Below are 43985 nucleotides of genomic sequence, written 5' to 3'. Positions count from 1 at the left end.
CTGGCGGGTGGTGGGGGCGGGGGGGTCCGCGGGCGCGGGGCGCGGGGGCCGCCGGGCGCGGGGGGGCCCCCCGCCGGGGCCCCCGGGGAGCCGGGGTCAGCCGTAGAGCGCGGAGCAGGAGTCCACCGGCTCGTTGCGGCCGCCGCAGGTCCGGCCGTACTCGGCGTACGGCTCCAGGGAGGGGTCGGCGAGCGCGAGGAGCTGGAGCAGGTCGCAGAAGGCGACCACGCCCTGCTGGCAGCCGTCGGCCACCTCCTGGAGGTCGGCGTCGGCACCGGTCGGCGCCGGCTGGGCGGCGGGCAGGTCGGCCGGGCCCGCGCCGCCGGTGCCGCCGTCGCCGTACCGCTGCTCGCAGCTGCCACCGTCGGGCTCGTTGCGGCCGCCGCAGGTCTCCGCGTAGGCCTCGTACTCCGAGCCCACGGGCGTGCCGCGGTACAGCTCGTCGCACGCGGTCCAGTCCGCGCCGAAGCAGGCCTCGGCGAGCGCGTCGAACGCCGGGTCGTCGCCGAGGTCGCCCGGGGGTTGCCCGGCCGGTGCCGCACCGGCGTCCGCGGAGGGCGACGGCGCCGTGGTCGGCGGCGGGGCGGGGGACGCGCTCGGGGACGCGTCGGCCGACGACGAGGTCGCGGCCGGGGTCGGGTCTGCGGCCGCGGCCGCGTCGTCGTCCCCCCGCAGCAGGAGGGAACGCGGTGATGCCACCGGCCACGAGCAGCACCACCGCGGCGACCACGAGGGCGATGACCGTGGTGCGCCTGCTGCTCCCCGGCCCGCCGGGGCCCGCGGGGCCGCCCGGCGCACCGGGGCCCGGACCGCCGTGGGGGGCTGCTGCGCCCAGCCGGGGTGCTGCGGGAACGGGGGTTGCTGCCCGTAGGGGGGCGCCTGCCCCCACCCGGCCTGCTGCCCGTAGGGGGGCTGCCCCCACCCGGCCTGCTGCGCGGAGGGGTCCTGCCCGCCGGCGGGCTGCTGCCCCCACCCCGGCTGCCCGCCGTGCCCCTGCCGGCCGGACCCGGGCGGTGCCGGGAACTGCTCGGTCTCCTGGCGGCCGGGCACCGGGGGGACCTGGCCGGGCGGGTAGTGCTGGGTCGGTGCCGCCGGCCGGTAGCCCGGGGCGGGCTCGCCGAGCTGCTGGGTCCCCTCGTCCGGGGCGGGCGTGCCCCAGCCCGGCCGGTCGGGCTCGGGACCCCGGTGGTCGGGGCCGCCCTGCGGCGGGTGCGGCGGCGGCTGGGACATGCGCGGGAGCTCCTCGGGTCCGGTGGACGGCGGGGGGATGCTAGAGGTCCTGCCGTGCCCTGCCGAGGCCGTCGCGCGCCGTCGGACGGGGATCGTCGGCACCCCTCCCCCGGCGGCCTCTAGGGTCGCTGCCGGAGCACCGATCCCACCCAGACCACACCGGGAGCGCAGCGTGGCGGCAGAGCAGGACGCAACGGAGTACCGCGTCGAGCACGACTCCATGGGGGAGGTGCGGGTCCCGGCCTGGGCCAAGTGGCGGGCGCAGACCCACCGCGCGGTCGAGAACTTCCCGATCTCCGGCACGCCGATCGAGCGGGAGCTCATCGCCGCCCTCGCCGCGATCAAGGGCGCTGCGGCCCAGGTCAACGCCGAGCTCGGCGTCCTGGACCGCGACATCGCCACCGCCATCGCCGAGGCCGCCGAGACGGTGATCCGCGGCGAGTGGGACGAGCACTTCCCCATCGACGTCTTCCAGACCGGGTCGGGGACGTCGAGCAACATGAACACCAACGAGGTCATCGCCACGCTGGCCACCGAGGCGCTGGGGCGCCCGGTCCACCCCAACGACCACGTCAACGCCTCGCAGTCGTCCAACGACGTGTTCCCGTCGGCCATCCACATCGCGGCCACCCGGGCCATCGTCCGCACCCTGATCCCGGCCCTGCAGCACCTCGAGGCGTCCCTCTCCCGCAAGGCCGAGGAGTTCGCCGAGGTCGTCAAGAGCGGCCGCACGCACCTCATGGACGCCACCCCGGTGACCCTCGGCCAGGAGTTCGGCGGCTACGCGGCCGCCGTCCGGTACGGCGTCGAACGGCTGCAGGCCTCGCTGCCGCGGATCGGCGAGCTGCCGCTCGGCGGCACCGCCGTCGGCACCGGCATCAACACCCCGCCCGGCTTCGCGGCCCGGATCATCGAGCGGCTGGCCGGCGAGCTGGAGCTGCCGCTGTCCGAGGCGCGCGACCACTTCGAGGCGCAGAGCTCCCGGGACGCCCTGGTCGAGGGCTCGGGGCAGCTGAAGACGATCGCCGTCGGCCTGGTGAAGATCGCCAACGACCTGCGCTGGATGGGGTCGGGCCCGCGCACCGGCCTGGGCGAGATCGCGCTGCCGGACCTGCAGCCGGGCAGCTCGATCATGCCGGGCAAGGTGAACCCGGTGATCCCCGAGGCCACGATCCAGGTGGGCGCCCAGGTGATCGGCAACGACGCCGCGGTGACCTTCGCCGGCACGACGGGCAACTTCGAGCTCAACGTCACCCTGCCGCTCATGGCCCGCAACGTGCTGGAGTCGATCCGGCTGCTGGCCAACGTGTCGCGGCTGCTGGCCGACCGCTGCGTCGACGGCATCACCGCCAACGTCGAGCGCTGCCGCGAGTACGCCGAGTCCTCGCCGTCGATCGTCACGCCGCTGAACAAGTACATCGGGTACGAGGAGGCGGCCAAGGTCGCCAAGCAGTCCCTGGCCGAGCAGAAGACGATCCGCCAGGTGGTGGTCGAGCGCGGGTACGTGGAGCAGGGCAAGCTCACCGAGGCCCAGCTCGACGAGGCGCTCGACGTCCTCTCGATGACGCACCCGTGACCGGCCGGGAGGGCGCGGCGGGTGCGCCGTCCCGCCCTCCCGCCGCGGGGTGGGGACGCGGGGACCACCGAAGCTGAGTAGCGTCCACTGCTGATGAGCGAGACAGCGAGCGCACCCGCGGCCGGCAACCCCGACGTGTCCCTGCGCTACCCCGGTGGAGAACTGCCCCTGAACGTGGTGCCGGCCACGGAGGGGTCCGACGGCCTGGACACGGGCAAGCTGCTGGCGACGACCGGGCAGGTCGCGCTGGACATCGGCTTCGTCAACACCGCGTCCTGCACCTCGGCCATCACCTACATCGACGGTGACGCCGGCGTGCTGCGCTACCGCGGCTACCCGATCGACCAGCTGGCCGAGCGGTCCAGCTTCATCGAGGTCAGCTACCTGCTGATCTACGGCGAGCTGCCGACGGCCCGCCAGCTGGCCGACTTCGACACCCGGATCCGGCGGCACACCCTGCTGCACGAGGACCTCAAGCAGTTCTTCAAGGGCTTCCCGCGCGACGCGCACCCGATGCCCGTGCTCTCCTCGGCGGTCAGCGCCCTCTCGACCTTCTACCAGGACTCGCTGGACCCGTTCGACGAGGAGCAGGTGGAGATCTCCACGCTCCGGCTGCTGGCCAAGCTGCCCACGATCGCGGCCTACGCCTACAAGAAGTCCGTCGGCCAGCCGTTCCTGTACCCGGACAACTCCCTCGGCCTGGTCGAGAACTTCCTGCGGATGACGTTCGGCTTCCCCGCCGAGCCCTACGAGGTCGACCCGGAGCTGGCCAGGGCCCTCGACATGCTCTTCGTGCTGCACGCCGACCACGAGCAGAACTGCTCGACGTCGACCGTGCGGCTGGTCGGGTCGTCGCAGGCCAACCTCTTCGCCTCCGTGTCCGCCGGCATCAACGCCCTGTTCGGCCCGCTGCACGGCGGCGCCAACCAGTCGGTGCTCGAGATGCTCGAGGCCATCCAGCGCGACGGCGGGGACATCCCCCGCTTCGTGGCGCGGGTGAAGGACAAGGAGCCCGGCGTCAAGCTCATGGGCTTCGGGCACCGGGTCTACAAGAACTACGACCCGCGCGCGGCCATCGTGAAGCAGACCGCCGACCGGGTGCTCGACAAGCTCGGCGGGGACAACCAGCTGCTGGACCTGGCCCGGGAGCTGGAGGAGATCGCCCTCTCCGACGACTACTTCGTCGAGCGCAAGCTCTACCCGAACGTGGACTTCTACACCGGGCTGATCTACCGGGCGATGGGCTTCCCGACCCGCATGTTCACCGTCCTGTTCGCCCTCGGCCGGCTGCCCGGCTGGATCGCCCAGTGGCGCGAGATGATCGCCGACCCGGCCACGAAGATCGGCCGGCCGCGGCAGGTCTACACCGGTCACACCGAGCGCGCGTTCGTGGAGATCGGCGACCGCTGACGGAGGACCCCGTCCCGGGGCCCGCCCCCGCACACACGGGGCGGCCCCGGGGCGGGGCGAGCGTTCCCGGGACCGCCGCCCACCATCCGGGAAGGAGCCGCATGACCGAGGCCTCGCCCGGCGACGACCTGGTGCTGCCACCCGTCCCGCTGGCCACGGGCGGCGTCGTCCGGCTCGACGGCACCCGGCACCGCGTCGCGCGGGTCGAGCTGGTGGTCTCGACCGAGGACGGCGCGACCGTCCGCATCCCCCTGGAGCACCACCACGGCGGCTGGTGGCCGCCCGCCGACCGCACCGCCCGCCCCGGCTGACCGTCCGCCGATCCGGTGGCGTTCCTCCCCCCTCGGGGTGAGCGGGGCCTCACCCGCCCTCCGGCCGCCTCCCCCGCCCGTCGATACGTCGGCGAGGGCCCGTACCCGTACGGAGCCCGCCGCGTAGGACGAGACCACCGGGGGACGGGCAGTGCCGGCACCACGCACCACCGGACCCCGCCGCGGCGCCCCCACCGGGCGCAGCCCGGCTCCGGCCCGCAGCGGCCGGCCACCGCGGCCCGGCACCCGGCCCCCCGCGTCCACCGGAACGGCTCCCCGCCCGCCGCTCACCTCGCGCGAGGCCGAGGCCCTGCGCGCCCTGCTGGCGGCCCGCGCGTCCAGTGGTGGCACCCGCCCGGCACCGCAGCGGCCGCGCACCGCGGCGCCCACGCGGCGTCGTCCACCGGCCCGTCTCCGCCCCCGTCGTCGCACCCGTCGTCGCACCCGCCGCCCCGGCGCGGGCGCGCGCCGCTGGTCGCTGCGGCTGGCCCTGGGCGCGCTCGGGCTCGTGCTGCCCGTCCTCGCCGGCCTGCTGGCCCCGGGCACGCAGTCCACCGGAACCGCCGGTGAGCCGGTCGACGGCCCGGGCCTGGCCCTGGCCGCGCAGTCGCGGATGCAGGAGGGCGCGGCGCGCTACCGGCAGGCCGTCGCGGAGCTCGGCGAGCGGCAGGCCGACCTGCAGCGGGCGCGCGAGGCCGAGCAGGCCGCCCGGGACCGCCTCGCCGCCGCCCGGGCCACCGTCGGCGCCGGTGCCGCCGACCGGTACACGGCCGCCCCGTCCGTCGCCCACCCGCTCACCGGGCTGGACCTCTCCGACCCGGCGGCCACCGCGGACGTGCTCTGGGCGCAGGCGCTGGCCGACCGCACCGCCGCCGGGCTCCAGCGGCTGGCCGTGCAGGCCGAGCGGGCCGCGACCGACCTCGAGTCCGCCCGCCGGCGCGCCGCCGAGGCACAGGCCGCCGTGGCGGCGGCCACGCGGGCCGCCGGGACCGTCCTCGCGGGCGTGCGGTCGGAAGCGGCCGGGCTCGTCCCCGAGGTCGCCGCCCAGCTCGCCGCACTCGGCACGGCGACCACCGTCGGGGAGCAGGAGGCCCGCAACGCCGAGGCGCTGGCCCGCTGGCAGGAGCAGCTCGGCCTGCTCGCCGCGGCGGGCATCGACCCGCCGCCGGCCGCCGACCTGGCCGACCCGGCCGACCTGCCGGCCGGCCTGTCCCCGCTGCTCGACGCAGCGGGGCAACCGGTCCCGGGCGTGGCCGTGGCGGTCGCCGGCAACCGGCCGGTCACCGTGCTCCCGGCCGAGACGGTCGCCGCGGTCAGCAGCGCGCTGGCCCAGCTCGGGGAGCCCTACGCCCCCGGCGGGACCGGCCCCGACGTGCACGACTGCGGCGGGTTCACCGCCGGGTCCTGGCTCCTGGGCGGCCACGCCGTCCCCCCGGCGGCGGCCGACCAGTGGAGCACCGGCGCGGCGGTCCCGGTGGGGCAGCTGCAGGTCGGCGACCTGGTGTTCACCGACGGCGGGCTCGACGTGGCGCTGTACCTGGGCGACGGGCAGGTGGTGGGCGCCTCCGCGGCGACCTTCCAGGTCGGCGTCCGCCCGCTGACGGGGGTCACCGGGGCCGTGCGGGTGACCCTGCCCGCCCCTGCCGCACCCAACGCCGCCCTGCCGGCCGCCACGGCGGGCCGCGGGGCCTGCGGCGCTCCCCCGGCGCCGGCGGGGCCGGTGAGCCCCGCCTGGGGTGGCTGGTCGAACGGGGAGATCCCCGCCTCGGCCCTGTGCCCGGTCGCCCGGGGGCACGCGCTGCGCTGCGACGCCGCGGCCGGCTACGCCGCCCTGGCCGAGGCGTTCGCCGCGGCGTTCGGCCGGCCGCTGTGCATCACCGACTCCTACCGGTCCATGACGGCGCAGGTGACCGCGGCGCGCGTGAAACCCCGGCTGGCCGCGGTGCCCGGGACGTCGCACCACGGCTGGGGGCTGGCGGTCGACCTGTGCGGCGGGATCAACGTCGCCGGGACCGCGGAGTCGCGGTGGATGGCCGCCTCCGCCGGGGCCTTCGGCTTCGTCCAGCCCGACTGGGCGCAGCCCGGTGGGGAGAAGCCCGAGCCCTGGCACTGGGAGTTCGGCCACCTGGCCTGACCTGCCCAGGGCTCGGGCCCCGGAGGCATAGGAAGCTATCCCCACGTCAGGGACCCCGATACAAGGGCACAGCTTCCTATGCCACGCCCGGAGGGCCGGCTAGAGCCAGCGGAGGCGGGGCAGCCCGGTCCAGGGCAGGCGGACGCAGGCCTCCCCCGTCTCCCCGGCCAGGCGCGCGGCCACCGCCGCACCGGCGCAGGCCAGCGGCGAGCCCGGCGTGACGACGACGTGCAGGTCCCCGGGGTCCGCCCGTCCCACCCCGGCGGCGCGCAGGCGGTCCAGCAGCCGCACGGGGGCGGCGAGCGCGGCGGTGGACAGCGCCGGCGCCCGCGTGGCCGACCACAGCGCCACCGGACCCTCCAGCCGGAGGACCCCCTCGAGCGCGGCGGCACGGACGACGGCGCCGGCCCGCACCCGCTCGACGGCGCGGCGGTCGGCACGGGCGGACGGCGTCCACGGCACGGGCACACCACCCCGGGGGACGACGACCCGCCAGCCCACGGCCACCCGCCGCCGGTCGGTCCACTGCAGCACGGCGACACCGGCGGCGGACGCGATGCTGTCGGGCACCGGGCGGGACCGCACCCAGGCGGTCAGCGCGGCCACCAGCCCGTCGGGGCCGGCGCCGGCGCCGGCGTCCGAGAGGTCCTCGGCCAGGTCGGCGAGCGGGACGCGCAGCCCGCGCTCGGCCTCCTCGACGACCAGGACGGGGCCGGTGCCGCGCTCGGCCACGACGGCCAGCCGCAACCCGGGGGCGGCCAGCCGCGGCAGCACCTCGTCGCAGGCCCGGCGCAGGTCGTCGACCGTCACGCGGGCGGCGCGCAGCCGGGACAGCAGGTGAGTGGGTCCCGGGACGGCCCCGGTCACGGGCGCCCCTCCCCCAGGGCCCGCCGCAGGACGGGCGGGAGTCCGGGCAGGGCCAGCGCGGCGGCCAGCTCGCGGGCGGACAGCCGCACGGGGAGGACGTCGGCGCCCCAGCCGGTCACCCGCCGCACCCGGGCGGCCGGCGCCGGCCACACGACGTCCCGGGCGGCCGCCACGTGCAGCTCGGTGAGCACGTCGGCCAGGTGCACGGCGTCCACGGGGTGGACGGCGGGGTCCTCGAGCCCGGCCCGGACCGCCTCGGCCAGCGCGCTCCGGTGCCCGGCGCCGAGCCAGTGCGGGGACAGGACGTCGGGCGTCCGGCCGTCGGCGGCCAGCGCGCTCACCGCACGTCCCCCGCGCCCGGCCCGGCCTGCCGCGCGCACCCCGCCCCGCCGGTGCGGCGGCGGTCCGTGCGGGGGGTCACGGTTTCTGTATCGGCAGGTTGGAGGCCGGATCGACCCGGACGGGGGCGTCCGCGCCGATCAGTCCGCGAGCTCGGTCAGCCGCTCCTTGAGCGCCTTCTCGACCCGGTCGGCGTGCACGTTCATGTTGCGCACGGAGGTGCCGAGGTCGGCCGACAGCTGGGTCTTGGTCCGGCCGCCCCAGGTGGTGAGGTACCAGGTGGCCCAGCCCAGCACGTTGGGCTGGCCGGCCCGCTGGTCCCGGCGGGCGGTCGGGTCGGGGGCGCAGGCGGCGGTCAGCGCGTGCGACAGCAGCGTCTGCTCGGCCTCGTCCATGATCTGGTCGGGGGCCTCGCCGGTGTCGGGGAGCATGATCTCGGTGGCGTCGGGTCCGCCGTCCAGCGACTGCAGGTTGCGCAGCCCGTTGAGGGTGGCCACCGTCTGGGAGTTGCGCCGCAGCGTGGCGACGCTCTGGCCCATGAAGGCGGCGAGCTCCCGCTCGCTGGGCCGGCGCTGGTGCTCGGCGACGAAGGCGGCGATCGCCTTCTGCTGCTTGTTCTCGGTGTCGGCCGCCGTCCGCCCGTGCGCGTTGCGCCCGAGGTCGTGCACCCACTTGGACAGCTGGGTGGCCAGGAAGGCGCCGAACGGCACACCCTTGGTCTCGTCGTACTGCGCGACGGCCTTGAGGATCCACTCGCCCACCTGCTGGGTGAGGTCGTCGGGGTCGGGCAGGTGCAGCCGGATCGTGCTCATGTTGCGCTGCAGCCGCTTGAGGCTGACCGGCAGGTAGTGGCGGCACAGCGCGTCGAGGAAGGCCGGCGGGAGGTCGCGCGGGGCGCGGCGCCGGACGTCGGTCTCGGCACGCAGCCCGATGGTGCTGCAGCCGTGGCCGGTGCACCAGGCCCGCACCCACTCGGCGAGCACCTGCCCCGTACCCGGGGCCCCGTCGACCCGGTAGAGGCCCTCCCCCTCGTCGAGGCTGACGGTGACCCCGTCCGGCAGGTCGGCGCGGAAGGCGGCCAGGGGCAGCTCGCGGTCGACGCGGAAGTGGACGCGGTCGCGGGGGGTGATCGGGGCCAGCGCCCAGCCGTCGGCCTCGGCCATGCCGCCGAAGACCAGCGGGGCGCGGGCCGGGCCGCTGTCCGACGAGGTCGTGGTGGGGGTTGCGGGGGTGGTGGGCACCGGGACTCCTGGCGACTGTGTGGGGAAGACGTGGCCGCGACGGGCGCAGGGGGCAGCGCCCGGGAGGAGGTCAGGCGGGGACCTGCTCCGCGGAGGGGTGCGGGACGGCGGCCCGGTCGGCGGGGACGCCGCCGGACAGCCGCGCCACCAGGCCGTCGGCGGCCGCGCGCTCGGCGGCGCCCGGCTCGACCGCGTAGACCGGCATGTGGTCGTAGAGGGCGGTGAAGACCTCGCTGACGAAGGCGTAGGCGGCCTGCGCCTGGGGCGAGAAGCGGGCGACGGCGGCGCGCGGGCCCAGCTCGACGCCGACGGTCACCCGCACCACCCGGTCGTCCTTGGACAGGCCGGTCAGGCCGAAGGAGACCTCCGGGTGCCGGCCGGCCAGCTCGGCGAGCTCGGCGAGGCAGCGGCGCGTGGAGCCGCGGCGGGGCCGCAGCTGGAGGTGGACCACGACCGTGTCCGCCGGAGCCTCCGGCCGGGCGGCCCCGGCGCCGACGGGCGGCGGGGTCGGGTCACCGACGACGGTGTCGGCGCCGAGGATGTCGTCTGCGCTGCGTTCCATGGTGATCGCCCCCTGTGACGTTCGTGGGGGCAACTCTGGCGCATCAACGCGGTGTCAACGGCACAACACTCGCTGTGCCGAACGCAGTAGTCGACCGGCCTCTTCGGCAGGATCTGCCCGTGTCGGTGACACCTCCGACCCCACCCGTGCAGTGGTGGGCAGAACTCGCCAAACCGCGACCCGGTCGCTCCGGTCACATTTGTCGACTGTGCTCGCTCTCCGTGACCGTACCGTGACCTGCGGAGGGGCCGCCGGCCGGGGCGGGGGCGAAGGCCGCCAGTGCGCCGAGGGTGTCCGCCGTGACCTGCGCGGCGAGGAGGTTGGCCTCGACGATCTGCCGGTAGACCTCCTCGCGGTGGATGGTCACCTCGCGGGGGGCCTTGAAGCCGAGGCGGACCGTGCCGCCGCGGACCTCGACGACGTGGACCTCGATGTCGTCGCCGATGCGGATCGTCTCGCCGACGCTGCGGGTGAGTGTGAGCACGTGTACCCCTCCATGGGTCGTGGGTGGCCTCCGTGGCGGGGCCGGCACCGCGCGGCGCCGTCCCCCTCCCCCTATCGGCGCAGGGGACGCCGGATGGGATGGGCCGGGTCGGGCAGGACCACCTGGACGGCCTTCCAGGTCCCCGGGTCGACCACGATCGGCGCGCGCAGGTTCGCGGTGGCGGCCGCCGGCCCCTCCGCGGGGACGGTGAGCAGGCAGAACAACCGGGCCGCCGCCGGGTCGGCCAGGCCCAGGTCGGCGCAGACCGGCCGCGGCAGCACCGGCGCGTAGCCGGGGAACCACATCGCCGGGTCCACCACCAGGAACCGCGGCCCGTCGACCGCCATCGACTGCAGCCAGAACAGCCGCCCGTCGCCGTCCGCCGTCACCAGGACGTAGTCCCGGTGCCCCGGGAACCCCGGTAGGGCCTCGGTGAAGTCGAGCAGGGGCAGGGTCGCGACCGCCGACAGCGTCATCGTGGGTTCACCTCTCCCGGGACCGGCCGGCGGTCAGCGCAGGAAGTCGACGAGCGAGGGCTGGATGGCCTTGGCGGTGGCCGCGAGCGCGGCCTGGTAGCCGGTCTTCTGCATCTCCAGCTCCATGATCGTCTTCGCCAGGTCGATGTCCTCGACGGACTTGAGCCGGTCGGTGAGGGTGAGCGCCTGGTCGGCGGTGAGGGATCCGGCCCCCTCGATCCGCTTGGCGCGCGCGCCGACGTCGGCCACCGCGGTGAGCATGCCCTCCAGGACGACGTCCAGCGCGGCGAGCCGGTCGTCGATCTGCGTCCCGTCCCCGGCCCGCACGGCCGCGGCGGTCGTCGCCACGACGGCGAAGAGGTCCTCGCCGAGCGCCGGGTCGCCGAAGGCCTCGGCCCCCGTGATGTCCACGCGGATGGTCTCGGTGTCGGAGACGCGCCGCAGCACCTGCTCGCCGGCCCCGCCGCCCCGGCCCAGGTACACCCCGGTGTCGGTGTAGGCCGCCGTCCCGGAGGCGATGCCGCCGAACAGGGGCCGGCCCTGCATCGAGGTGTTGGCCAGGCTGAGCAGGCTCTGCCGCAGCTCGTCCATCTCGACCGCGATCGCCTCGCGCGCGCTGTCGGGCAGGGCCGCGGTGTTGCCGGCCTGCACGGTGAGGTCCCGCACCCGCCGGACCTGGGCGAGCATGGTGGTGAGCGTGGAGTCGGTGGCCTCCAGCCGGCTCCTGCCGTCGGTGATGTTGCGGGCGTACTGGGCGTTGGCCGCCTGGTCGTTGCGGGTCCGCATCGCCGAGTTCGTGGCGGTGGGGGAATCCGACGGCCGGGAGACGAGCTTGCCCGAGGTGAGCTGCTGCTGCAGCTTCCCGATGGAGTCGAGGTTGCGGTTGAGGCCCTCGAGGCTGGTGAGCGTGACCGCGCGCTGGGTGATCCTCATCGCCGTCAGCGCCCGACCAGGCCGGTGCGGCTGATGAGGACGTCCAGGGCCTCGTCGATCGCGGTGACCATGCGGCTGGCCGCGGCGTAGGCGTGCTGGTACTGCAGCATGTTGGCCATCTCCTCGTCGAGGTTCACGCCGGCGACGGACTCCCGCGCCGCATCCACGTTCGTGGCGACCACCGACTGGATGTCGAGGGTCCGCGCGCTCACCGAGGCCTGGACGCCCAGCTCGACGATCATCGCCCGGTAGGTGGTGTCCGGGCCGTCGGTCGCCAGCCGCAGCTGGCCGATCTCGTCGGCGATGCCGTTGTCGGTCGAGGCGCCGCCACCCGAGGGCGGCAGCTTCGACGCCACCACCGCGGCGGGCGAGCCGACCAGCAGCGCGATGTTGCCCGCGGTGACGGTGGCCGGCGGGGGCGGCCCGAGCAGGTCGCCGCCCTGGTTGCCGTCCCGGTCGTAGCCGCTGCGGTGGAGAGCGTTGACCTGCGCGACGAAGCCGGCGGCGACGGCGTCCAGACCCGCCCGGTAGGTCGGCACGACGTGGGTCATCACGGTCAGCCGGCCGGCCGCCGTCCCACCGACGGGCACGGCCGAGCCGCCGGGGTCGGTCACCACCCGGGGCCGGTCGGAGGCGGTCATGGTGTCGATGCCGGTGGGGCCGGCGACGGCGAGCTTCGTGCTGAGCGAGCCGGCGACGAGCGTCGTCCCCCCGACGACGACGTCGAGGACGCCGCCCTCACCGGGGCGCACGGTGGCGCCGACCTGGTCGGCGAGCCTCATGACCAGGACGTCGCGCTGGTCGGCGAGCTCGTTGGTCGGGTAGCCGCTGGCCGTCGCGCGCTGGATGGCGCGGTTGAGCCCGGCGACCTCCGTGGCGATGCTGTTGACCTCGCCCACGAGGGCCTGCAGGTTCTGGTGGGCGTTGGTCCACTGGGTGTCCAGCGTGGCGCGGGTGGCGTGCATGCCGCTGACCAGGGTCTCGGTCCGCTGCAGCAGCTGGCTGCGGGTGGCGAGGTCCTGCGGGTTGTTCGCCACGTCCCCCCAGGCGGCCCACACGTCGGACAGCAGGGCCTGGACACCGGTGCTCCCCGGCTCCCGGAAGGCGTCCTCGACCGCCCCGAAGGCGGTCGACTCGGTGCGCAGCTGCGCGGAGGTGGCGTGCTCGGCGTGCGCGCGCCCCTCGAGGAAGGCGTCGCGGATGCGCAGGACGTCGTCGGAGCTGACGCCGGAGCCGACCCCCTGGCTGACCGAGTGGAAGGCCGGGACGACCGTGCCGCCCATCGCCCGGAGGTCCACCCGCTGGCGGCTGTAGCCCTCGCTGTTGACGTTGGCGATGTTCTGGCCGGTGACGTCCAGGCCGCGGCGCTGCGCCCAGAGGGCGGTGGTCGCGGTGTTGAGCGAGGAGAAGGAACTCACAGGGCACCGTCCAGTGTCACCGCGCGGTGCGCCCGCTCGTCGGTGCGGCCGGTCGCGCCGTACGTGCCGGCGGTGGGGGTGCGCACCGAGACGAAGGCGTCGCCGATGGCGGCCAGCCCGCCGTCGATGAGCTCGCGGTTGGCGTCCGAGAGGCTGCGCAGGTCGGTGACCAGGGCCAGCAGCGTCTCGTGGTGCTTGGCGAACAGGTCGTCCCACGGGGCGGGTGCGGCCTCGGCGAGTTTCCGCAGTGACGGGTTGACGCCGGTGCCCAGGCGCTGGGAGATGACCTCGGAGGCGGCGGCGCGCTCGACCTCGAGGGTGCGGAGCTGGTCGAGGACGACCTCGATCTCGTGGGCGATGCGGGCCAGCCAGCGGGTCTTGCCGCTGAGGATCAGGTACTGCTTCTCCTCGGCCTTGAACAGCAGCAGGTCCAGCAGCTCCTGCTCGCGCCACAGCAACGTCGACAGGTGCTGGTAGTCCATGCTCCCCACCGTCCTCCCGTCCCGGCGCCGCGGGCGGTGCCCCCGGCGGTCTCAGGGGGAGCCATCGGCACCGGCGACCAGGGCCTCAAGCCGAGGTCTCAAGTTCCGCCCCGGTTCTGCCGAGTAGGCGTTCCCGTCCGGGCCCGGGACAGCCGAGAAGAGGGACGTGAGCCCCTCGCGTCCCCCGGCGACCGGACGGATCCCGACCCCGCGCCCGCCCTCCCCCGGCGGTCTCCCGCCGCGGGACGTCGACGCGCTGGTGACCGAGCACCTGCCGCTGGCGGCGTTCGCGGTCAACGCGGTGGCGTCGCGCATCTCGCTGCCCAGCCACGTCAGCCGGGAGGACCTCGTCTCCTGCGCCAAGGTGGCCCTGGTCGAGGTGGCCCGGCGGTTCGACCCGTCGGCCGGTGCCTCCTTCGCCACCTACGCGCTGGCGCGGCTGCAGGGCGCGGTCCTCGACGAGCTGCGCTCCGGTGACTGGGCCAGCCGGTCGGTCCGGGCCGCGGCCCGGCGCACCGACGCGGCCGCCGACGCGCTGGCCATGTCGCTGGGCCGGCCCCCCACGCGGGAGGAGCTGGCCGAGAGCCTCGGCATGGCCCGCAGCGAGCTGGACTCCCTCCAGGTCGACGTGCACCGCGCGGTCATGGTGAGCATCGACGCCGAGACCGGCCCGGACGGCGGCTCGCTGGACCTCCCCGACACCGGGGAGTCGCCCGAGCGGGCGGTGCTGCGCAGCGAGCGCACCCGCTACCTGCACCAGGCCATCCGCGCGCTGCCCGACCGGCTCGACGAGGTCGTGGAGCGCAACTTCTTCGGCGGGGAGTCGCTCACCGACATCGCCGCCGACCTCGGGGTGACCCTCTCGCGCGTCTCGCAGATGCGCGCCCGCGCCCTGACCCTGCTGCACGCGGCGATGAGCGAGGTGTGGGAGGGGACGCCGGTCGCGCCCGACGGCGGCGTCCGCGCGCGCAACCAGCAGCGCTCCTACGTCGACCGGGTTGCCGGCCGCAACGCCCCGCCGCCGCGTGGCGCGTGGGCCCCGGCGCCGGTCGTCGCCGGGCGCACCACCTGGCGGACCGCCTGACGGGCGCGTCGAGCCACCGTCGGGCCGGTCCCGGGTCGACACCCGGAACAGCAGAGCGCCCCGGGTCCTCGGTGAGGACCCGGGGCGCCCTCGTGTCGAGCGAGCGACCTCAGCGCTGGAAGGCGAAGGGCGGCGCGGCGGCCGCGGTCCGCCGCAGGGCCGTCCAGTCCTGCCGGGCGAGCTCCCCGGCCAGCGAGCCCGCGGGGACACGTCCCTGACGCTCGGCCACGAGGGTGTCCCACCAGGAGCACTCCATGAGCAGCTGCGGGTCCACGGCCTCGGTGCGGCCGAGGACGCTCTCGGGCACGTCCTGCGGGTCGCCGTCGGCCACCATGGCGGCCTCGATGTCGTTGTAGTGCTGCGCCAGCGTCGTCGACCGGGGGTCCGGGAGGAGGACGACGACGGTGCCGGTCGGCTCCGTGTCGACCTCCAGGACCACCAGGTCGGGCCTCAGGTGCCGGAGGACGTGGGTCACCTTGAACACGTCACCGGTCCAGGCGACGGTCTGCCGCTCCCGCGCCGCCTCGACGACGTTCCGCGGCAGCATGTCGTCGAAGACGACGACGCTGGTGCGCGCACTGTAGGACTCCACGTAGATGAAGTCCCGGAGCGCGAACTCCGCCAGGTGCATGCCGTCGACGAAGGCCAGGTCCAGCGGGTCCCCCCCGAGCTTCTCCGCGGGGTTGTGCGTGCGGAAGTAGTCGTCACTGGTGGCCCGGGCGAGCTGGACGTCGCAGTTCAGCTCGTGGACCACGCTGAAGGCGGGGTCGATGCCGATGCTCGGCACCCGCGACAGGGCCAGGCTGGCGCCTGCGTCGACGCCGATCTCCAGGTAGTTGCGGGGGCGCAGCCGTGAGTGCAGCGCAGCGAGCAGCTCGTGTCGTTCCATGACGGGTCTCCTCATCCGGGCGTATCGGTGCGGTCTCGGTGGCTCAGGCGCCGATGCGGTCGGCGCGGGTGCGGATCTCCCGGGCCTTCCGCCAGGCCTCCACCCACAGCTCGGCGGTGTGCTCGGTGAGGTGGCGGGCCAGGATCTGCTCGCGGTTGGCGGCGGCGGTCTCCCGACGCCAGTCCGAGTCCTCCACCGCCCGCGTGAGCGCAGTCGCCCAGTCGCGCGGACGCTTGGCTCGGTAGCCGAGGCCCAGCCGCTCGTAGTCCGCGCTGGGCGACCGCACGGCGAAGACGCCCCGCGCGGAGTACTCCAACACCTTCAGCCAGCTCTTGCAGTTGTTGAAGGTGTCGATCCGCAGCGGCGCGACGCCGACGTCGAAGCGCTCACCGAGCGCGGCGGCGTACCCGTCGACGTCCACGATCCACGGCATCTCCTCCGGGTCGTCGGTCAGCCGCAGCACCTCCCGGGCGTTGCCGGCCTGGCCCAGGATCGCGAACCGGCTCCGCCCCCGGGTCCGGTCGAGCGCATGCTGCAGCCCCGACTCCATGGCCTGCAGGTCGTACGGGTGGCTGCCGACCGTGCCGGCCCAGCCGATGGTCACGACCTCGGGGTCCCGCTCGTAGGCCGGCGGGAGCTCGGCGATCCGGCGGGGGATCGCGTTGGGCACCAGCATGCCCCGACCTCGGGCCCCGTACAGCGCCAGCAGGTTCGGCGTGGAGACCGTGACGAGGTCCGCCTCCCGTGCGCAGGCCTCCGCGATCCGCCCGACGCCCTTCCGGATGAGGGCGTCGTGCCCCTGGTGGCCGGGCGGGAGCGCGGTCAGGTGATCGTCGAGCTCGACCACCACGGCGACGCCCTGGGCCTGGAGCGATCGGAGGCACTGCAGCATCTCGACGGTCTTCGGCAGCTGGAGGACCACGACGTCGGCGCCCTGGGCGTCGACCTCGCGGACGACGAGCGGACCCGCCGGGCTGTCGGGGTCCCGGCCCATCACCGTCTTGAGGCCGTACTGGACGGTCACCTCGACACCGAGGTCGGCCTCGATGACGGCTCGTGCCGGCTCGGCGATCCGGTGGTAGAGGGATCCCGTGAAGACGGAGTGAGACAGCAGCACGTGCATGGCGGTGGGACGTCCTCACAGCGCCCGGGCTGCCGGGCGCGCAGTCCATCGCCCGCGGCGGAACCGGTCGGGCGGGTGGGCGGGAGACGGGTGCCTCGTCGAGTGGCACACCGCGACCACCTTCACCGTCGATCGCAGCACCGCCGCGGCGGCGCCGACGGACACGCCGGGCCCCGCCCCGCACGCCCCACGCGCCGCACGGGCCCCGACGCGCTCGACGGGATCCCGGGCAAATTGCTCCGGCTTCGCCTCAAGGTCCCCTCACGGCCGGCCGAGAACACTCCTGCAAGGCCGCAGCACGGATGCAGCGGACACCGGAATGGGCCGATTCCAAGGAGGAACACCATGGCTCTCAGCGTCAACAACAACATCGCCGCCTTCAACGCGTACCGGAACCTGAACGTCACCGACGGTGCGATGGCCAAGTCGCTGGAGAAGCTCTCCAGCGGCCTGCGCATCAACCGGGCCGCCGACGACGCGGCGGGTCTGGCCATCTCCGAGGGCCTCCGCGCGCAGATCGGCGGCCTCAAGGTGGCCGTCCGCAACGCGCAGGACGGCATCTCGGTGGTGCAGACCGCCGAGGGTGCGCTCACCGAGACGCACTCGATCCTGCAGCGCATGCGCGACCTCGCGGTGCAGGCGTCCAACCACGGTGCACTGACCGACACCGACAAGGCCAAGGCCAACGAGGAGTTCCAGGCCCTGGCCAAGGAACTCGACGACATCGCCAGCAAGACCACGTTCAACGGGACCAACCTGCTGAGCGGGTCCTACTCGTCCATGAACTTCCAGGTCGGGGCGAACGCCGGCGAGACGCTGACCGTCTCGATCGGCAACATGGCCGCCAGCGGTGCCAGCTCGCTGTTCGGCGCCAGCGGCGCGGGGGACATCTCCTCGGCGTCGTCCGCCTCCGCGGCCATCTCGTCGGTGAACGCGGCCATCGGCACCGTCTCCACCGAGCGCGCGAAGCTCGGTGCGGTGCAGAACCGGCTCGAGCACAAGATCAACAACCTGAACGCCACCATCGAGAACCTGACCGCGTCGGAGAGCCGCATCCGCGACACCGACATGGCGCTCGAGATGGTGAACTTCACCAGGTCGCAGATCCTGTCTCAGGCCGGCACGGCGATGCTCGCCCAGGCGAACCAGAGCACGTCGGGCGTCCTGCAGCTGCTCCGCTGACGTCCCGGAGCGACCCAGCACCACAGCACCGCCCGTGAGGGGGGAGGCCTCGGCCTCCCCCCTCACCCGCATCCCCCACCCCACCCACGGAGGAACCGATGGTGAGCCTGAGCATCGACGGCCTGGTCTCGGGGCTGGACACGACCGGCCTGATCAGCGCGCTCATGACCGCCGAGGCCCTCCCGCAGACCCGGCTGAAGACCCAGCTGAGCACGGCGCAGTCCGCCGCGAGCGCCTACCGGTCGATCAACACCAAGGTCGACGCGCTGCGCAGCGCCGCCGAGGAGCTCGCCAAGACCACCACCTGGACCGCCGCCAAGGCCACCAGCTCCGCACCCAGCGTCGCCGTCGCCGTCACCGGCACACCGCAGACCGGGCAGCTGAGCTTCACCGTCGAGTCGGTCGCCGCCGCGCACTCCGTCGTGAGCGACACCCGCTGGGCCGCGACGACCGCCACCTTCGGCAGCGGCTCGCTGACCGTCACCACCGGGGCCACCACCACGACCGTCACCGTGGGCGGGACGGGCACCCTCGCCGACGCCGTCAGCGCGATCAACGCGCAGGCACCGGGGCTCTCGGCGACCGCGGTCCGCATGGGCCCGGACTCCTACGCCCTGATGGTCACCGCGAAGGCCACCGGCGAGGCCGCCCGGTTCGAGCTCGCCGGCGCCGGCGCGCTCACCACCGTCACGACCGGTTCGGACGCTCGGCTGCGCCTGGGGACGGCCACGACGGGCACGACGAGCACGACGGTGACGTCGCCGTCCAACACCTTCGCCGACCTGCTCCCCGGCGGGACGCTCACGGTGAGCGAGAGGACCGCGACCCCGGTGACCATCAACGTCACCGCGGACCCGGACGCGGTCGCGGCGAAGGTCAAGGGCTTCGTCGACGCGGCCAACGCGGCACTCGCCGAGATCGAGAAGTACGCGGACAACACCAGCGGCTCCACGGCCGTCCTCAAGGGTGACTTCGCGCTGCGGCAGCTCGCCGGGGAGATCCTCGGGGCCGTGTCCGCCGCGGTCGGGGCCGACGGTTCGCCCGCCCGTGCGGGGGTGGAGCTGACCCGCACGGGGACGGTCTCCTTCGACCAGACCGCCTTCATCGCCGCGCTCTCGGCCGACCCGGCGCGCACCCGGCGGCTGTTCGCCGGCACCCTCGCCGAAGGCACCACCCCCGCCGTGGACGGGATCAGCCAGCGCCTCCAGACGCTCGCCAAGCGCGCCACCGACACGACGACCGGCACGCTCAGCGTTCTGGCCCGGGGCAGGGACGACCTCGCGAAGGACCTCAAGGGCCGGATCGAGGACTGGGACCTCCGGCTCGCCGCCCGCAAGGAGATCCTGGCCCGGCAGTTCACCGCCATGGAGACCGCACTGAGGGCACTGCAGTCCCAGTCCAGCTGGCTGGCCGGCCAGCTCGCCTCGCTGCCCAGCTCAAGCTGACGCCGCACCCGCCGATGCTCTCCCCAACGACTCTTCCCCAGGAGACCGATCGATGAGCACCGCCTCCCTCCGCTCCCGCTACCTCGGCGACTCGGTCGCGACGGCCTCGCCGCAGCGCATCCTGGTCATGCTCTACGACCGGCTCGCCCTGGACCTCGAGCGCGCGGAGAGCGCCCTCGTCGCCGGTGACCGCGCGGAGGCCGGCACCCAGCTGCAGCACGCGCAGGACATCGTCATCGAGCTGCGGAGCAGCCTCAAGGTCGACGCCTGGGACGGCGGCCCCCGCCTGGCCGCGCTGTACGCCTGGCTCCTCACCGAGCTGGTGCAGGCCAACGTCAAGGGTGACCGCAACCGCGTCGGCTCGGCGCGCAAGGTCGTCGAGCCGCTGCGCGACGCCTGGCGGCAGGCCGCGGCGTCGCTGGCCGCCACACCGGCATGAGCACCGGGCCGGACTCCCCTGCCGCCGACTGGGCCACGGTCCTGGAGGCGATGGAGGGCGAGGTCCTGGCCGCGCAGCGCACGATGGCCCGCGACGCGGGCTCCCGCGAGCGCGCCGAGGAGATCGCCGCCTGGGGACGGCGCAGCACCGACTGGGTGCCGCCCTCGGGTCTGGGCCCGGTCCCGCCGGACCTGCGCGAGCGCGCCGCCCGGCTGCTGCAGCACCAGCTCGCCGTCGCCGAGGCGCTCGTCGAGGCGATCACCCAGAGCCAGCGCCAGCGCGACGTCGCCGCCCGCATGTCCTACGGCCCCAGCCGGCCGGTCGCCTCGTTCATCGACCAGGCGATGTAGCACCAGCACCACGCACCCCAGCCCTCCCGAGCCCCCCGGGGCCGCCGTGACCCGGCGCGCCTCGGGGGGCTCGCTGCGTTCCGCGGGTCGCCGCGGCCCCGTTCGTCACAGCCGTCCCGCGGCCCCCACCGTGCACTCGTGTGGGTGGTCGCCGTCAGGCCGGAGGTGTCGCGTGCCGATGGGGTAAGGGCACGGACAGCGCACCTCTCGCCACGGATCGGCGGCCCCTCACTCGCTCGCGAGTGTCTCCTGCGTACCCGGAGGCCGATCGTGTCCTGCCGTCCTGCCCGCGGAACCACCCGATGATCGGGGACGTCACCTCGACCACGCTGCACGCCGCCCTCACCGGCCTGGCCCAGCGGCAGCGCACCACCGCGGACAACATCGCCAACGTCAACACCCCCGGCTTCCTGGCCGGCCGGGTCGACTTCGAGTCCAGCCTGCGCGGCGCCCTCGCCGACGGCCGGACGCCGACGATCTCCGGCGGCACCGTCCGCCGCTCGCTGGAGCCGACCAACACCAACGGCAACAACGTGAGCCTGGACGGCGAGACCGTGCTGGCCACCGAGACCGGGCTGCGCTACCAGCTGGCGCTCAACGCCCTCGACGGCAAGTACAGCGTGCTGCGCACCGCGCTGCAGGCCAGGTGACCGTGTTCGACAACCTCGGCATCGCCGGCTCGGGTCTGCGCGCGCACCGCAAGTGGCTCGACGCCGTGTCGGACAACATCGCCAACATCAACACCGTCAACCCGGCCGGCGAGGAGGCGTTCCGCGAGCGGTTCGTCGTCGCCCAGGCCGTGGACTACGGCTCGGGCGAGGGCGGGGTCCGCGTCGCCCGCACCGAGTTCGGCGACGGCGCGGGTCGCCTGGTGCACCAGCCCGACCACCCGCTCGCCGACGCGGAGGGCTACGTGCGCTACCCGGACATCGACCTCGCCGACCAGATGACCGGCCTGATGATGGCCCAGCGCGGCTACCAGGCCAGCATCGCCTCGATCGAGCGGGCGACCGACGCGTACCAGGCCGCGCTGCGGCTCGGGAAGGGCTGACCATGACCTCGCCCGTCGACGGGATCTCCGGCGCCCTGGCGGCCCTGGCCCCCGCTCCCCCGGTGGTCGGCACGGCAGCGGCCGGGGCGCCCACCGGGACCTCCGGGGCCGGCTTCGCCGCCGCGCTGACCACCGCGCTCGACCAGCTGCAGTCGACCCAGTCCGCCAGCGACGCCCTCGCGGTGCAGGCCGCCACCGGCGACCTGCGTGACGTGCACGACTACATGATCGCGGCCAACGAGGCCAAGCTCGCCACCGAGATGGTCGTGAACATCAAGAACCGGGCCGTCGAGGCGTTCAACGAGATCATGAGGATGCCGGTCTGATGCCACCCGCCCTCGCCGGCCAGCTGGGTCGCGTGCGCTCGGCGCTCACCGCGATCAGCCTCGGCCAGAAGGTCGTCATCGGCCTGCTCGCCATCGGCCTGGTGCTGGGCGGTCTGGTCTTCTACCGGTGGATCACCACCCCGACCTACGCGCCGCTGTTCTCCAACCTGGCCTCGACCGACGCCTCGGCGATCGTCGACGAGCTCAACGCCTCGGGGGTGAGCTACGAGCTCGCCGACGGCGGGTCGACGATCATGGTGCCCAACGACCAGGTGTACGACCTGCGCCTGTCGATGAGCGGCAAGGGGCTGCCGGCCGGCTCCGAGACCGGGTACGCGCTCCTCGACGAGCAGGGCATCACCAGCAGCGAGTTCCAGCAGCAGGTGCAGTACCAGCGCGCCATCGAGGGCGAGCTGGCCATGACGCTCGAGTCGCTGGACGGCGTCCGCTCCGCCGTGGTGCACGTGGCGCTGCCCGAGGACGAGGTCTTCGTCAGCGACCAGGGCGAGCCCACCGCCTCGGTCCTGCTCGACCTGGCCGCGGGCACCACCCTGTCCGGCGAGCAGGTCCAGGCGGTCACGAACCTCGTCTCCTCCAGCGTCCAGGACATGGAGCCCGACCAGGTCACGGTCGCCGACTCCACCGGTCGGGTGCTGTCCGCGCCGGGCCAGGGGGTCACCGCCGCGGCCGGCGACGCCCGGTCGCAGCTCGAGCAGGAGTACGAGGGCCGGCTGGCCGGCAACGCCCAGGCCATCCTCGACCGGGTGCTCGGCCCGGGCCGCGCCCAGGTCTCGGTGCGCGCCGACCTCGACCTCGCGCAGCGGGAGAGCACCTCGACCACGTACGACTTCGAGGAGGGCACGCCGCCCATCTCGGAGAGCACCACCACCGAGGAGTACGCCGGCGACGGTGCCGTGGTGGGCGGCGTGCTCGGCCCGGAGAACGCCGCGGACGCCGCGGGGAACGTCGGGGGCGAGTCCACGTACAACAAGGAGTCGACGACGTCGAACAACGCCGTCGGGCAGACCGTCGAGACCGTCACGGGTGCGCCCGGCACCATCAACCGGCTCACCGTGTCGGTGGTCATGGACGCCGCCGCCGCCGGCAACCTCAACCAGAACCAGGTGCAGGACCTGATCGGCAACGCCGTCGGGCTGGACCCGGCCCGCGGCGACGCCATCACCGTGGCCAGCATGGCCTTCGACACCACGGCCGCCGACCGGGCCGCCGCGGAGCTCGAGGCCGCGCAGGAGGCCGAGAAGCAGGCCCAGCTGTGGTCGATGGTCAAGACCGGCGGGATCGCGCTCGGCATCGCGCTGCTGGTGCTCGTGGTCTGGCTGCGCTCGCGCCGTCGCGGCGAGGACGAGGACGACGAGTACGAGGAACTCGACCTCCCGGACGACGTCATGGCCGAGCTCGACCGGATCCGCATCGAGAGCACCCGGGAGGTGGCGGTCGACAACGCCGCCGCCGAGCTGGAGGCCGCCCAGCGGGCGCGGGTCCGCGGCGAGATCGCCGAGATGGTGAGCGAGAAGCCCGACGAGGTCGCGGCGATGCTGCGCGGCTGGCTGACCGAGGCCAAGTGACGGGCGTGGGAAGGAACGGGGGACGGTCATGACCATCGCCAGCGTCGAGCAGATGGTGGGGCTGCCGGCGGCGGCCGCCCCGGCGCCGACGGCGGTGCTGCCCGCGGTGCGGCGCCCGGACATGCCGGGCATCCGCAAGGCCGCGGTCTTCATCGCGCAGCTCTCCCGGGAGGAGGCCGGCGCGCTGCTGGCCAAGCTCCGCCCTCGCGAGGTGGAGCAGGTCACCCGCGAGCTGATGAAGCTGGGCTCGGTGGAGCCGGAGGACGTCGACGGCGTCCTGGAGGAGTTCCACCACCTGATGACCGCGCAGCGCTTCGTCGGCCGCGGCGGGGTCGAGTTCGCGCGCGAGATCCTGGCGGCCGGCCTCGGGGAGGACAAGGCCGACGGCATCCTGTCCCGGCTCAACGTCGTCCTCACCGAGGTGCCCTTCGCCTCGCTGCGCAACGCCGACGTGCGGCAGCTGGTCACCTTCCTCAAGGACGAGCACCCGCAGGTCATCGCGCTGGTCCTGGCCCACCTGACCCCGGCCCAGTCGGCCGAGGTGCTCTCCGGGTTCAGCCCGGAGCAGCAGGCGCTCGTCGCCCACCGCATCGCCACGATGGACCGCACCACCCCGGAGATGGTCCGGCTGGTCGAGGAGGAGCTCGGCCGGCGCATGGGCTCGCTGCTGGCCCACCAGGACATGAGCACCGTCGGCGGCGTCGAGACGCTGGTGGAGATCATCAACCGGTCGCCGCGGCCCACCGAGCGGTCGATCCTCGAGTGGCTGGACACCTCCGACCCCGAGCTGGCCGAGCAGGTGCGGGCGCAGATGTTCGTCTTCGAGGACATCGTCACCATCGACGACCGCTCGCTGCAGCTCGTGCTGCGGGAGGTGGAGGCCAACGACCTGGCCACGGCGCTCAAGGGGGTCCGGCCCGACGTGCGGGAGAAGGTGGTGCGGAACCTCTCCGAGCGCGCCGCCGAGAACCTCGCCGAGGAGATCGAACTGCTCGGCCCGGTGCGCACCCGGACCGTCGAGGAGGCCCAGGGCAAGGTCGTCGGCGTCATCCGGACGCTCGAGGAGCAGGGTGTGCTGACGATCTCGCGCGGTGGCGACGATGATTTCGTCGCCTGACGCGGGCGGGAGCATCGCAGCGAGCCCGGCGAGCGAGGAGCGGACCGGCCGCGGAAGGCGACCCGTGATCTCGTCGCCTGACGTCGAGCCGAAGCGGGAGTCGGCCCTCCTCCGCGGCGAGTCGGCCCGGCGGGCCACCCCGTGGGTCCGCGCCGTCCCGGCACCGCGGGACGCGCCGGCGGAGGACCCCCCGCGGGCCACGGTGCCGCCGGCCGCGGTGCCGCCGGCCGCGGTGCCGCCGGCGACCGGCGAGCGGCGCGCGGCCGACCGGCGCCAGCACGTGCGCCGGGCGACCGACCAGCCGGTGCCCACCAACCGGCCGTCGCTGCGCCTGGGCGACGTCTACGCCGAGGAGCTGGCCCGGCTGCGCGGGCATGCGCAGCGGGAGGGCTGGGCCGCCGGGCACGCGGAGGGCCTGGCGGCCGCCGCCGAGGTGGTGGCCGAGACCGAACGCGCGGCCGCCGAGCGGCTCGCCGAGGTGCAGGCCCGCTGGGAGCGCCGCCTGGTCTCGGCCACCGCCGCGCTGGGCGCGGCGGTCACCCAGCTGGATCAGGCCGCCCTCCCGGTCGCCGAGGACGTCCGCGACTCGGTGATCGAGGTCGTGCTGACCCTCCTGGAGGACCTGCTCGGCCGGGAGCTGGCGCTCGCCGGCTCCCCCGGGCTCGACGCGGTGCGGCGGGCGCTGACGCTCCTCCCCGCCGACGCCCCGGCGGTCGTCCGGCTGCACCCCGACGACCTGGCCGAGGTCCCCGCCGAGGCGCTGGCGCAGCTGCCCAGCACGGTCGTCGTCCTCGGCGACCCGGCGGTCGAGCGGGCCGGTGCGGTGGCCGAGTCCGGGCCCTCGCGGGTCGACGCGCAGCTGTCCGCGGCGCTGCAGCGGGTGCGGGCGGTGCTGGCCCCGTGACGGTCGGGCTGCTCGACCGGGCCCGCGCCGCCGCCCGGCCGGAGCTCACCGGCGCCGTCGTCGGCGCCATGGGCCTGACGCTCACCGTCGAGGGCATCCCCGCGGCCGTGGGCGACCTCGTCGAGGTCGACCCCGGCCCGCAGGGGCTGCTCGCCGAGGTCGTCGCCGTCTCCCGCGAGCGGCTCACCTGCATGCCCCTCGGCGAGCTCTCCGGCGTGCACTCCGGGGCGCGGGTCCGGGCGACCGGCCGGCCGCTGCAGGTCCCGGTCGGCGACGCGCTGCTCGGCCGGGTGCTCGACGGCCTCGGCCGCCCCGTGGACGGCGGCGCCCCGCTCGGCCCGGGGGTGGAGTTCGTCGACCTGGCCAGCGAGACCCCGCACGTGCTCTCCCGCAGCCGGGTGCAGGAGCCGCTGACCACCGGCGTCCGCGCCCTGGACACCCTGGTCCCCTGCGGCAAGGGGCAGCGGCTGGGCATCTTCGCCGGCTCCGGGGTGGGCAAGTCGACGCTGCTGGCCCAGATCACCCGCGGCACGGACGCCGACGTGCGCGTCATCGGGCTGATCGGCGAGCGGGGCCGCGAGGTCCGCGAGTTCCTCGAGGAGAACCTCGGCCCCGACGGCATGGCGCGCACCGTCGTCGTCGTGGCCACCTCCGACGAGCCGCCGCTGGTGCGGTTGCAGGCCGCCTTCGTGGCCACCCGCATCGCCGAGGGCTTCCGGGACCAGGGCCGGGACGTGCTGCTGATGATGGACTCGATCACCCGCACCGCCATGGCCCAGCGCGAGGTGGGGCTGTCGGCCGGGGAGCCCCCGGCGACCCGCGGCTACCCGCCGAGCGTCTTCGCGATGCTCCCCCGGCTGCTGGAGAAGGCCGGCACCGCCGCCACCGGGTCGATCACCGGCCTCTACACCGTGCTGGTGGACGGCGACGACCACAACGAGCCGATCGCCGACACCGCGCGCTCGATCCTCGACGGCCACGTCGTCCTCACCCGCCGGCTGGCCACCGCGGGGCACTTCCCGGCGATCGACGTCCTGGAGTCGATCTCCCGGGTGGCCTCGGCCGTGGTGCCGCCGGCGCAGATGGCCGACGCCCGCGAGCTGCGCCGGCTGATGGGCGCGCTGCGGGACGTGCGGGAGCTGGTCGAGATCGGCGCCTACCAGCCCGGCAGCGACCCGCTCGTCGACCGCGCCCGCCAGCTCGCCCCGGCCGTCGAGGCCTTCCTGCAGCAGCCGACCGGGGACCTCACCGCGCCCGACGAGGCGTGGTCGTGGCTCGGCCGGGTCGTCCGGTCGGCGTGAGCCGCCGCCCCGCCTTCCGCCTCCAGCCGGTGCTGGAGCTGCGCCGCCGCGAGGAGCGGACGGCGGCCCTCGCCGCGGCCGAGGCCGCCCGCGCCGCCGCCGAGGCCGACCGGCGGGCCGCGGCGGCCGAGGCCGCCGCCGCCGGGGCGCTGCCCTCCGGCCCCCTGCCGGCCGGTGCGTTCCAGGCCGCCCTCCTGCGCGCCCGGCTCGCCGCGGAGGACGCCGCGGCCGCCCGCGCCCTGGCGACCGCCTCGGCCGAGCAGGCCGCGCTGGTGGCCGCGGCCTGGACGGCGGCCGCCCAGCGCACCAAGGGGCTCGAGCGGTTGCGGGAACGGCACGTGCAGGCGGTGCGGGTGGCCGAGCAGGCTGCCGAGGAGAGAGCCGTGGACGACCTCGTCACCGGCCGCGCCGGCCGCCGCACGACCGCCGGGGAGGTGCCGTGGACGGGGTGACCGCGGTGCAGACCCGCATCAGCGAGATCCAGAGCCGGTTCACCGCGCTGCACCCCACCACCTCGGCGGCCTGGGCGTCGGCCGCGGCCACCGCCGGGCTCGGCGCCGCCACCCCGGTTGCGGCGGCCCCCGCGGCCGCCGGCGCGGCCTCGGAGGCCGCCGTGGTGACCGAGGCGCGCCGGTACCTGGGCGTCCCCTACCGGTGGGGCGGCACCGACCCGGCCACCGGCCTGGACTGCTCCGGGTTCACCCAGCTGGTCTACGGCAACCTGGGGATCTCGCTGCCCCGCACCTCCTCCCAGCAGGCGACCGCCGGTACCGCGGTCGCCTCGCTGGACCGGGCCCGCCCCGGTGACCTCGTCTTCTTCGACAACTCGCCGTCCCGGCCAGGGGTCGACCACGTCGGCATCTACCTCGGCGACGGCACGATGATCGCCGCGCCGCAGGCGGGTGAGACGGTCAAGGTCCAGTCGGTCGGCAACCCCGCGGTGATCCGCCGGGTGCTGCCGGCGGAGGCACCACCCGCCGCGGCGACGGCGGGGTCCGGCGCGCTGGCCGGCGTCCCCTACGCCGACCTGTTCACCCGCGCCGGCGCCCGGCACGGCGTCGACCCGGCCCTGCTGGCCGCGGTCGCCGCCCAGGAGTCCGGGTTCGACCCGACCGCGGTCTCCCCCGCCGGGGCCCGCGGCCTCATGCAGTTCATGCCCGCCACCGCCCGGTCGATGGGCGTGGACCCCGCCGACCCGGCGTCCTCGGTGGACGGCGCGGCCCGCTACCTCGCCCAGCTCACCGACCGGTTCGGCTCCACCGAGCTCGCCCTGGCCGCCTACAACGCCGGCCCGGGCACGGTCAGCCGGCACGGAGGCATCCCCCCGTACCCCGAGACCCAGGCCTACGTCCGCGCCGTGACCAGCAAGGCGGCCAGCTACCGATGAGCGCCCCCCTGACCGTCCTGCCCGCCCCCCGGGCGGGGGGCTCCGCCCCTGCACCCCGCTCCTCCGGCGCGGCCGGGCGCGACGGCTTCGCCGCAGCTCTCGACGACGCCGTCGCCGGCCGGGGACGGCGGCCGGAGCACGGCGAGCGACCGGACCGGCCCGAGCGGGCCCAGCGCCCCGAGCGACCGGAGCGGCCCGAGCCGACCCAGCGCTCGGAGCGGCCGGACCGGCCCGAGCGACCCGAGCGACCCGAGGGGGCCGGGCGCGCACCGCGGCGGGAGCCCGCCGAGCGCCCGCCCGCGGAGGACGCGACGACCGGGGACGCGGCGACCGGCACGGCGACCGGAGAAGCCGCGACCCGGGACGCCACGTCCCACGACGCCACATCCCACGACGCCACGACCGGCGGCGCCACGACCGGCAGCACCACGACCGCCCCCGGCGCGGCGATCCCCGCCGGGGCCGGCGCCCCCGCGGGGACCGCGCCCGCCGGCCCCCCGCAGGGCGTGCCCCCGGTGCTGTGGGCGCTGGCCACCGGTGCCGTCCCCGGTCCCGCGGCCGGGGACCGGCTCGCCGGCGAGCCCGTCGGTCCCCCCGCCCTCGCCGGGTCCGCGGTGGGCGCCGCCGTGCCGGCCCCGCCCGCCTCCGGCCCGGACGGCGGCACGCCGGGCGGCCCGCCCACGACCGGTGCGGCACCGCTGCCCGGGACCGCGCCCGGGGGGCCCGCCGCCCCGCTGCCGGCCGGTGCGGCGCCGGCCGGCACCCCGTCCGCCGCGGGAACCGCGGGCGCCGGGCCGGTCCCCGCCACCGGCGGCGTCGCCCTGCCCCCCGGGGTGGAGCTCGCGGTCGTCGACGGCACCGCCCCGCACGCCGGAGCCGCCGGCACCGCCGACGCGCCCGACGCGGCGGTCCCGGCGCCGGTCGCCGGGGCCGTGGCCGCCCCGTCCGCGCCCGCGACCACCCCGGTGGGCGGCCCGGCGAGCCCCGGCACGCCCGCGCCGGTGTCCGGCCAGGTGGCCTCGCACGTCGCCGTCCTGCGGCACGGGCCCGACGGCACGCACACGATGACCGTCGTGCTCACGCCCGAGCACCTGGGCCCCGTCGAGGTCCGCGTGACCCTCGCCGACGGCGTGGTGGACCTGGCGATGCGCAGCGCGACCGAGGCCGGGCGCCAGGCCCTCCAGGACGCCCTGCCCGAGCTCCGGCGCGACCTGCAGAACGCCGGGCTGACCTGTTCGGGCGCCAGCGTCGACCGCGATGCCGGCGGCTGGACCGCCGCCGGGCAGCAGGCGCCCGGCCAGCAGGACGGCCGGCAGGGCGGCCGGCAGCGCGCCGACGCGGGCGAGTCGCCCTGGTCCCCCGGCCCTCGCCCCCAGCCCGTGCCCCGCGGGGCCGCCGGCCCCGCCGCCACCCGCCTCGACGTCCTGGCCTGAGAGGAGCCCGCGATGACCAGCCCCGTGAGCAGCGCCGGCCACGCCTACACCCCGGCGAGCACCGAGGTGGACCGGCCCGACCAGATGGGCAAGGACACCTTCCTCAAGCTCCTGGTCGCCCAGCTGCGCTACCAGGACCCGACCAAGCCGGCCGACAGCAGCCAGATGATGAGCCAGACCGCCGTCTTCACCCAGGTGGAGAAGCTCGAGCAGCTGGCGACGCAGAACGCCGCCCTGCTGGCGCTCCAGCGCACCACCAGCGCCGGCGCGATGGTCGGCCGCACGGTCACCTGGACCGACACCACCGGCGCCGCCGTGACCGGCACGGTCACCTCCGTCCGCCTCGGCAGCACCGCCGCCGAGGCCACGGCCGTCGTCGACGGGAAGGCCGTCGAGCTCAGCCGGATAACCGAGATCACCTCCTGAACCCCTGACCAGTTAGCGAGGAGTCCTCCCATGCTCCGTTCCATGTTCTCGGCCATCTCCGGCCTGCGCGCCCACCAGACGAAGATGGACGTCACCGGCAACAACATCGCCAACGTCAACACGGTCGGCTACAAGTCGCAGTCGACGGTCTTCGAGGACACGCTCTCGCAGATGATGCGGGCCGGCGGCGCCCCGACCGAGGCCCGCGGCGGCACGAACCCGGCCCAGGTGGGCCTCGGCGTCAAGCTCGGCGGCATCTCCACCAACTGGACGCAGGGCGCCACCCAGACGACCGGGCGCTCCACCGACTTCATGGTCGAGGGCGACGGCTTCTTCGTCGTCCAGGCCGGCACCCAGCAGCTGTTCACCCGCGCCGGCTCGTTCAGCTTCGACTCGGCCGGCAACCTGGTGACCGCCAGCGGCGCCGTCCTGCAGGGCTGGTCCGCCGACGCGGACGGCGTGGTCAACCCCAACGGCCCGATCGGCGACCTCGCCATCCCCTACGGCCAGGGCACCGCCCCGCGGCGCACCGGCAACGGCTCGGTGGAGGGCAACCTGTCGGCGTCGGCGCCCGTCGGGACCGCCGTCGAGACCGCGATCACGATGTTCGACGACCTCGGCCGCGAGGTCCCGGTGACCTACGCCTACCGCAAGACCGCGGACAACACCTGGGGCCTGACGGTGACCGCCCGGGGGACCACCGTGCACACGTCGTCGGTGACCTTCGACGGGGTCTCCGGTGCGCTGTCCTCCGCCAGCCCCGTCACGCTCACGGGCATCCCCGGGCTGACCGGCTCGGTCAGCGTCGACCTCTCCACCATCACGCAGTACGGCAGCCCGACCGACGTCAGCGCCGACGACCAGGACGGCTACGGCGCCGGGACGCTGGAGTCCTTCAGCCTCGGCAGCGACGGCACCGTCACCGGCATGTTCTCCAACGGGGAGCGCAAGGTCCTCGGGCAGCTGGCCCTGGCCGCCTTCGACAACCCCAGCGGCCTCGAGAAGGCCGGCAGCAGCATGTTCCGCGCCGCGAACAACTCCGGCCTGCCCGACATCGGCCAGGCCGGCGCCGGCGGCCGCGGCGCGCTCACCGCCGGCGCCCTGGAGATGAGCAACGTCGACCTGGCCGAGGAGTTCACCGGCCTGATCGTGGCCCAGCGCGGTTTCCAGGCCAACAGCCGGGTGATCACCAGCTCCGACGAGATCCTCCAGGACCTGGTCAACCTCAAGCGCTAAAGGACTCCCTGCCCCACGGCTCGCAGGCTCGCCGCGGGGCCCTGCACGGGGGCCGACCCGGTACCTCATCTCGCGGCCCGGCCACCCGGTGGTGGCCGGGCCGCTGCCGTCCGGACCCGCGTCCGTGCAGCTCACCCCGTGGGGTGGAGGACGCCGTTCGGCTCAAGCGGCACCGCCCCGGGGCCGATGAGAACTGCAGCAGAGGCGACGCGCCCACCGGGCGCCGCCGGACCCCTCCCCCCGCAAGCCAGAGGACCCCTCGTGATCCGTGTGACGCGCCTGAACGGAGAGCGGTTCGCGCTCAACCCCGACCTCGTCGAGCGGGTGGAGGGTCACCCCGACACCGTGGTCTTCCTCGTCGACGGCACCAGGTACGTCGTCCGCGAGACCGTCGAGGAGGTCCTCCTCGAGATCCGCGAGTACCGGGCCTCCATCCTCGCCACCGCCTACGAGATGGACCGCGGGACCTACCGCTCCCCGGTGGCGCCGGCGGACGCCGACGGGGCCTCCGTCGTCCCCTTCCCGGCCCGCGAGGAGCGCTGACCCGTGGACCCGGCCACCCTCATCGGCTTCGTCATCTCGATGGTCGCCCTCCTGGCCTTCATGGTCCTCGAGGGCTCCGACCCGACGTCGCTGATCTTCATCCCCGCGATCATCCTGGTCCTCGTGGCCACCTTCGGTGCGGCCATGTCCAGCCAGACGATGGACGACCTCAAGAAGATGCCCGCCTGGTTCAAGATGGCGCTGATGCCGGCCAAGGTGCCGCCGGCCAGCGACCAGATCCAGACCCTCGTGCAGCTCGCCGAGAAGGCCCGCAAGGAGGGCCTGCTCGCCCTCGAGGCCCAGGTGAAGACCATCGAGGACCCGTTCCTCAAGCGCGGGCTGCAGATGGGCATCGACGGCACCGACCCCGAGGAGCTGCGCGCCGTCCTGGAGAGCGAGATCTCGGCCAAGAAGTCCGAGGACAAGGTCGCCGCCAAGTTCATGAACGCGATGGGCGGCTACGCCCCGACCATCGGCATCGTCGGCTGCATCGTCGGCCTCATGAACGTCATGGCCAACCTCAGCAACCCGGAGTCGCTGGGGCCCATGATCGCCGCCGCGTTCGTCGCCACCCTGTGGGGCGTCATGGCCGCCAACTTCTGGTTCCTGCCGATGGGCGCCAAGATCCTTCGGGTCAGCGAGCTGCAGGCCGCGCAGATGGAGCTGCTCGTCGAGGGCATCACCGAGATCCAGGCCGGGACGAGCCCGCGGGCCGTCCGCCTCAAGCTCACCTCCCTCATCCCGCCCAGTGAGGTCGCCAGGGAGGCCGCGTGAGCTCCGGCGGCCACGGCGGCCGCCGCCGCGGCAGGAGGCACGAGGAGGAGGAGCACGAGAACCACGAGCGGTGGCTGGTGTCCTACGCCGACATGGTGACGCTGCTGCTGGTGACCTTCGTGGTGCTCTACGCCATGAGCCAGGTGGACAAGGAGAAGTTCGCCGCCCTGGCCAGCGGCCTGTCCGAGACCTTCGGCGCCCCGGTCAGCGCGCTGGTGAGCAGCAGCAGCCAGGAGGAGCCCGCCGTCCTCGACGGGCTGCCCGCCCCGGCCGACATCGCCCTCGGCATCGCCCCGGACTCCCGGCCCACCCAGGAGCAGGTCGACGCGGCCGCGGCCGAGGCGGCGCTCGCCGAGGCCCGCCAGGTCGCCGCCGAGGCGCGCGACGAGTACGCCGCGCTGGTCGCCGCGCGGGACCGCATCGAGGCCGCGCTCGCCGCGGCCGGCTACGCCGGCACCGCCCGGTACGAGATCGACGAGCGCGGCCTGGTGGTGCACATCGTCTCCGACCCGGTGCTCTTCGACGCCGAGCGCGCCGACCTCAAGGCCGACGGGCGGGCGATCCTCAGCGCGCTGGCCCCCACCCTGGCCACGCTGCCCAACCAGCTCGCGGTGGAGGGCCACGCCAACCACCTGGCCGTCACGCCGGGCGGGCCCTACCCGTCGAACTGGGAGCTCTCCGGCGCCCGGGCCTCGACCGTCGTGCGGTACCTGGCCGGCGACGGCCTGGCCGAGGACCGCATGTCGGCCGTCGGCTACTCGTCGACCCGCCCGCTGGTGCCCGAGACCGACCCGGGCGCGATCACCGTCAACCGGCGCGTCGACGTCGTCGTGCTCTCCACCGCCTCCGCCGAGGCCAACGACCTGCTGCCGGGCCTCGCCGCCGGGCAGCCCGCCGCCGAGCACCCCTGAGGAGGGACCCATGGCCGGGAAGACCAAGGACACGAAGGCCGCCGCACCCGAGGGGGGCGAGGAGGCCAAGGGCGGCCGGAAGAAGCTGCTCGTCATCGCGCTGGTCGCCGTCCTGGCGCTGGGCGGTGCCGGGTACTTCTTCCTCTTCGCCGGCAGCGGTGAGGCCGCGGCCGAGGAGCCGGTGGCCGGTGCGGTGCTCCCCCTCGACTCGGTCGCGGTGAACCTGGCCGGCGGGGGCTACCTCAAGGTCGGCATCGCGCTGCAGCTCACCGAGGCCGCGGCCGGCGGGGGCCACGGCGGCAGCAGCGTGGACGGGTCCGAGGCGCTGGACCTGGTGATCGCCACCTTCTCCCAGGCCCAGCCGGCCGACGTCACCGGCTCCCGCGAGGCGCTCAAGGAGGCCCTCGAGCACCGCATCGTGGAGGCCTACACCGAGGACGGCCACGAGATGGTCATGGGCATCTACCTCACGGAGTACGTGACGCAGTGACGCCGGCCGCGCCGGCCGGGTCCTCGACCCGCCGAGCGCGCGGGTCCGGGGGTGATGTGCGCTGGGTGGGGGTCTCGGCCCGGGAACCCCCACCCAGCGCACATCGCCACCCGGGGGCGTCGCGGGCCCGACGGCGTCCCCACCCCGGGCGTCCCAGCGGCCCCACGCCCCCCACCCACCCCGGCCGACCGGCGGCGCCCCGCGCCGCCGGTCAGCCCGTGTCGGGACCGTGCCGATGAGAGGTGCGTGACCCGCCCCGATCCCGGACCCGCCCCCGCCGGGCCGGACCCGTCGCCGCAGGTCCCGGCACCTCCTCCGAGCGCGACCGGCCCCGGCGCCCCCTCCCCCACCGGTCCGGGCCGCCGGCGCCGCGGTGAGCTGCGCGTCTACGACTTCCGCCGCCCGACCAAGCTCTCCCGCGAGCACGTCCGCGTCCTGCAGATCGCCCTGGAGGGGTTCGCCCGCCAGGCCACCACCGTGCTCACGACGATGCTGCGCACCGGCGCCCGCATGGAGCTCGTCGGCATCGAGCAGCACTCCTACGACGACCACCTGGCCACGCTCCCCGAGACCTGCTTCCTCGCGACGTTCTCGATGGAGCCGCTGGGCGGCAAGGGGCTGCTGGCCTACTCGCTGGACACGGCGATGGCGATGGTCGACCACATGCTCGGCGGGGCCGGTGGCGCCGAGCAGCCCGCGCGGCCGATGACGGTCATGGAGACCGCCATCACCCGGCACCTGCTCGACCGGCTGCTGCAGGACCTCGGGACGGCGTTCTCGCACGTCACCGACGTACAGCCGGCGCTGGAGGACATCGAGTACGACCCGCAGCTCGCCCAGGCCGCCGGCGGCTCGGACACCGTGGTGGTCACGACGCTGGCGCTCTCGGTCGGCAGCCGCACCAGCGAGGCCACCCTCGTCCTGCCGTTCTCGTCCTTCGCGACCGCGCTGCACGATGCGGCCTCGCCCCAGCTGTCGGAGTCCGCCCAGGCGGTCCGCCGGCGCGCCCAGCAGGCCCTGGCCGAGCGGCTCGGGATGGTCCCGGTGGACGTCGGCGTCCGGTTCACCCCGCTCGAGGTCTCCTCCGAGGACCTGCTGTCCCTCGACGTGGGTGACGTGCTGCTCCTGCGCCACCCGCAGGACGCGCCGCTCGAGGTCACCACCAACGACGTGACGTTCGCCTACGCCATCGCCAGCAACCACCGGCGCCGGCTCGCCGCCGCCATCGTCCCCACCCCGTCCAGCGCCCAGCACCCAGCCCAGAAGGACACCGCATGACCGCCAGCCTGGAGCACACGCAGGCCTCCGAGACCGTCATCGCGGTCGTGGCCGCCGCCGCCCGCGCCGCGGCCGACCTGGTGCCCGCCTCGGTCGCGCTGACCCCCGGCGCCCCGGTGCGCGACCCGGACGCCGTCCCCTCGCCCGCCGGCGCCTCCGCCGCGGTGACCGCCCGGCTCTCGGGGGAGGTCACCGGGGACGTCGTCCTCGTCGTCTCCCCGCAGCTGGTCGAGGCGCTGGCCAACTCCCCGGTCGGGCCGATGGAGCTCGCGCCGGCGCTGCGCCCCGCCCTCGAGGCGGCCGCCGCCACGCTGGGCCGGGTGCGCATCGACTCCGAGCGCACCGAGGACCCGGTGGCGGCCCTGGACGGGCTGCGCGACAAGGGCATGCTCGTCGCCGTCCCGCTGCTGGCCGGCGACCAGGTCGAGGCGACCCTCGCACTGCAGGTCACCCTGCCGGCCCCGCGCACCCCGCGCGGCAGCCTGGACCTCCTGCGGCACGTCGCGATGGAGGTGACCGTGGAGATCGGCCGCACCCGCATGACCGTCGGCGAGCTGCTCTCCCTGCACCCCGGCGAGGTGGTCGAGCTGGACCGGGCCGCCAGCGCCCCCGCGGACCTCCTGGTCAACGGCACCCTCATCGCCCGCGGCGAGGTGGTCGTCGTCGACGAGGACTTCGGGCTGCGGATCAGCGAGATCGTCACCGACGCCGCCGGCGAGCGCGGAGCGGCGCCGGCATGACCTGGATGGTGATCCGGCTCGTCCTGTCCCTGGCCTTCATCGGCGCGGTGCTCTGGTTCGCCGCGCGGGTGGCCCGCCGGCGCGGGCTCGGGCAGGGCAGCGGGCTCATCGAGGTCGTCGCCCGCCAGCGCATGGGCCGGACGAGCTCGCTGTCGGTGGTCCGCGTCGCCGGCCGGGTGCTGGTCGTCGGTTCCACCGAGGAGCAGGTCACCCTGCTGGCCGAGGTGGACGGCGACCTGGTCGAGGAGGAGCTCGCCGATCGCCGGGCCGCGCTCGCCCGGCCGGCCCCGGCCGGCCCCGGCCTGCTGGCCGGGTCCGTGCTGGACCGCGGCAGCTGGACGGCCGCCGTCCAGCAGCTGCGCGACCGGACGGTGCGCCGCTGATGACCTCCTCCCCCGCCGCCGCCCGCGGCGCACCCGTCGCCCGGCGGCTGGGGCTGCTCCTGCTGCTGGTGGCCGCCGCCGGCGCGCTGCTGCTGCTGCTGCTCGCCGGCCCGGCCGCGGCGGCCCCGACCGCCCCCACGGCGCCCACCGACCCGACCGCGCCCGTGGCACCGGCGGTCGAGGGCGGGGTGGACATCTCCGTCGGGGGCGGCAGCGCCAGCACCTCGATCACGCTGATCCTGGCGATCACCGTGCTGTCGGTGGCGCCCGCGGTGCTGCTGCTCTGCACCTCGTTCACCAAGATCGTCGTGGTGCTGTCGCTCACGCGGAACGCGCTGGGCATGATGCAGTCGCCGCCGAACTCGGTGCTGACCGGCATCGCCCTGTTCCTCACGCTGTTCGTGATGGGGCCGGTGCTCTCCGACGTCAACGAGGTCGCGGTCCAGCCCTACCTCGACGGCCGGGCGACCGTCACCCAGGCCTACGACGCCGGCGTGGTGCCCCTGAAGGCGTTCCTGCTCGACAACACCCGGGACGACGAGCTGCGGCTCATGGTGGGGCTCTCCGGCGAGGAGGCCCCGGCCGACCGGGAGGCGGTCAGCATGACCACGCTGGTGCCGGCGTTCGTGCTCTCCGAGCTCAAGAGCGCCTTCATCATCGGGTTGGTCGTGTTCATCCCGTTCCTGGTGCTCGACATGCTGGTCAGCGCCGCGCTGATGTCGATGGGCATGATGATGGTCCCGCCGACCATCGTGTCGCTGCCGTTCAAGCTGCTGCTCTTCGTGGTGGTCGACGGCTGGTCGCTGATCACCACCGCGCTGGTGGGGTCGTACGGATGAGCGACGCCGACGTCACCGAGATCGCGCTGCGGACCATGCTGGTGGCCGCCAAGGTCTCCGCGCCGATCCTGGTCACCGCGCTGCTCGTGGGCTTCCTCATCTCCCTCTTCCAGGCCGCGACGCAGATCCAGGAGCCGACGCTGTCGTTCGTGCCGAAGGTGATCGCGGTGTCGATCGCCCTGCTGGTGACCGGGAACTGGGTGCTGGCCGAGATGGTGTCGTTCACCCAGGGGCTCTTCGACGCGCTGCCCCGGCTGCTCGACCGGACCTGAGCCCATGGACCTCGAGGTCCCGGCGTCCACCCTGGTGGCCCTGCTGCTCGGCACCGCCCGGGCGGCCGGGTTCCTGCTCGTGGCGCCGCCCTTCAACTCCCGGGTGATCCCGGCGCCGGTCAAGGGCGCGCTCGCGCTGACCCTGTCGGTCGTGCTGCTGGACCGCGTCGCGGCGTCGGTCGGGGAGCCGACGGCCGGCGTGCTCGTGGTCGGCGCGGTCACCGAGGTCGCCATCGGCGCCGCGCTGGGCTTCGTGGTGCACGTGCTGTTCGCCGCCGTCCAGTACGCCGGTGACCTGATCGACCTGACCGGCGGCTTCTCGCTGCAGCCGGCCTACGACCCGCTGGCCATGACCACCAGCTCGTCGATCGGCCGGCTGCACCACCTGCTCGCGCTGACCCTGCTGTTCACCAGCGGGGGTCACCTGCTCGTCGTGCGCGGGTTCGCCACCTCCTACGAGGGGCTGCCCGTCGGCGGCGGGGTCCCCACCGAGCAGCTGGCCCAGGCGCTGGTCACCGCCTTCTCGATGATGTTCCTCGCGGCGCTCCAGATCGCCGGCCCGATGGTCGCCGTCCTGCTGCTCGCCGACATCGCGCTCGGCCTGCTGAGCAAGGCCGCACCGGCGCTCAACGTCTTCGCCCTCGGCTTCCCGCTGAAGATCATGCTGACCCTCGCGCTGCTCGGGCTGACCTTCCCGCTGCTGCCCGCCGCGCTCGACGCCCTCGTCGAGGACGCGGTGCGCGCGATGGTGTCCTTCCGGAGCGGCTGATGGCCAAGGACGGTCCGGGCGGGGAGAGGACCGAGAAACCGACCGCCAAGCGCCTCCAGGAGGCGCGCCGGGACGGCCAGGTCGCGCGGACCCAGGAGCTCGGCACCTGGGCGGGGGTGGCGGCGGCCAGCCTGCTGCTGCCGATGACGGTCCGGGACGCCTACGACGGGGTCGGCCGGCTGTTCGTGCAGATCGGCGCCGTGGCCGCGCACCCGGAGGTCGCCGGGCTGTCGGCGCTGTTCGGGCAGGCGCTGGCCACCTTCGTCACGGTCGCCCTCCCGCTGGCGCTGGGCATGATGCTGGTCGGGACGCTCGCGGCCGCCGCGCAGGGCGGGGTGACCGTCAGCGGCAAGCCGATGAAGCCCACGCTGAAGAAGCTCAACCCCTTCCCCGGCTTCAAGCGGATGTTCGGCACCCAGGGGCTGTGGGAGGCAGCCAAGGCGATCGTCAAGACCGCGGCCCTGGGCACCGTCGTGGTGCTGACCAGCAGCCGGGCCCAGGCCCTGGTGAGCTCGGCCGGCGCGCTGCCGCTGTCGACGGTGGCGGCGACCTTCGCCGACTGCGCCGTGCTCATGTTCCGCGTGGTCGCGGTCACCGGCCTGGTCATCGCGCTGGCCGACTACGTCGTCGTCCGCGTGCGCCTGGTGAAGCAGCTCAGGATGAGCCGGTACGAGATCCAGCAGGAGCACAAGCAGGCCGAGGGCGACCCGCACATGAAGGCGCACCGGAAGTCCCGCGCCCTGGCGATGTCACGCAACCGGATGATGGCCGAGGTGGCCCAGGCCGACGTCCTGCTGGTCAACCCCACCCACGTCGCCGTGGCGCTGCGGTACGAGCCGGAGCGGGGCGCCCCCCGGGTGGTGGCCAAGGGCGCCGACGGGATCGCCGCGAAGCTGCGCGAGCGGGCGGCCGAGGCGCGGGTGCCGATGGTCCAGGACGTCCCGCTGGCCCGGGCGCTGCACGCCTCCTGCGACCTCGGCCAGGAGGTGCCGCCGCAGCTGTTCACCGCGGTCGCCCGGGTGCTCGCCTTCGTCATGCAGCTGTCCGCGCGGGGGGTGCGCGGGGGGCTGCACCGGCCCGGGTTCGACGCGCCGGACGTCGAGGGCCTGCCGCGGGCGGGGGCGCCCCGCCGGTGACGGGGCGCACGGGGCGCCCGTGACGGGTGGGGCGGGCGGCGCCGGACGCGGTGCCCGGGTTGAGCCGAACTGCCGATGAGTTCGGGCGTGCAGAAGCTGACGAAGGCCGCCGTCCCGGTCGGCGTGGTGGCCATCGTCCTCATGCTGGTCGTGCCGATGCCGGCCGCCGTGATGGACCTGCTGCTCGGCCTGAACATCACCGCGTCGCTGCTGATCCTGCTGGTCGCGATGCAGATCAAGCGGCCGCTGGACTTCGCCGTCTTCCCCTCGCTGCTGCTCGTCGCGACCCTGTTCCGGCTGGCCCTCAACGTCTCCTCCACCCGGCTGGTGCTCACCGACGGCTTCGCCGGCAAGGTCATCGAGGCGTTCGGCCACTTCGTGATCAGCGGCTCGCTGGTCGTCGGTCTGGTGATCTTCGTGATCCTGACCATCGTGCAGTTCGTCGTCATCACCAACGGCGCCGGCCGCGTCGCCGAGGTCGGCGCCCGCTTCACCCTCGACGCCATGCCGGGCAAGCAGATGGCGATCGACGCCGACCTCAACGCCGGGCTGATCAACGAGACGCAGGCGCGCAAGCGGCGCCAGGAGGTCACCGCCGAGGCCGACTTCTACGGGTCGATGGACGGCGCCTCGAAGTTCGTCAAGGGCGACGCCATCGCCGGCATCATCATCACGCTGGTCAACCTCATCGGCGGCTTCGCGATCGGGATCATGCAGCGCGGCATGGCCCCGGCCGACGCGGTGCAGACCTACTCGCTGCTGACCGTGGGCGACGGCCTGGTGTCGATGATCCCGGCCCTGCTGCTGTCCACGGCGACCGGCATCATCGTGACCCGGTCGGCCACCGAGGGCGACATGGGCAGCGACCTGATCGCCCAGCTCGGCCGGTTCAAGCAGCCGCTGCGGATCGCCGGCGGCGGTGCGTTGATGCTGTGCCTCATCCCGGGCCTGCCGGTGCTGCCGTTCCTCCTCGTCGGCGGCCTCTTCTTCCTCCTCGCCTCCCGCATCACCGAGGCGCCCACCGCCGACGAGGACGCCGAGGCGGCCGCCGCCGCGGCCGAGCTGGAGCCCAGGCCCGACTCGCCGGAGGAGATCGCCGAGCGGATGCGGGTCGACCCGCTGGAGCTGGAGGTGGCCTTCGACCTGGTGGACCTGGTCGACGCCGCCCGCGGCGGCGACCTGCTCGACCGCGTCAAGGCGCTGCGCCGGAAGGTCGCGATGGACACCGGCCTGGTGATCCCGCTGGTGCGCACCCGTGACAACCTGGACCTGCCGGCCTCCCAGTACGTCATCTGGCTCAACGGCGTCCCCGCCGCCAAGGGCATCTCGCCCGCGGGCACGGTGCTGGCCATCGGCGACTCGCTCGACGCGCTGCCGGGCAAGGCCACCCGCGAGCCGGTGTTCGGGCTGCCGGCCAAGTGGGTGCCGGTCGAGCTGCAGCGCCAGGCGGAGATGTCCGGCGCGACCGTCGTCGACCGGTCCTCGGTCATCACCACCCACCTGGCCGAGGTGGTCCGCCAGAACGCCGCCCAGCTGCTCGGCCGCGAGGACGTCCGCCTGCTGGTCGAGATGGTCAGGCGCAGCCACCCCGTGGTGGTCGAGGAGCTCACCCCCACGCTGCTCACCCTCGGCGAGGTGCAGCGCGTCCTGCACGGGCTGCTGGAGGAGAACGTCTCCATCCGCGACCTGGTGCGCATCTTCGAGGCCCTCTCGGTGCGGGCGAAGGTCGCCACCGACGTCGACGGCCTGGTCGAGGCCGCCCGCGCGGCGCTCGGGTCGGCGATCAGCCACCCGTACGTCACCGCCGACGAGCGGCTGCACGTGCTGACCCTGGAGCCGGCCTTCGAGCAGCGGCTGCTCGAGTCGGTCCGGACCACCGACGCCGGCCAGGTCCTGGCCCTGGACGCCGGCACCGTCGACGCGCTGGTCACCTCCTGCACCGGGCTGCTGGCCGACGCCGAGCGCCTCGGGCTCTCCCCCGTGCTGGTCTGCTCACCCCAGGTGCGCGCGGCCCTGTCCCGCCTGGTCCGCCAGGTCGTCCCCCGCCTGCCGGTCATCTCCTACGCGGAGGTGTCCCGGACGGCGCAGATCGAGTCCCTGGGAGTGGTGAACGGTGCCTTTGCCATCCGTTGAGGCAGCGACCCGCGACGCCGCCATCGCCGCCGCGCGCGAGCGGTACGGCTCCTCGGTGCGGATCGTCGGCGTGCGCAGGGTGCGCACCGGCGGGGTGATGGGCTTCTTCACCACCGAGCGGTACGTGGCCGAGGTGGAGGAGCTCCCGGCCGCCGCCGTGCCGCGCCGGCCGGCCTCGCGGGCGGAGTCGGCCGCGCGCATCGAGGCCGCGCTGCGGCGGGCACCGGTCCTGCCCGACCCGGTGGACGAGGTCGCCGACCTGCTCGGCGGCGGTACCCCGGGCGGGGCCCGGCCCGACGTCGGGCTGTACTCCCGCCAGGCCCGGCCGCCGGCCGGCCGGCCCGCGGCACGGGCGGCCGGGGACCAGGCCCCGTGGGGCCCGGCGCCCTCCGCCCCCGCCGCACGTCCCGCCGCCCCGGTGACCGCGGCCCGCCCCGCTCCCGAGCCGGCGCGCCCGCGCGCCGCCGCGCCGGTCGAGGACGTCCCCGCGGCGCCCTCGCCCTTCACCGCCGCCCTGGCGCAGATGGTGGCCGCCGACCGCGAGGTCCGCGCCGCCGTGGAGGAGGCGGTCGCGACCGCGCACGGCGCCGCGGCGGACACCGCACCCCCGGGGTCCGCCGAGCCGTTCCCCGCCGCGCCCGCCCCCGAGGAGCCGTTCCCCGCCGGGACCCCGGTCGACGAGCCGGTCCTCGGCCCGCCCGTGCCCGACGAGCCCGAGCTGCGCGTGCCCGACGAGCCCGGGGTGCGCGTGCCGGACGGGCTCGCGGCGCCGGTGCCGGACGAGCCGGCCGGGGCCTCCTGCTCCTGGGACGAGGAGCCGGTCGGCGCCGGGACGGCGACCTCCGCCGGGCTGTGGGGCACCCCGGAGCCGGGGACGCCGGTGGCCGGGCCGGCGCCGGAGCCGGCCGCCGCCGTGGTTCCCGGGGAACCGGCCCTCCCCGAGCCGGCCGCCGCCGTGGTCCCCGAGGATCCGGCCGCCTCACCCGCCGTGGTCCCCGACGGACCGCCCGCCCCGCCACCGGCCCGGTGGCTGCCGCCGGTCCCCCCGCCGGTCGTGCGCACCCCGCGCACGGTGCCCCCGCCCGCCCCCGTGGGGCCGGAGTGGGCCACCGCGTCCGAGCTCCCCGGCCCGGTCACCGCCCGCGAGGAGATCGTCGCCGAGGTGCTGCGCGCCGCGCTCGCACACGACACCTCCGACGCCGCCCTCACCGACCTGCTGCGCGGCGTGCTGACCGGCGCGGCCACGCAGGAGGAGCTGCGGGCCGCCGACCCCTCCGGTGGCGAGGACGGCGAGCTCGCCGTCTGGGTGGACGCCGCGACCGAGTCCGACGAGTGGGAGGTCGACCCGGAGCTGGGGAGCGAAGCGGAGGCCGGGGTCGAGCCGGCCGTCGCGGCGGCGGTGCTCGCCGCGACCGCCAGCGACCCCGCGCCCCTGCCGATGCCCGTGGACGCGACGACGGTCCTGCCGCCCCTGTCGCTGCTGCCGCCGCCCACGCCGGGCGCCGAGCTGGCCGTCCCGCCGCTGCTGTCCCGGCGGCCCCCGGTGCCACCGGCGGTCCGCCGCCCGGGCCAGCAGGTGGCCCGCCGCACCGTGGCGCGCACCGGCCTGGCCACCGTCACCCGGCTGCCGGTCGACCAGCGCGCGGCCGGGCGGCGCCCCGCCCCCGGGGCCGGCGCGCCGGTGCTCGTGCCCTCGGTGCGCGCCGTCCCGGCGCCCGGGACCGCCCGGGTGACCGGCCCGGAGGACGCCGTCGTCGGCCGGCTGCTGGCCCTCGGGGTCCCCGAGCGGCTGCTGGGCGCCGACTTCGCCGCCGCGGTGGCCCGCTCGGGCACCTACGCGGCGCTGGTGCGGGCCCTCGCCGCCGGGCTGCCGCCGGTGCCCGAGCTGCCCGCCGGCCCCGGCGAGGTGCTGCTGGTCGTGGGCCCCGGGGTCGAGACGCTCGCCGCGGCCCGCTCCCTGGCCGCCGCCCTGCGGCTCGACGGGGAGCGGCTGCAGTGGGCCTCGCGGGGCGACCTCGCCGCGCTGGCCCCGCGGAGCAGCCGGATCACCGGCATCGACGCCGCGCTCGAGCGCAAGCTCGACGCCGACCGGGCCGGGACGCTGACGATCGTCGCGGTCGACGCGCCGCTGCGCGGCGGCAGCACCTGGCTGGAGCAGATGCTCGCGGTGTTCTCGCCGGCCGGGGTCTGGGCGGTGGTCGAGGCCACCCGCAAGCCCGAGGACGTCGGCCCGTGGCTGGACGGCCTGCCCCGGGTGGACGCGCTGGTCGTCCAGGACACCGACCTGACCGCGGACCCGGCGGCGTTGCTGGCGCGCACCAGCGCGCCCGTGGCCCTCCTCGACGGCAACCGCGCGACCGCGCACCGCTGGGCGTCCCTGCTGTGCGAGCGGCTGGAGAGCGGGACGGCATGAGCCCGCTGCGGTGGGAGGTGCTGGCCGCCGGCCTGGTGCTGGCGGCGCCGGTCCTGCTGCTCGGGCTGCGCGGCGACCTCACCACCGACGAGGTGGTCACCCGGCTGCCGTGGTGCCTGGCCGCCGGCTGGCTGGCGGTCACCCTGCTGCGCTGGGCGGCGACCCCGCCCCGGCCCCGCCCGGCGGAGCCCGTCCCCGCCGCCGGCGCGGAGGAGCCGCCCGCCCCGCCGGCGTGACCGGCGGCGTGGGCGGCTCCTCGGGTCCGGCCCTCAGGTCCCGGCCGGGACCGCCTGCTCCCGGCCCGGCGCCCCGCCCGGCCGGAAGTCGGCGAGGTGGTGCCCCGCGGGCTGCAGGACCCCGATCAGGTTGCCGAAGGGGTCGATCACCGAGGCGGTGACCACCGGCCCGTGCGGCGTGACCGGCTGGTACTCCCGCGTCCCCATCGCGGTCAGCCGCGCCAGGGTGGCGTCGAGGTCGTCGACCCGCCAGTGCATGACCGCCCCGCCCGTCCCGGTGACCGTGCCCGGCGGGGCGACCGCCCGGTCGGCGATCGCCAGCTCGG

General features: G+C 75.4%; 48 protein-coding genes (1 of these 48 running past the window's edge). 35 read left to right on the top strand and 13 right to left on the bottom strand.

The features are described 5' to 3' along the window. Window positions 1-96 precede the first annotated feature (96 nt). Entirely contained in the window at window positions 97-1230 is a 1134-nt protein-coding gene (locus ACI8AC_RS04060; RefSeq protein WP_456895444.1) for a hypothetical protein, read from the bottom strand. Between the two features lie 172 nt (window positions 1231-1402). Between ACI8AC_RS04060 and ACI8AC_RS04055 the strand changes: the two genes are divergently transcribed. The 4 genes from ACI8AC_RS04055 to ACI8AC_RS04040 all read left to right on the top strand — a co-directional run bounded on the left by ACI8AC_RS04055 (window position 1403) and on the right by ACI8AC_RS04040 (window position 6661). Next, complete coding sequence (locus ACI8AC_RS04055) at window positions 1403-2806, top strand: class II fumarate hydratase (protein ID WP_456895442.1); 1404 nt, start codon at window positions 1403-1405, stop codon at window positions 2804-2806. Between the two features lie 93 nt (window positions 2807-2899). Next, a complete protein-coding gene (locus ACI8AC_RS04050) occupies window positions 2900-4216 on the top strand; it encodes a citrate synthase (RefSeq protein WP_456895440.1) in 1317 nt (438 codons plus the stop codon). A gap of 101 nt (window positions 4217-4317) precedes the next feature. Continuing rightward, window positions 4318-4527: a hypothetical protein gene (locus ACI8AC_RS04045; RefSeq protein WP_456895438.1), complete on the top strand. Its 210-nt coding sequence runs from the start codon at window positions 4318-4320 to the stop codon at window positions 4525-4527. 508 nt (window positions 4528-5035) lie between these two features. Next, on the top strand, window positions 5036-6661 hold the full coding sequence (locus ACI8AC_RS04040) for an NlpC/P60 family protein (RefSeq protein WP_456895437.1): 1626 nt from the start codon (window positions 5036-5038) through the stop codon (window positions 6659-6661). A 99-nt stretch (window positions 6662-6760) separates the two neighbouring features. Here the strand turns inward: ACI8AC_RS04040 and ACI8AC_RS04035 are convergent, their stop codons facing one another. From ACI8AC_RS04035 to ACI8AC_RS03995, 9 genes are all read right to left on the bottom strand, one after another. Next, the gene (locus ACI8AC_RS04035) at window positions 6761-7528 is read right to left on the bottom strand and encodes a hypothetical protein (protein WP_456895435.1); all 768 of its coding nucleotides are present in this window, start codon (window positions 7526-7528) and stop codon (window positions 6761-6763) included. Next, window positions 7525-7869 (bottom strand): hypothetical protein, encoded by a 345-nt coding sequence (locus ACI8AC_RS04030; RefSeq protein ID WP_456895433.1) that lies wholly within the window; start codon window positions 7867-7869, stop codon window positions 7525-7527. The genes ACI8AC_RS04035 and ACI8AC_RS04030 overlap by 4 nt, the downstream gene beginning before the upstream one ends. Window positions 7870-8007: 138 nt before the next feature. Beyond that, window positions 8008-9108, bottom strand: coding sequence for a flagellar biosynthesis protein FliA (locus tag ACI8AC_RS04025; protein ID WP_456895431.1), 1101 nt, complete (start codon window positions 9106-9108; stop codon window positions 8008-8010). A gap of 70 nt (window positions 9109-9178) precedes the next feature. Beyond that, complete coding sequence (locus ACI8AC_RS04020) at window positions 9179-9670, bottom strand: hypothetical protein (RefSeq protein WP_456895429.1); 492 nt, start codon at window positions 9668-9670, stop codon at window positions 9179-9181. Between the two features lie 193 nt (window positions 9671-9863). Further along, complete coding sequence (csrA, locus tag ACI8AC_RS04015; RefSeq protein ID WP_456895427.1) at window positions 9864-10154, bottom strand: carbon storage regulator CsrA; 291 nt, start codon at window positions 10152-10154, stop codon at window positions 9864-9866. A 71-nt stretch (window positions 10155-10225) separates the two neighbouring features. Beyond that, window positions 10226-10630: a flagellar assembly protein FliW gene (fliW, locus tag ACI8AC_RS04010; protein ID WP_456895425.1), complete on the bottom strand. Its 405-nt coding sequence runs from the start codon at window positions 10628-10630 to the stop codon at window positions 10226-10228. A 33-nt stretch (window positions 10631-10663) separates the two neighbouring features. Continuing rightward, a complete protein-coding gene (flgL, locus tag ACI8AC_RS04005; RefSeq protein ID WP_456895424.1) occupies window positions 10664-11563 on the bottom strand; it encodes a flagellar hook-associated protein FlgL in 900 nt (299 codons plus the stop codon). 5 nt (window positions 11564-11568) lie between these two features. Beyond that, window positions 11569-12981 (bottom strand): flagellar hook-associated protein FlgK, encoded by a 1413-nt coding sequence (flgK, locus tag ACI8AC_RS04000; RefSeq protein ID WP_456895422.1) that lies wholly within the window; start codon window positions 12979-12981, stop codon window positions 11569-11571. Further along, on the bottom strand, window positions 12978-13463 hold the full coding sequence (locus ACI8AC_RS03995; RefSeq protein ID WP_456895420.1) for a flagellar protein FlgN: 486 nt from the start codon (window positions 13461-13463) through the stop codon (window positions 12978-12980). Before ACI8AC_RS03995 ends, flgK begins: the two co-directional genes overlap by 4 nt. A gap of 166 nt (window positions 13464-13629) precedes the next feature. Here ACI8AC_RS03995 and ACI8AC_RS03990 point away from each other — a divergent pair, with 166 nt between their 5' ends. Then, a complete protein-coding gene (locus tag ACI8AC_RS03990) occupies window positions 13630-14547 on the top strand; it encodes a sigma-70 family RNA polymerase sigma factor (protein ID WP_456895418.1) in 918 nt (305 codons plus the stop codon). A 109-nt stretch (window positions 14548-14656) separates the two neighbouring features. Here the strand turns inward: ACI8AC_RS03990 and ACI8AC_RS03985 are convergent, their stop codons facing one another. Together ACI8AC_RS03985 and ACI8AC_RS03980 are read right to left on the bottom strand one after the other, a co-directional pair. Continuing rightward, entirely contained in the window at window positions 14657-15436 is a 780-nt protein-coding gene (locus tag ACI8AC_RS03985) for a class I SAM-dependent methyltransferase (protein ID WP_456895416.1), read from the bottom strand. 43 nt (window positions 15437-15479) lie between these two features. Beyond that, window positions 15480-16559: a hypothetical protein gene (locus ACI8AC_RS03980; RefSeq protein WP_456895414.1), complete on the bottom strand. Its 1080-nt coding sequence runs from the start codon at window positions 16557-16559 to the stop codon at window positions 15480-15482. A gap of 345 nt (window positions 16560-16904) precedes the next feature. Between ACI8AC_RS03980 and ACI8AC_RS03975 the strand changes: the two genes are divergently transcribed. From ACI8AC_RS03975 to ACI8AC_RS03830, 30 genes are all read left to right on the top strand, one after another. Continuing rightward, window positions 16905-17741, top strand: coding sequence for a flagellin N-terminal helical domain-containing protein (locus ACI8AC_RS03975; protein ID WP_456895413.1), 837 nt, complete (start codon window positions 16905-16907; stop codon window positions 17739-17741). A 101-nt stretch (window positions 17742-17842) separates the two neighbouring features. Next, on the top strand, window positions 17843-19186 hold the full coding sequence (fliD, locus tag ACI8AC_RS03970) for a flagellar filament capping protein FliD (RefSeq protein ID WP_456895411.1): 1344 nt from the start codon (window positions 17843-17845) through the stop codon (window positions 19184-19186). A 52-nt stretch (window positions 19187-19238) separates the two neighbouring features. Then, a complete protein-coding gene (gene fliS / locus ACI8AC_RS03965; RefSeq protein WP_456895409.1) occupies window positions 19239-19625 on the top strand; it encodes a flagellar export chaperone FliS in 387 nt (128 codons plus the stop codon). Beyond that, window positions 19622-19975 (top strand): hypothetical protein, encoded by a 354-nt coding sequence (locus ACI8AC_RS03960; protein WP_456895407.1) that lies wholly within the window; start codon window positions 19622-19624, stop codon window positions 19973-19975. Before fliS ends, ACI8AC_RS03960 begins: the two co-directional genes overlap by 4 nt. Window positions 19976-20277: 302 nt before the next feature. Continuing rightward, on the top strand, window positions 20278-20625 hold the full coding sequence (gene flgB, locus ACI8AC_RS03955) for a flagellar basal body rod protein FlgB (protein ID WP_456895405.1): 348 nt from the start codon (window positions 20278-20280) through the stop codon (window positions 20623-20625). Continuing rightward, the gene (locus ACI8AC_RS03950) at window positions 20622-21026 is read left to right on the top strand and encodes a flagellar basal body rod protein FlgC (protein ID WP_456895403.1); all 405 of its coding nucleotides are present in this window, start codon (window positions 20622-20624) and stop codon (window positions 21024-21026) included. Before flgB ends, ACI8AC_RS03950 begins: the two co-directional genes overlap by 4 nt. Before the next feature lie 2 nt (window positions 21027-21028). After that, the gene (fliE, locus tag ACI8AC_RS03945; RefSeq protein ID WP_456895402.1) at window positions 21029-21352 is read left to right on the top strand and encodes a flagellar hook-basal body complex protein FliE; all 324 of its coding nucleotides are present in this window, start codon (window positions 21029-21031) and stop codon (window positions 21350-21352) included. Next, window positions 21352-22938 (top strand): flagellar basal-body MS-ring/collar protein FliF, encoded by a 1587-nt coding sequence (gene fliF / locus ACI8AC_RS03940; protein ID WP_456895400.1) that lies wholly within the window; start codon window positions 21352-21354, stop codon window positions 22936-22938. The genes fliE and fliF overlap by 1 nt, the downstream gene beginning before the upstream one ends. Before the next feature lie 28 nt (window positions 22939-22966). After that, the gene (gene fliG, locus ACI8AC_RS03935; protein ID WP_456895398.1) at window positions 22967-24055 is read left to right on the top strand and encodes a flagellar motor switch protein FliG; all 1089 of its coding nucleotides are present in this window, start codon (window positions 22967-22969) and stop codon (window positions 24053-24055) included. A gap of 64 nt (window positions 24056-24119) precedes the next feature. Continuing rightward, complete coding sequence (locus ACI8AC_RS03930) at window positions 24120-24959, top strand: FliH/SctL family protein (RefSeq protein ID WP_456895396.1); 840 nt, start codon at window positions 24120-24122, stop codon at window positions 24957-24959. After that, window positions 24956-26260 (top strand): FliI/YscN family ATPase, encoded by a 1305-nt coding sequence (locus ACI8AC_RS03925; protein ID WP_456895394.1) that lies wholly within the window; start codon window positions 24956-24958, stop codon window positions 26258-26260. Before ACI8AC_RS03930 ends, ACI8AC_RS03925 begins: the two co-directional genes overlap by 4 nt. Beyond that, window positions 26257-26712: a flagellar export protein FliJ gene (locus ACI8AC_RS03920; protein WP_456895393.1), complete on the top strand. Its 456-nt coding sequence runs from the start codon at window positions 26257-26259 to the stop codon at window positions 26710-26712. Before ACI8AC_RS03925 ends, ACI8AC_RS03920 begins: the two co-directional genes overlap by 4 nt. Further along, window positions 26700-27647 carry a transglycosylase SLT domain-containing protein gene (locus tag ACI8AC_RS03915; RefSeq protein ID WP_456895391.1) on the top strand — a complete coding sequence of 316 codons (948 nt, stop codon included), beginning with the start codon at window positions 26700-26702 and terminating at the stop codon, window positions 27645-27647. The genes ACI8AC_RS03920 and ACI8AC_RS03915 overlap by 13 nt, the downstream gene beginning before the upstream one ends. Beyond that, window positions 27644-29080 carry a flagellar hook-length control protein FliK gene (locus ACI8AC_RS03910; RefSeq protein ID WP_456895389.1) on the top strand — a complete coding sequence of 479 codons (1437 nt, stop codon included), beginning with the start codon at window positions 27644-27646 and terminating at the stop codon, window positions 29078-29080. Before ACI8AC_RS03915 ends, ACI8AC_RS03910 begins: the two co-directional genes overlap by 4 nt. Window positions 29081-29092: 12 nt before the next feature. Then, a complete protein-coding gene (locus ACI8AC_RS03905) occupies window positions 29093-29506 on the top strand; it encodes a flagellar hook assembly protein FlgD (RefSeq protein ID WP_456895387.1) in 414 nt (137 codons plus the stop codon). A gap of 30 nt (window positions 29507-29536) precedes the next feature. Next, the gene (locus ACI8AC_RS03900; protein ID WP_456895385.1) at window positions 29537-30742 is read left to right on the top strand and encodes a flagellar hook protein FlgE; all 1206 of its coding nucleotides are present in this window, start codon (window positions 29537-29539) and stop codon (window positions 30740-30742) included. 261 nt (window positions 30743-31003) lie between these two features. Next, a complete protein-coding gene (locus tag ACI8AC_RS03895) occupies window positions 31004-31285 on the top strand; it encodes a flagellar FlbD family protein (protein WP_456895383.1) in 282 nt (93 codons plus the stop codon). 3 nt (window positions 31286-31288) lie between these two features. After that, window positions 31289-32059: a flagellar motor protein gene (locus tag ACI8AC_RS03890; protein ID WP_456895380.1), complete on the top strand. Its 771-nt coding sequence runs from the start codon at window positions 31289-31291 to the stop codon at window positions 32057-32059. Continuing rightward, the gene (locus tag ACI8AC_RS03885; RefSeq protein WP_456895378.1) at window positions 32056-32970 is read left to right on the top strand and encodes a flagellar motor protein MotB; all 915 of its coding nucleotides are present in this window, start codon (window positions 32056-32058) and stop codon (window positions 32968-32970) included. Before ACI8AC_RS03890 ends, ACI8AC_RS03885 begins: the two co-directional genes overlap by 4 nt. A 10-nt stretch (window positions 32971-32980) precedes the next feature. Further along, complete coding sequence (locus ACI8AC_RS03880; RefSeq protein ID WP_456895376.1) at window positions 32981-33460, top strand: flagellar basal body-associated FliL family protein; 480 nt, start codon at window positions 32981-32983, stop codon at window positions 33458-33460. A 246-nt stretch (window positions 33461-33706) separates the two neighbouring features. Further along, on the top strand, window positions 33707-34738 hold the full coding sequence (locus ACI8AC_RS03875) for a flagellar motor switch protein FliM (RefSeq protein ID WP_456895374.1): 1032 nt from the start codon (window positions 33707-33709) through the stop codon (window positions 34736-34738). Then, on the top strand, window positions 34735-35478 hold the full coding sequence (gene fliN, locus ACI8AC_RS03870; RefSeq protein WP_456895372.1) for a flagellar motor switch protein FliN: 744 nt from the start codon (window positions 34735-34737) through the stop codon (window positions 35476-35478). The genes ACI8AC_RS03875 and fliN overlap by 4 nt, the downstream gene beginning before the upstream one ends. After that, window positions 35475-35861 carry a FliO/MopB family protein gene (locus ACI8AC_RS03865; protein WP_456895370.1) on the top strand — a complete coding sequence of 129 codons (387 nt, stop codon included), beginning with the start codon at window positions 35475-35477 and terminating at the stop codon, window positions 35859-35861. Before fliN ends, ACI8AC_RS03865 begins: the two co-directional genes overlap by 4 nt. Further along, a complete protein-coding gene (fliP, locus tag ACI8AC_RS03860) occupies window positions 35861-36700 on the top strand; it encodes a flagellar type III secretion system pore protein FliP (protein WP_456895368.1) in 840 nt (279 codons plus the stop codon). Before ACI8AC_RS03865 ends, fliP begins: the two co-directional genes overlap by 1 nt. Then, the gene (gene fliQ / locus ACI8AC_RS03855; protein WP_456895366.1) at window positions 36697-36972 is read left to right on the top strand and encodes a flagellar biosynthesis protein FliQ; all 276 of its coding nucleotides are present in this window, start codon (window positions 36697-36699) and stop codon (window positions 36970-36972) included. Before fliP ends, fliQ begins: the two co-directional genes overlap by 4 nt. A gap of 4 nt (window positions 36973-36976) precedes the next feature. After that, complete coding sequence (gene fliR, locus ACI8AC_RS03850) at window positions 36977-37741, top strand: flagellar biosynthetic protein FliR (RefSeq protein WP_456895364.1); 765 nt, start codon at window positions 36977-36979, stop codon at window positions 37739-37741. After that, window positions 37741-38877 carry an EscU/YscU/HrcU family type III secretion system export apparatus switch protein gene (locus ACI8AC_RS03845; RefSeq protein ID WP_456895362.1) on the top strand — a complete coding sequence of 379 codons (1137 nt, stop codon included), beginning with the start codon at window positions 37741-37743 and terminating at the stop codon, window positions 38875-38877. Before fliR ends, ACI8AC_RS03845 begins: the two co-directional genes overlap by 1 nt. 87 nt (window positions 38878-38964) lie before the next feature. After that, window positions 38965-41010: a flagellar biosynthesis protein FlhA gene (gene flhA, locus ACI8AC_RS03840; RefSeq protein ID WP_456895360.1), complete on the top strand. Its 2046-nt coding sequence runs from the start codon at window positions 38965-38967 to the stop codon at window positions 41008-41010. Continuing rightward, window positions 40997-43423 (top strand): hypothetical protein, encoded by a 2427-nt coding sequence (locus tag ACI8AC_RS03835; protein WP_456895358.1) that lies wholly within the window; start codon window positions 40997-40999, stop codon window positions 43421-43423. The genes flhA and ACI8AC_RS03835 overlap by 14 nt, the downstream gene beginning before the upstream one ends. Next, window positions 43420-43659 carry a hypothetical protein gene (locus tag ACI8AC_RS03830; RefSeq protein ID WP_456895357.1) on the top strand — a complete coding sequence of 80 codons (240 nt, stop codon included), beginning with the start codon at window positions 43420-43422 and terminating at the stop codon, window positions 43657-43659. Before ACI8AC_RS03835 ends, ACI8AC_RS03830 begins: the two co-directional genes overlap by 4 nt. 33 nt (window positions 43660-43692) lie before the next feature. Here the strand turns inward: ACI8AC_RS03830 and ACI8AC_RS03825 are convergent, their stop codons facing one another. Continuing rightward, window positions 43693-43985, bottom strand: partial view of a VOC family protein gene (locus tag ACI8AC_RS03825; protein ID WP_456895355.1) — the 3' portion only. Its footprint extends 157 nt past the window's final position; only the last 293 of its 450 coding nucleotides appear in the window; its start codon lies beyond the right edge, outside the window; the stop codon is at window positions 43693-43695.

This window comes from Geodermatophilus sp. SYSU D00758 (assembly GCF_054049955.1).
This window is presented reverse-complemented; position numbering and strand designations above follow the sequence as displayed.

Bases quoted from the DNA above. Each gene is read 5' to 3' on its own strand.
- ACI8AC_RS03975 (WP_456895413.1), top strand. From the start codon at position 16,905: ATGGCTCTCAGCGTCAACAACAACATCGCCGCCTTCAACGCGTACCGG.
- fliW (WP_456895425.1), bottom strand. From the start codon at position 10,630: ATGACGCTGTCGGCGGTCGCGACCCTGCCCCTGCTCGACTTCACCGAG.
- ACI8AC_RS03880 (WP_456895376.1), top strand. From the start codon at position 32,981: ATGGCCGGGAAGACCAAGGACACGAAGGCCGCCGCACCCGAGGGGGGC.
- ACI8AC_RS03905 (WP_456895387.1), top strand. From the start codon at position 29,093: ATGACCAGCCCCGTGAGCAGCGCCGGCCACGCCTACACCCCGGCGAGC.
- ACI8AC_RS04045 (WP_456895438.1), top strand. From the start codon at position 4,318: ATGACCGAGGCCTCGCCCGGCGACGACCTGGTGCTGCCACCCGTCCCG.
- fliN (WP_456895372.1), top strand. From the start codon at position 34,735: ATGACCGCCAGCCTGGAGCACACGCAGGCCTCCGAGACCGTCATCGCG.
- fliE (WP_456895402.1), top strand. From the start codon at position 21,029: ATGACCTCGCCCGTCGACGGGATCTCCGGCGCCCTGGCGGCCCTGGCC.
- fliG (WP_456895398.1), top strand. From the start codon at position 22,967: ATGACCATCGCCAGCGTCGAGCAGATGGTGGGGCTGCCGGCGGCGGCC.
- flgB (WP_456895405.1), top strand. From the start codon at position 20,278: ATGATCGGGGACGTCACCTCGACCACGCTGCACGCCGCCCTCACCGGC.
- ACI8AC_RS03985 (WP_456895416.1), bottom strand. From the start codon at position 15,436: ATGGAACGACACGAGCTGCTCGCTGCGCTGCACTCACGGCTGCGCCCC.
- ACI8AC_RS03960 (WP_456895407.1), top strand. From the start codon at position 19,622: ATGAGCACCGGGCCGGACTCCCCTGCCGCCGACTGGGCCACGGTCCTG.
- ACI8AC_RS03865 (WP_456895370.1), top strand. From the start codon at position 35,475: ATGACCTGGATGGTGATCCGGCTCGTCCTGTCCCTGGCCTTCATCGGC.
- fliS (WP_456895409.1), top strand. From the start codon at position 19,239: ATGAGCACCGCCTCCCTCCGCTCCCGCTACCTCGGCGACTCGGTCGCG.
- fliR (WP_456895364.1), top strand. From the start codon at position 36,977: ATGGACCTCGAGGTCCCGGCGTCCACCCTGGTGGCCCTGCTGCTCGGC.
- ACI8AC_RS03845 (WP_456895362.1), top strand. From the start codon at position 37,741: ATGGCCAAGGACGGTCCGGGCGGGGAGAGGACCGAGAAACCGACCGCC.
- ACI8AC_RS03910 (WP_456895389.1), top strand. From the start codon at position 27,644: ATGAGCGCCCCCCTGACCGTCCTGCCCGCCCCCCGGGCGGGGGGCTCC.
- fliQ (WP_456895366.1), top strand. From the start codon at position 36,697: ATGAGCGACGCCGACGTCACCGAGATCGCGCTGCGGACCATGCTGGTG.
- ACI8AC_RS04020 (WP_456895429.1), bottom strand. From the start codon at position 9,670: ATGGAACGCAGCGCAGACGACATCCTCGGCGCCGACACCGTCGTCGGT.
- ACI8AC_RS03980 (WP_456895414.1), bottom strand. From the start codon at position 16,559: ATGCACGTGCTGCTGTCTCACTCCGTCTTCACGGGATCCCTCTACCAC.
- fliP (WP_456895368.1), top strand. From the start codon at position 35,861: ATGACCTCCTCCCCCGCCGCCGCCCGCGGCGCACCCGTCGCCCGGCGG.
- ACI8AC_RS04060 (WP_456895444.1), bottom strand. From the start codon at position 1,230: ATGTCCCAGCCGCCGCCGCACCCGCCGCAGGGCGGCCCCGACCACCGG.
- ACI8AC_RS04050 (WP_456895440.1), top strand. From the start codon at position 2,900: ATGAGCGAGACAGCGAGCGCACCCGCGGCCGGCAACCCCGACGTGTCC.
- flgL (WP_456895424.1), bottom strand. From the start codon at position 11,563: ATGAGGATCACCCAGCGCGCGGTCACGCTCACCAGCCTCGAGGGCCTC.
- ACI8AC_RS03830 (WP_456895357.1), top strand. From the start codon at position 43,420: ATGAGCCCGCTGCGGTGGGAGGTGCTGGCCGCCGGCCTGGTGCTGGCG.
- fliF (WP_456895400.1), top strand. From the start codon at position 21,352: ATGCCACCCGCCCTCGCCGGCCAGCTGGGTCGCGTGCGCTCGGCGCTC.
- ACI8AC_RS03900 (WP_456895385.1), top strand. From the start codon at position 29,537: ATGCTCCGTTCCATGTTCTCGGCCATCTCCGGCCTGCGCGCCCACCAG.
- ACI8AC_RS03995 (WP_456895420.1), bottom strand. From the start codon at position 13,463: ATGGACTACCAGCACCTGTCGACGTTGCTGTGGCGCGAGCAGGAGCTG.